Raw genomic sequence first — 46,086 nt, forward strand, 5'->3', positions numbered from 1 at the left:
CTGTGATACTGTCCTGACAGAGAATACAGGGATACTGGACAGCGGCGCCGTTGACTACAGCGACGATACTTATACGGAATGGTCGCAGGGGAACATCAGTCTGTATGCTTATCTGAACTATGCCATATCCCGGAACTGGATCAATACAGTGAATCTTTCCGGCAGCTCTTACTCAAGTTCGGCAGAAATCTATCAGGCAATCCTGGATTATGTCGAAGAATACATCGAAAGCGACAGCGGACTGACAGTACTGCTCTATATGGCGGACGGAACGCAGCTTGGTTTCGTGGGAAATGTGGATCTGTACACCATGTTCGGAAACGCCCTCGACAACGCTGTCGAGAGTGTCGTGAAGCAGGAGGACGTGCAGAAACGCGTCATCCAGGTGTCGGTCTTCCATGAGAAGAATCTGCAGATGATCCGTGTCCGCAACTACTGCGACGAGAAACCGGTATTCTCGGACGGACTGCCGGTCAGTACGAAAAAAGACCGCAGATATCACGGATACGGGCTGAAGAGTATCCGATATACGGCAGAGAAATACGGAGGAGGGATCGTATGCCAGGCGGCGGATAATTATTTCGTGCTCCAGATACTTCTTCCGATTCCGGAAAGCGTTCGGGAATAAAGATGAGACGGATTTTTTCTTGACAATTTCCCGGACGGGGAATACAATATAACAGTGATATATAACACTGTTACAAGGAGGCGCAGACATATAGAAGGGAACCTGACAACTTTAGAACGCATCCATCAGGCAGCAAAAGCTGAGTTTTTGGAAAAAGGCTACAAAGACGCTTCTCTGCGAAACATTGTCAGATCGGCGGGCATGACCACCGGAGCTTTTTACGGGTACTACAAAAGCAAAGAACAGTTGTTTGAAGCACTGGCAGGCAGACACTATGAATATATCCTGAACCGCTTTCAGAAAGCACAGAAAGAGTTCGCCGGCCTGCCGCCGCACAGGCAGCCGGAGGTCATGAGCGAAATATCGGGCCTGTGTATGTATGATATTCTTCATTATGCGTATGACCATCTGGAGGAATGCAAGCTTATCCTCTGCTGTTCGGAAGGTACGAAGTTTTCCGGGCTTATTGATGAAATGGTGGAGATCGAAGCGGAGGGAACGCATGCCTATCAGAATGTGTTGCGGGAGCTTGGCCGTCCTTCCCCGAAGATTGACCCTGTGCTGGAACACATTCTGATCACCGGCATGTTCCATACGTTCTTTGAACTGGTCATTCATGAGATGCCGCTGCGTGACGCAGAGAACTATGTGAAAGAGATGCGTGCTTTTTATACAGCCGGATGGATGAAAATTATGGGGCAGTAAAGCCCCCTGATTTTTGCCCGAAAGTTAGATAAAACTAACTAAAGAGATATAAGGCGAACACGTATGCGGCGCCCTTGTACACTGACACTGTCATAAATCAATAGAAAAGGAGGAAGTATCGTTGAAAAAACAATCCAATCTGTCACGCCTGCTCAAAATAGCAGGCAGTCACAAATATCTGCTCTACGCTTCGTGGGTACTATCAGCAGTCAGCGCATTTATCGCGCTGGTACCATTCTATTATATCTGGAAGGTGATCCGGGACGTGCTGGACGCCGCGCCGGATTTCGGACAGGCGGAGAACCTGCCCCGTAACGGCTGGATGGCGGTGCTGTTTTCAGTCATTGCGGTGCTGATTTATATCTCCGGACTGATGTGTTCCCACAAGGGAGCGTTTCGTGTTGCCACAAATCTGCGTCTGCGGACGATGGAACATATCATAAAACTGCCGCTCGGATTCGCAGAGAGCTTCGGAAGCGGCAGACTGCGCAAAATTGTCAATGAGTCCAGCGCAGCCACCGAAACATATCTGGCTCATCAGCTTCCGGACCGCTGCAATGCGATTGCGACACCCTGCGGCCTTCTGATACTGCTGCTGGTATTCGACTGGAGGCTGGGACTCTTAAGCCTCGTGCCGGTGGTGCTGGGCTTTCTGATCATGATGGCAATGACAGGGCGGCGGATGCAGGAAAAAATGAAAGAGTATCAGGACGCGCTGGACGACATGTCTAATGAGGCGGTGGAATATGTCCGGGGTATTCCCGTAGTCAAAACGTTCGGGCAGACTATATTTTCTTTTAAAAAATTCAAGGACTCGATCGACCGGTATAAAGTATGGGTTATTGCTTACACGAAAGAACTCCGGACGCCTATGATGTTCTATACGGCGGCTGTTAACGGTGTTTTTGCGACACTGATCGCAGGAGGGCTGGCATTTACCCGAAACGGCGTGACGACAGAATTCCTCCTGGATCTGATCTTCTATATCGTCATTACGCCGGTCATCTCGGTTACACTGACCCGTATTATGTTTCAAAGTGAAAATGCGATGATCGTAAACGATGCCCTGCAGAGGATCGACAGTGTTTTAAACCTGAAACCTCTGGAAGAGACAGAGCATCCCGGGCATCCGAAAGACGCTTCGGTGGAACTGCAGAATATCCGATTCAGCTATGACGGTGAAACGGACGTATTGAAAGATATATCTCTCGCCATTCCCCAGGGACAGACTGTGGCTTTTGTCGGGCCGTCCGGCGGAGGAAAGACGACTCTGGCGAACCTGATCCCGCGTTTTTTTGATCCGAAGAGCGGGAGCGTGAGGATCGGCGGAGTCAATGTGAAAGATATTCCCAAAGAGGAACTCATGAATACAGTTTCCTTTGTATTCCAGAACAGCCGCCTTATCAAAGCCACTGTTTTGGAAAATGTCCGTATGGGCAAACCGGACGCATCCAGAGAAGAGGTGCTTGACGCGCTCCACAACGCCCAGTGCGACGATATTCTCGAAAAACTGCCGCATGGCGCAGATACCGTGATTGGAACAAAAGGCGTTTACCTGTCGGGAGGCGAACAGCAGAGGATCGCGATCGCCCGCGCTATGCTGAAAAATGCGCCTGTCATAATATTAGATGAAGCTACGGCATTTGCCGATCCGGACAATGAGACGAGAGTACAGGCTGCCTTTTCCAAACTCGCCGAAGGCAAAACGGTCATTATGATCGCCCACCGGCTTTCTACTGTGGCGGGAGCAGATCAGATCTATGTGATCTGCGACGGGCGTGTCGCTGAGAGGGGCACCAGCCGGGAACTGATGGAGCGAGGCGGGATTTTCAGCCGTATGTGGCAGAACTATCAGACATCTGTTCAATGGAAAGTTGCAAAGGAGGTATAAGAAAATGATACAACGCCTGCAAAAACGCTACGCCCTCTCTGAACAGGGGGCAAAGGATCTTGTGAAAGGATGCCTGGCCTGCGTCCTTCAGAATCTTTCATTCATGTTTCCGGTAAGTCTGCTTTATTTTCTGGTGAGCGATCTGCTAAACGGCGGAATCGCTTCCGGAAAATCAGTTTTTTATATCATCGGCTGCGCAGTGTGCATCGGACTGATCCTGTTTACCACATACCTCCAGTATAATGCGACTTATTTTGCTACATATACGGAAAGCGGTGTGCGGCGGATCACACTGGCGGAACGGCTGAGGAAAATTCCGCTTTCATTTTTCGGGAAAAAAGACCTGGCTGACCTTACGAGTACGATCATGGCCGACTGCACGTTCCTGGAACAGAGTTTTTCTCATTTTATACCCGAACTGGCGGGATCCGTGATCTCTACGATTCTTGTCGCCGTCAGCCTGTTTGTTTTTGACTGGCGTATGGCGCTGGCGGCACTGTGGGTAATGCCGGTGGCCTTTGCTATTGTGGGATTTTCTGCAAGGATCCAGGAGAATCTTAATCAGAAAGCAATGGACGTCAAGATGGAATGCGCGGACGGGATCCAGGAGTGCATCGAAACCGTGAGGGATCTGAAAGCGAACAATGCGGAACAGGAATACATGGAAGGACTGGAAAAGAAAATACGCGCGGTGGAACGCCGGTCAATCCTCAACGAATTCGGACTGGCAGCCTTTGTGGTTTCTGCGTCTCTGGTGTTAAAGCTTGGAATCGCTACGGTTGCGCTGACCGGCTCCATACTGCTGGTCAGGGGAAGCCTGGATGTGATAACGTTCTTTTTGTTCCTGCTGGTCGTATCACGATTGTATGATCCGCTGCAGGGAGCGCTGCAAAACCTGGCGGCGGTGATCAGTACGCGCACCAATATTGCCCGCATGAACGAGATCCTTGATCATCCCATACAGCAGGGAGAAAACAGGCTGACGAATAAAGGATGTGATATTGTATTCGAACATGTGGGGTTTGCATACAATACCGGGGAAACAGTGCTGAAAGATGTATCTTTTACCGCCAGACAGGGAGAAGTCACAGCTCTGGTCGGACCGTCCGGCGGAGGAAAAACGACGGTTTCCAGACTGGCGGCGAGATTCTGGGATGTAAGCAGCGGGAAGATTACCGTAGGCGGGATGGATATTTCCCGCACGGATCCGGAAGCGCTTTTGTCTCTGTTCTCGATCGTATTTCAGGATGTTACTTTATTTGACAATACGATCCTGGAAAATATCCGGATCGGAAACAAGAATGCAACGGATAAGCAGGTGATCGAGGCGGCAAGGCTTGCCAATGTGGATGAATTTGCGGAAAAGCTGCCGGATGGGTGGAATACGGACATCGGGGAAAACGGCTGTGAACTTTCGGGCGGAGAACGTCAGCGCATTTCCATAGCCCGTGCTTTTCTGAAAAATGCTCCGATCATCCTCTTAGACGAGGCGACGGCGTCACTGGATGTTGAAAATGAGACGCTGATCCAGACAGCGCTTTCCCGTCTGATCGCTGATAAGACCGTACTGGTGATCGCCCACCGGATGCGCACTGTGGCCGGCGCCGATAAGATTGTGGTGCTTGCAGACGGCGCGGTGGCAGAAGAAGGCTCTCCGGAGAAACTGCTGGAGAAGAACGGAATCTATGCCCGCATGGTGAAACTGCAGTCGGAAAGCCAGAACTGGAAACTGAAATAAAAGGAAGGCGTTGACCGATTGTGCCGCGTTTTCGACCAATTGTGCCGTAATCCGCATAAAATCCTCCCGGATGATATTCTGGAACCATAAAAAATATCAAACAGAATGGGAGGTAAAAACATGTCTGAGATGACAGCAAAATCCGGCAGGTCAAAACTGTCGGTCATCGCGGTGATGATCTGTATGCTCGTGATCATCAACTGCGTGCTCGCACGCATGCAGGATGATATCTCGATGTATTTAGGCGGCGGAACCGTGGATGGATCAACGCTCGAGTACGACTCGGCGGCATGCTTTGAAGAAGGCACTGGCATTTTCCACGGCGCAGGCAGCAACAGAGGATACGACGGATGCAGCGGCGGAGAGCAGTACGGATGCCGGTACAGAGAGCGGCACAGACGGATACGACGGAACTTCCGGGACTGACAGCGGTTCAGGAGCGGATACATCAGCAGAAAATACGAATAACTTCGTTTTTGACGGCGAGACGGGAGACTTCAGCTTTACCGGTGATGAATCTGCAGAGTATTATACGGTGTGGATCTACTCTGTGGACGAGGAAGGAAATCAGTCCGACAGCTATGTGGCGGCTTCCTCGAGACTTACCGGGACGGGCGAGATCACCGGAAATGTGGACTTGAGCGAGCTGGCATTCGGAACTTACTATACATTGAGCTAACAGACGGAATCAGTCCTGCTGGTCTCTATCCAGGCAGTCGATGCATTGCCCGCTGAATTATCATCATTATATTCATCAATAGAAGAGTAAGATCCGCTGAGAAAAAGCACAGCGGCCAAGGTCAGCGCCGCTACAGCAAGGAACAGACAGATACAAAAGATGCGTATATTGCGGCGGAATGATCCCCTTTTCTTGTCTTCCCGAGACATGTCCGGTATCCGGGGAGTCTCCGGCGGATTTGAGTGATAGATATAATTGCTCACGGTTTGACCTCCTATCTTTTGTATCCAATGTATACCCGGTATGTGAAGCATTTTTAGAAAAAGAGTGAATAATTTATGTTCTGAAAATGAAAGATTTAAATTTATATATGAAATGTGATATAATATTTTCATTTGCCGGCGGTATCGGCGGAAGAAGGTTTTATAAAGCGGATACAGAGAGGAAGGACATATATGGATTTTCATACTATATTCAGATCGCGCTGCCTGGTTGCGGATGGGGCGCTTGGAACATATTACAGAGAAAAATACGGGGACACCCGGAGAGCACCCGAGCTTGATAATCTGGCAGATCCCTGCAAGATAGAGACAATTCATCGAGAATATATCAAAGCAGGAGCTGATATCCTGAGAACGAACAGTTTTGCATCAAATGTCCGGACGCTGTGTCCCGATCGTGCGGGAAAAATGACGAGAGACGAGCGGTTGAAAACAGTTTACGACAATGTCTCAGCCGCATGCCGGATTGCAAAGACAGCGGTAAAACAGGAACAGACGGCTGCAGCTGAGGAAGGGCGTAAGCTGAAAGAAATCTATATTGCCGGGGATATCGGACCTGTACCGGAACAGCATAGCTCTGATGATCAGGATGAAGAGATTATCGAGGAATATAAGGAAATGGTCAGGGCTCATCTGGATGCAGGGATCAATCTGATCTGGTTTGAAACATTTGCAGATTTTGAGCGTATCCTGCCTGTGGCCGAATGGATCAGAAGTATAAGACACGCCTTTATCATGGCAAGCTTTTCTGTCAATGCATTTGGTTATACTAAGACGGGGCTCAGTATGGGAGAGCTGATCAAAACAGCGAAGGAAAGTGATCTGATAGACGGGATCGGCTTCAACTGCGGCGTCGGTCCGTCTCATCTGAGCAGACTGATGAAGCGGCAGAACCTGGGAGAACTGATCGTGGCTGTCTCACCGAATGCAGGGTATGCGGACCGTATCGAGAACAGAATGATCTATCGTGATAACTCGGGATATTTCTGCGAGGCAATGAAGGAAATTGCAGCCCTCGGGGTGAATGTAATCGGCGGATGCTGTGGAACCAATCCGTCATATACGAGGCGGCTGGCACGGACCGCAGAAAACATGCCAATTGCAAAAAGACTTGCAGACCGTCCGGAGCAGCGTGCAGAGTCAGAGATCCGCTATGACAATAATCTGTTTATCAGAAAGCTCTACTCAGGCGAAAAAGTAGTGATTGCCGAGCTGGATCCTCCTTTTGACGGAAATGACAGGAAGATGATGGAGGCAGCGGGAGTCCTTAAACGCGCCGGGGTGGAAATGATCACGTTTTCAGACTCCCCGATGGGAAAGATGCGCGCTTCTGCCGCAATGTCTGCTGTCAAAGTATCAAATCAGATGCAGATTGAGACTATGCCCCATATGGCGTGCCGCGACAGGAATACGATAGGGATCGGCTCGGAAATACTTGGAGCATACATGAACGGCATACGGAATTTCCTGTTTGTGACCGGAGATCCGGTGCCGGTGGGAGACAGAGGAAGCATTACTTCAGTCTATGACCATCACTCGGTTACTCTGATGAACTATGTAAGGCAGATGAACCGGGAACTCTTCTCCGAAGATCCGATCGCTTATGGCGGAGCGTTGAATTATGGCAGAAAAAATATTGATGCAGAGATCAGAAGAATGGAGAAAAAATGCGAGGCAGGCGCCTCCTTCTTTCTGACACAGCCGATCTATTCTGATGAGGATATTGAGCGGATCCGTTACATAAAGAGCAGGATAGACACAAAGATCATCTGCGGAATTATGCCGCTGGTCAGTTACCGCAACGCGTTGTTTATGAAAAATGAGATTACGGGAATCCATGTACCGGATGAGATCATCGCACAGTACACCAAAGATATGAGCAGAGAAGAAGCACAGGCAGCGGGCGTACGGATCGCAGCCGGAATTGCAGGAAAACTTGGTGAAATTGCAGATGGATTTTACTTCATGGTACCGTTTAACCGCGCTGCGATGATCGCAGAGATTATGGAAATAATGAGATGATTTTAGCCAGCAGTATTTGAGAAGTATATGAAATACCGCTTCTGACGGTGTAAAATAGATAGAAAGCAGAGTCAAAGAGAGGAGAATCATAATGAAACGGTCAAAAATCAACGCGGTAATCAAAGACATGGAAAAACTGATCAAAGAGCACGGATTCGAAATCCCGCCGTTCTGTAACTGGACACCGGAGGAGTGGAAATCGAAGAGTCATGAGTACGATGAGATCAGGGACAATATGCTGGGATGGGACATTACTGATTACAGTATATAATTCTACAGAGGACGGAGGGTTTGCAGACACTGATGTGACCGTACACAGTGACGGAAGAACCTATACTGTTCCTGCGGGAACACGTGTGAGACTGATACCGGGAGAAAGTATCACAATCCAGCCTTATCTCTATCATGATTTTCATGTAGAGGAAGGTACGGGAGATGTTCTGCTCGGAGAAGTTTCCATGTGTAATGATGATGAGAATGACAACCGCTTTTATGAGCCAATCGGAAGATTTCCATCTATCGAGGAAGACGAGCCGGCATACAGGCTGCTCTGCAACGAGTACCCGGCTGCTAAAGAGTGATCGAACAGTATGTGGCATTTAATAATCATACCTCCCAGGCATACTCCACCATGTAAACAAAGTATTTGTCTATAGTCTCAACCGGTTATACAATATATACAGACCAAAAGATAATAATTGTATTTCAAACTGGAGGCGTTACACATGGATACAGAAAAAATGAAACAGGACTTAGGCGGTGGAAGTGTATTTGAGATCGGCGAGCCGAACACAGCGTTTGCCCAGTATTTTATCGGACAGAGCTACCTGAAAATGCTCACAACAGAAAGAGTTGGAGTCGGCAACGTGACATTCGAGCCGGGCTGCCGTAACAACTGGCACATCCACCACAAAGGCGGTCAGATCCTGCTTGTAACAGGCGGACGTGGCTGGTATCAGGAGTGGGGAAAACCTGCACAGGAGCTGCATGCAGGCGATGTTGTGAATATTCCGCCGGAGGTAAAACATTGGCATGGAGCAGCAAAGGATAGTTGGTTCCAGCATCTTGCTATTGAGGTGCCGGCTGAGGGCGCATCCAATGAATGGCTTGAGGAAGTTTCGGACGAAGAATACGGAAAATTAAAATAGCATGCTATGAAAGGGAGTAATGATCATGACAGAAGCAGCAGAAAAATATATTAACAGATTATATCCCGGCGGAGAGTATAAACTCGCGTCCACAGACCCGGAGTTTTCCGAGTTCTTTACGAATTTCTCCTGTGACGAAGTTGTCAGTCAGGACGACCTCGACGACCGTACAAGGATGATGGCAATCCTGTCAGCCCTCATTGGATGTCAGGGAATCGATGAATTCAGAGAAATCCTTCCGGGGGCACTGAATCTCGGAGTAACACCGGTGGAAGTGAAGGAAATCGTCTATCAGGCATGTGCTTATCTCGGAATCGGAAGAGTGCGTCCGTTTTTCGATGCTGCTAATGATATCCTGACAGAAAAAGGAATTACACTTCCGCTTGAAGGACAGGCGACCACAACCAGTGAGGATCGTGTAGAAAAGGGCGAGCAGGCACAGGTCGATATCTTTGGCGACGGTATGAAAGGATTTGCAACATCAGGACCGGAGGAGAGCCGACATATCAACCGCTGGCTTTCCGGCAACTGCTTCGGTGATTATTATACCCGCACAGGTCTGGGATATGCTCAGAGGGAGATGATCACGTTCTGTTTCCTGGCAGCACAGGGCGGATGCGAACCGCAGCTCACCTCCCATGCTGCCGGCAATATGAAAGTAGGAAATGACAAATTGTTTCTGATTAAGATCATTTCCCAGTGCCTTCCATACATCGGATATCCGAGAAGCCTTAATGCACTCAGATGTGTGAATGAGGCAGCCTCTCAATTATAGAAAAGCCGGTAGTCAGCTGATGACTATATGTAAACACTTTCTGTATCAGCATACTGCTTGCAGAAAGTGTTTTTTATGTTGTACATGCGTTAAGAAACAGCTCTTATTATGATTTCTGTCTGGATATTGGCCTCCTAATAATGTTATAATAACTTTAACAGTTCACAAGGATAAAGGACTGTTCCGTTTTATCAAAGCAAGGAGTCATCCGGAAAGGAAGTATTATGAGAAAGACAAAGATCATCTGTACACTCGGACCTGCCACAGACAAGGAAGGAATCCTGGAAGCTCTCATCAGAGAGGGGATGGATGTGGCGCGGTTCAATTTTTCACATGGAACCCATGAAGAACAGAAAGTGCGTCTTGAAAAATTAAAGACGCTCCGCAAACAGTTTGACAAGCCTATAGCGGCACTCCTGGATACAAAAGGACCGGAGATCCGTATCGGATGCTTTAAAGATCATAAGATCACACTGGAAGAAGGCCAGGAGTTCATGCTTGTGAATGACGAAATTGACGGAACGAATGAACGCGTATCTATTACCTATAAAGATCTTTATAAAGATGTACAGCCGGGAGATTCTATCCTTATCGACGATGGTCTTGTGGGCATGGAAGTCGTAAATATAGTTGGAAAAGATATCGTCTGCAGAGTAAAGAACGGCGGCGATATTTCAGATCACAAGGGTGTCAATGTTCCGGGTGTGGAGCTGAAAATGCCGTTCATCAGTCCGAAGGACAGAGATGACCTTATGTTCGGCATACAGGAAGATTTTGACTTTGTAGCAGCATCATTTACAAGAACAGCAGACGATGTCAGAGAGATGAGAAAGCTGTTAAATGATAATGGCGGACAGTCCATCAATATCATTGCTAAGATCGAGAATCAGCAGGGTGTTGACAACATTGATGCGATCATCGAGGAGGCGGACGGCATCATGATTGCCAGAGGCGACATGGGGGTGGAAATTCCCCTTGAGCATGTGCCGATCATCCAGCAGCGCATCATTGAGAAAGTGTATGAGGCGGGCAAGGTCGTTATTACTGCTACGCAGATGCTTGACTCTATGATGATCCATCCGAGACCGACACGTGCTGAGACTACGGATGTTGCCAATGCGATCGCACAGGGGACGAGTGCTATCATGCTTTCCGGTGAGACAGCGGCAGGACAATATCCGGTAGAGGCGCTTAAGATGATGGTCAAGATCGCAGTTCATATGGAGCGCAACATTGACTATAATGCAATCTTCCGCAGAAGAGAGCGGAGCGAGGAACCGGATATCACCAATGCGATCTCACATGCCACATGTATGACTGCCATTGACCTGAAAGCGAATGCAATACTGGCAGTGAGCAAGACAGGTAATACGGCAAGAATGATTTCCAAGTACCGCCCGGAATGCCTGATCGCGGGATGCTCCAGTTCAGAGAAAGTATACAGGCAGCTTAATCTGTCATGGGGAATTCTTCCACTGCAGATCAGGGAAGAGTACAGTTCCGAGATCCTCTGTCTGCGTGCAATAGAAGCGGCCCAGACGCACGGGATTGTGGAAGAAGGAGACAAGATTGTGTTCACAGGCGGTATTCCGCTTGGTATCCCGGGACGGACGAACCTGATCCGCGTATGTATCGTTGGAGAATAAACGGCATATTTTTACTGCATCGATCCCGGAGCGGACATTATACAAAAGTCATTCCAATGATTGCTACAGCGCCTGCAGCATACATTAGTGTGATGACAAGACAGATCTTCATCAGAATATTTTTCACTCCTGCTGTCGTGTATGACAGCAGGGTGAAGATTCCGCTGAATACCATAAACGCGGCATAACTGTAAATGATGATTTCAGCCGCAGGCGACTCGAGTGCCCAGCTGCAGGTGCGGAGCGGCAGGATCGTCCATGGGATGAAGATCATAAGTGTACTGACTGCGGTTAATATTTTCTCTTTCATATTGATTATCTCCTTTCATTTCGCCCGAAACACAGGCAGGAAATCAGCAGACAGAACAGCGAGATACAAACGGCGACGGGAATCCACGGGATCAAATCGACCGTATTCTTTCCGATATTTTCTGCTACCTCCCCATACTCTGACATTATAAGATAGAACGGATATCCCATCGGATAGAGGAACCATCCTTTTGTATTGTTGATAAGTACGCTCGGTACGATCAGGACAAGACCGGCGCCAATGGAAAAAACAGGCGTTGATATGCAAACAGCAATCAGCCAGAACACGGTAAGCATAGGCAGGGAAGCCAGATACAGTTTCCCGGCAAAGGGAAGCACATAGGCGGGCGACAGGATAAAGATATAATCATGCAGCGTACCCGCAGCAACTGCAGCGATATAATACCCGGCAGTCATAAGCAGGATGAAGACTGCTGAGATTACCGCCAGTACGATGAACTTCGCAAGGCACATAACGGGTGTGCTGACCGGCAGGGAGAGCATCTTGAGGATGCCGTGGTTCGTCCGTTCTGTCTGTACGAGAAGGACAGTGGTGACGACCATGACCGCCGGATAGATAAACCATGCCATCCCCATGAAGCCCTGGATGAAGAAGCTGTCCTCCGGTGAGATGCCTATATCACTCATATCGAAGTTCAGATCAGCGTTCAGAACATTCGGAAGCCACAGGATGACCGTGGCGGCGATCATGATCAGCAGGATCTTCGAGCGCCTTATTTTCTTAAATTCAACTGCTGCTATCGTAAAAATATTCATGCAGACAACCTCCTGACTTTTAAGTAAATAATTTCTGCGGCACATGCGGCGGCAGCTTCGCACACAGCGGCGATACAGTAATGGATTACCCGGTCTGTCCCCATGCCCGGTAATAACTGAAACGGCAGAGCATACGGAAACAGTGACGCAATAAAAATATCTGCGGGGAGCATGGTCGCCAAAAAGATACATAATATTCCAATCCCGAGCGCGGTCCACAGATTGCGGCATGCAGATGCAATCACAAGAGCGGTCACGGCTGCAGGGAGCGTAAGGAGCATTGTAAAGCCGAGAGTCTGCAGCACTTCGACGAGTTCTTCTCTTCCGGCGTTCAGCCAGTACCCTCCGCAGAAACACAGAGAGGCAGCTTCAAAGACGAACATCAAGACAAGAAACGGCAGGAGTATACCACATTTCCCGCTGAAAAGTCCGGACTCCCGGATCGGGAGCGACTGCATCTTCTGGATTGCATTATCCGCATATTCCATGTGGTATAAGATGCACGCTCCGGCTGTAATGAGCAGAAGGTTTAACATGGAAATAATCTGCAGATTGGAGTCCGCGAGGACTGCGGCAGGTGAGCCTGCCATAGAGGTAAAAGTATCCGGGCGGGCGGCTGTATTTATGACTGGAAGTGCCGCTGCTATGATGCTTCCGGCGATAAACGCGCCCGCCAGACCCGTCCTTCGGATTTTTTTACATTCCAACCGAAAACTCATTTCACACCACCCCGCTTTATATTGTCTTCCTCGATCAGCGCCAGGAACATATCTTCCAGATTGTCGTCGGGATACCCTTCGAAAGCAGCTTTTTCCTTCAGCTCCTCGGGAGTTCCTTCAAAGAGAAGGTGTCCGTGGTTGAGGATGCCGATGTGATCTGCCATGAGTTCGATCTCCGAGAGAAGATGAGACGATACGAATACCGTGCAGTTGAATTTCTCCGGCAGGGTGCGGATCAGGGTACGGATCTCGTGGATTCCCACTGGATCAAGGCCGTTCGTCGGCTCGTCGAGGATCAGGATGGGCGGTCTCCCGAGCAGAGCTCCTGCCAGCCCGAGACGCTGCTTCATGCCCAGGGAATACTTCCGTGCGAGTCGTTTCTTGTGAGGAGTCAGATCTACAAGCTCAAGGGCATCATCCACGCTGGATCTCGGCAGTCGCAGGATGCGCCGGATGATATCCAGGTTCTCTTCTCCGGTCAGATTCCCGTAGAAAGCAGGGGCTTCGATAAAAGAACCGATCTCTCTTAAAATCTTTACGCGGTTGTGGGGGTAGCTCATTTTATCGATGACAAATGCTCCGCTGCTTGGACGGGTGAGCCCGAGGAACATCTTCATAGTCGTTGATTTTCCGGCTCCGTTAGGTCCGACAAAGCCGTAGACAGATCCTTTTGGGACATGCAGGTTCAGATTTGAGACTGCGGTGAAGTCGCCGTAGGATTTGGTCAGATTTCTTGTCTGAATAATATTCATGATATGTCTCTCCTTTTGTTTTATTGGCCGGCGGCGGGGGTTCCCGTCGCTGTATCTTTATCATAAAAGACGAACCTTACATCAATCTTCTCTCTGCCTTACATTTACCTTACATTTGCAGTGTAGAATACAAAACATGAGACTGCTGTGCTACAATATTTCTGGTAAGGATATGTGCCGCAGTCTGATAGTGGCGAAGCCCGACGGGAGAAAAGGATGACGCAGGGATGCTTTGCCGGAAAAGGAGGAAAATGTCTATGATATCAGATTATATAAAGAAGAAACAGATTCTGCTCGTGGACGATGAGCCGGAGCTGCTCGATATGGTCGTATCTATATTAAGAGAGGACGGATATGAGAATATCCGGACAGCGGGCACAGTGGAGGAAGCGCTGAAGGAGGCGGAAAAATCTGAGCCGGAGCTGGCTATCCTCGATGTAATGCTGCCGGACGGCGACGGATTTGGACTAATGGAAAAGCTGAGGGAAAAGGGTGACTATCCTGTGCTCTTTCTGACAGCCCGGGGAGAGGATGAGGATAAATTCAGAGGGTTCGGTCTGGGTGCGGACGACTATATTGTAAAGCCTTTTTTGCCGAAGGAACTGCTTTTCCGTGTTGCTGCTATCCTCAGAAGGAGCTATAAAGAGGAAGATCCGCTTGTAAAACTGAGCGGCTGCAAGATTGATCTGGAGCGTGCGGAAGTAATCAAGGAAGGAGAGAGGATTCCGCTGACTGCAAAGGAATATGAACTTTTGTCGGCTCTATACCGTAATGCCGGGCGCATTGTGACGATTGACGCTCTCTGCGAGGCAGCCTGGGGAGATAATCCGTACGGATACGAGAACTCTCTAATGGCTCACATCCGGCGCATCAGGGAGAAGATAGAGACAAATCCATCGAAGCCGGTCTCTCTGGTTACAGTCAAAGGACTGGGATATAAGCTGATCATCGCGTGATACTGCGCTTCCTGATAAGAGAGAGTACAGTCATAAAAATAAGAACGATCCAAGAAAGGAAATGACGGATTATGAAAAGCATTCCCAAACTGATCCGGAGATTTGTCCTGATCCTGCTCCTTAGTATTTTTCTCTTCCTGGTACTCAACATAGGCTTTCTGGTCTTTTATACAGTCGGACATTCTTCGAACGGAGGGCCGTGGACAACTGCGCAGGAGGCGGCGGAGGCTATGACGGCGACAGAAGAAGGATATACGCTGCCGGAGAAGATGCAGACAGAACTGGAAAGTAAAAATATATGGGCGGTCTATATAGATAACGGCACGCTGAAGGCGTTGTGGCACTCGGATAATCTGCCGGATACGGTGCCGCTCCAATATACTGCCTCGGAGATCACGTCGCTCACCCGGGGATATATCAACGACTGTCCCACATTTACCGGAACGGGAGAAGAGGGACTTATGATTCTCGGATATCCGCAGAAGAGTTTCTGGAAACATATGTATCCGAGCTGGGATTATCAGATGATCGAGAGCGCCCCAAGGACAGTGCTGCTGGTGCTGGGAGGAAATATTTTACTGGTGATGCTCATCTATCTCGGGGCAAATTCCGGGCTGCTACGTTCTGTGCGTCCGATCGTGGACGGGATCCGCAGACTTCCGGAAGGAGAACCGGTCCGCCTGAAAGAAAAAGGCATACTCTCAGAACTTGCCTTTCATCTCAATAAGGCTTCTGAAGTCCTCCAGTCGCAGAAGTATCAGCTAATGAAAAAAGACGCTGCCCGTGCCAACTGGATCGCAGGGGTGTCCCACGATATACGTACGCCTCTGTCTATGGTTATGGGCTATGCAGGACAGATTGAAAATTTGACGTACCTGCGGGAAGAGGACAGAAAGAAAGCATCTGCGATCGTCCGTCAGAGCCGCAGGATGAAGGGCTTGATCAACGACCTGAACTTGGCGTCAAAGATGGAGTACAACATGCAGCCCCTTGTCCGGGAAGATATCAATGCGGTGGCCCTTGCCCGTCAGGTGGCGGTCGACTTTATCAATATGGATGTGGAAGGGAGATATCCCATCGAGTGGGAAACAGAAGATGCACTTACAGTCTGTCGTATATATGCAGATAAGGAGCTTATGAAGAGGGCAATTTCAAATCTGATCCAGAACAGCATGAACCATAATGAAGACGGATGTACAATCTATGTATCAGTGGCTGCAGGAGGATACTGTGTGATCTCGGTGGAGGACGACGGAACAGGCGCCTCCGACGAGCAGATCGAAAAGCTGAATCATGCCCCGCATTATATGGTGTGTGATACGAATACTACAGAACAGCGTCATGGACTGGGGCTGCTGATCGTAAAGCAGATCGCAGAGTCACATGGCGGGTGTGTGGAGATCGGCAGGGGAGGCCATGGAGGTTTTGGAGTGAAGATCGTGCTACCGGTGAAAGATTGATAAAAATTGGAATATGGAAAGGGAGTTATGTGTTATGGAAAATCTGATATTCAGCCTGAACGCCACAGTACCTATCTTTCTTTTGATGATACTGGGATTCCTGCTGAAAAAGCTGGGAGTGATCGACGATGTATTTGCATCGAAAATGAATAAATTCGTATTTCTCATACCTCTGCCGGTCCTGCTGTTTGAGGATCTTTCGACGGTGGATTTCGCGCAGGTGTGGAACATGAAGTTTGTATTATTCTGCTTTGTGGTCACACTGGTATGTATCATACTGGCGGCTCTGGTATCTTTCCTGTGGCATGATAAGAGCATACAGGGAGAGTTTATCCAGGCATCTTATCGGAGCAGCGCGGCGCTCCTCGGGATTGCTTTTATCCAGAATATTTACGGGAATGCGGGGATGGCTCCGCTGATGATCATTGGCAGCGTGCCGCTCTATAATATCATGGCGGTCGTCGTCCTCTCTTTCTTTAAACCAGATAGAAAAAAACTGGATAAAGAAGTGTGGAAGACAACGCTGAAAGGAATCGTTACGAATCCGATCATCCTTGGTATCGCAGCGGGGCTTCTCTGGTCAGCACTCAGGCTCCCCATGCCGTCTATCCTGGAGAAAACGGTATCAGACATCGGAGCAGTCGCAACTCCGCTGGGACTGATGGCGATGGGAGCAAGCTTTGACATAAAGAAGGCATTCGGGAAAGTGAAGCCTGCAGCTGCAGCTTCCGTGATGAAGCTTGTGCTGTTCGCAGCCCTGTTCCTGCCGCTTGCCGTGTGGATGGGGTTCCGCCGGGAAGAACTGGTGGCGATCCTTGTCATGCTCAGCTCGGCCACTACGGTGAGCTGCTATGTGATGGCACGGAATATGGGGCACGAGGGCGTGCTGACCTCCAGCGTAGTCATGCTGACAACATTGTTCAGCGCATTCACAATGACGGGATGGCTGTACATATTAAGGAGTATGGGGATGGTGTAAAATTTTCCTTTTTTTCCTGTATTTCCCTGTCCTTTTTCCCCCTTGGAATGTTGACAATTATCTGTACGGATTAGTATACTCTTGCAGTGAAATTATTCGGGCGCCTGAAGATAATTTCAAAATATAACTAATACAGGAGATCAGTATGAAGAGAAAATTTTTAGCTGTAGTTATAACCGCGGCTATGGTGGCCGGGGCTCCGGGGCTTGTTCTTGCGGCACCTGCGGCGGAGGATACATCAGAGATACAGACAGTGCAGCAGACTGAGGATATACAGGAATTAGATACGGAGGGATTAGTCGAAACTGAAGAGGTGCCCGAGACGCCCGAAGCAGATAGACAGGAAGAAACACCTGCAATGCAGGAAGCTGGAGAGATAAGTGGGACACAGGAAGTTCAGTCCCCGGACGCAGAGAGAAATACGGCAGTGGAAACAGCCGGCGTATCAGCCAGCGCTGATGTGATCGATACAGAGCAGGAGCTCGCAGATGCGATCGCTCAGGGAGGAGAGATCAATCTGACGGGGCAGCGTATAGAGCTTACCAGCCCTCTTTACGTAAATAATGACGTAGTGATCAAAGGCGGAACACTTGTGGGAACAGACAGTGTAACAGGAAATCTTGTTACGCTGATGGGAAATAAAGTTACACTGGAAGGTGTGATGATCCGGACATCAGCAGGAAATAAGTCGGCGCTCCATGTATATGGAACTGATCTGACAGTAAACGACCTGACGATTGACCACAGCAGTGCGGCAGGCGGAGCGCCGGTCATTATCAATAACGGAGCAGAGGCGGTCTTCAACGGCGCTGTCAAACTGACACTGGGAAGCAGTTCGTGGTACGGAATCAATGTAGACAATGCAAAGGCTGATTTTTCAGGCGCGGCATTAAATGTGACACCGGTGACAGATACTCAGTCGGTAATCTGCAGTGAGGGCGATGACGCATCTGTGACCGGAGCCGGATTTACGGTAGTTGTTACAGAAAAAGACGGGGGTGCCAATCACCGTCAGACAGCCTACGTAGCAGATTCCAATCTGGCTCAGTTCGTCAAAGCGAAAACTGAAGCAGGAGCTGACATATCACTTATCGAATTAAACAAGGATGTGACTTTGACAGCTCCGCTGTATTTAAGAGAAGCAACGACTATGAGAAGCAGTGCTTCAGGAAATTACACGATCAATGGATCCGGTGCGATCGGAGCAGACAATGTTGTGACAATAATGGCCGATGGCGTAGTGCTCGAAGGACTGGGGATCAAAACAGCGTCAGCAAATAAATCCGCACTTCACGTATACAGAGTATCTGCCACCCTTAAAGATATCACGCTCGATAATCGGGAGACCGCAGGAGGAGCGGGAATGATCGTCAACGGTGGAACAGTTACTGTAGAGGGGAAATTAAATCTCCTTCTTGGTGAGAATTCCTGGGGAGGAATTAATGTTGATACGAAAAATGGCGCGGCAGGCGTCACATTTGCGGACGGCTCCGCAGTAAATATGTCGGGCAGTGATCAGAATGTCATCTATATAGATAAAGACAATGATACAGATCTGGTGACTATCACAGGAGCGGAAGAAGCGGGACTTGCACAGGATGCTGACGGCAATTATATCATTGAGGGACAGGAAGAAGATACGGATCCTTCACCGGAGCAGCCGGGAGACGGAGAAGATGAGCAGAAGCCTGAAGGAGGTCCGGCTGATGGCAGCCAGAACGATGATGATACACCGGCAAAAGGGGATGAGTTATCAGACGGCGGCTCATCTGTAAGCGGACAAGCAGACGATAAGAAAAATGCGGAGAAAAACATGAAAAAAGCTCCTCAGACCGGAGATAACAGTACCGGTTTGTACATTGCGCTGGCGGCGCTTCTCGGATCGGGAACTGCAGCAGGATCAGTCCTTAAAAAGAGACGTGAACTGATGAAATAGTATATAGAAATATTGACGGCGTATCCGACCGCTTTTGGGCAGTCAGATACGCCTTTTTAAATCCAGTTAAATTTTATTTGAGGCTTGAAATAAATTCCCATGCCTCAGGATCGAATTCTCTGTCTTTATAATAATATTTTTTATCCTCATCTGTGATCTGTCTGATCACTCTGCATGGATTCCCTGCCGCAACGACCCAGTCAGGGATATCTTTCGTTACTACGCTTCCGGCACCGATGACTGTGTTGCTCCCGATATGGACTCCTGGCATAATAACGGTGTTTCCTCCGATCCAGACATTGTCACCGATGGTCACGCTGATGCCGTACTCGTAAAGGGAGTTGCGGGAGACCGGATGAATAGGGTGCCCGGCAGTGTAGACCGCTACGTTTGGCGCCATCTGGCAGTTGTCACCAATCTTTACTTTTGCAACGTCTATGATCGTACAGTTATAGTTTGCAAAGAAGTTTTTCCCGACTTCGATGTGGGAGCCGTAATCACAGTAGAACGGCGGATTGATAAATGCTCCGTCAGACTTTCCGAGCAGTTCTTTGACAATCTTACCGATCTCGTCAAAATCAGAACGGTCGACGGTGTTCAGGCGCTGCAGGATCTTACGGCAGACTTTCTGTTCTTCCATTACGGAATCATCGGAAATATAAGCCATTTCTTTGTCTCTTCTCTCAATATTATCCATTTTTTCTCCTTTTTTGGATATGGGGACGTAGTAAAAACGGGTTTTACTACGTCCCCATATCCGTTTTCGGTTATTTTAATATGCGACAGTTTTTCTCAAGATCATAATCTTTATGAACTCCGTCATCATCGTAGAGCATGTATTCTGCCCCTTCATAACCGATCAGCCGGATTGTATCTGTATCGATTTCATCCACGCATTCCGCCGCATCTGCCACGGGGATGCATTTTCCGGCGCGGATGAACAGCGGTACTTCGTTGAGCGCGATATCCACATAGTGGATGCCTTTTCCAAGGATCTCTTCAGAGATACTTCCATCAGGCAGAAATTTGACGAATTTCATTTCTTCCGGCAGGTATACATATCTGCCTTTCCCATTCTGCTCGTAGACCGGTGCGATCATAATCTCATTGCCGAGCATGAGCTGATCTTCGATGCGGGACGCCATTTTGTCCTCCGGATAGACGAAGGCGAGCGGTTTGAAATACATATCGTCGTTCAGTGCAGCTTTCATGTACTCGCTGTACAGATAGGGCAGAAGGCGGTATCTGACGCCGACTACATGGCGAAAATCTTCCATGTCCTCAAACTGATAACATTCCTGCTCCCTTGTACCGAGAGCTGAGTGATTTCTCATGAGCGGTGTGAATACGCCCAGCGCCAGGAAACGGAGCAGAAGGTCTCTTGTAGTGTCGGACCCGAATCCGCCCAGATCAGCTCCCGTATAGAGAAATCCGCACATATTGAGTGATGGCATCATCTTCAGGTTGAGCAGGATATGTGACCACCAGGAGCGGTTGTCACCTGTCCATACGCCGCCGTAGCGATGCATTCCGACATAGGAGGAACGGGAGAACATCAGGAAACGTCTGTCTGGATTGATGCGCTCAAACGCTTCGCCTGCGGCTCTTGTCATATTAAATCCATACAGATTGTGGACCTTGTCGTGACGGATTTTCCTGCCGTTTACATTATGATAAAATCTCTTATAATCATCCTGGCTGTTTGCGAGACTTGTAAGTTTGCCGCCGAGCTGCCAGACGCCGATATCATCCCCGCCTTCGGACTTCTTTTCACTGCCGTCCCAATTGCAGCTTCCGGTCTCGGCAAACTTGCGTGCCATCTCTTTTGCTTCTTCAAGACCTTCTTTCGAGTAGAAGATCGCAGGCTCGTTCATATCGTTCCAGAATCCTTCGATACCCTGGTCCGTGAGGAAACGATATTTATCTCCGAACCATTTCCGCGCCTCAGGATTCAGTACATCTGGGAAATGTGTGTCACCCGGCCATACTGCCGCTACGAAGTCGCTTCCGTCTTCCCTCTGGCAGAAGTAGCGGTTCTGTACACCTTCTTCGTATACATCATAGCCGTCCTCTATTTTTACGCCTGCGTCGATAATCGGAACAAGACGGATATGCTGATCTTTCATCTCCTGTACGAATCCGGAAAAATCCCGGAAATCATCATTTACAGTAAAATCCTTGTAGGAATCCATATAATCGATATCCATATAGATCATATCCAGCGGAATGTGATTCTCACGGTAGCCCTGGGCAACCTTTTTAAAATCTTCTTTTGTCTTATATCCCCAGCGGCTCTGGCCGAAGCCGAAGGCGAATTTCGGCGGGATATAGCTGTGCCCGATAATCTTACGGAACTGCTTAACGATCCCGTAAGGGGTATCACCATCGATAACGTACAGTGCAAGATTGGCATCCTCGCAGGAAACTCTCAGGGTATCCATACGCGTATAGCCGATATCAAATGTCAGCTTTGAAGGATAATCGAAGAACAGTCCGAAACTTTTCTTACCGGAGATGATAATGAAGTTATATGCACCGTAGAGAGAGAACTTGTCCTCTGTGTGGTTTGGATCGTCCGAGCAATTGCTGATATAGCAGTACCCGCGCTTGTTGATGCCGCGGTTGGATTCACCCAGACCGTATACGATATCCTCCTCGTCCATGATATAAGTAAAAGAAAAACCATCCTGTGTATCAATGACGCCGTATGCAGGGGCACCGTCAGATGCAGAGATGCCGTACACTACTGCCTCTGTCTCAAAAGGTGTTCCATAGGTATATTTTCGGATCATGATATTTCCTCCTTTGATTTTATCCGGTTGGATCATTCTGATTGTATTATAATGCCTTGCCCGAGAGAAAACTTGCAGTATTCTGCAAAGTTATGACACAAAACTGGCTTTTATATACAGGCCGTCAGCGCGCTTGACATCTTCCGGGTGATTCTGCACAATAGAAACATAAGAAAGCCTGCAAATATGTAATTTTAAGATTATTGAGGAAAATGCTTATGAAACAGCTATATACCCGATGGGGAAGAGAACTTGATCCACAGAATGTCCTTCCGGAGTATCCGCGTCCTCTGCTCAGAAGGAGCAGTTATACGAATCTGAATGGATACTGGGACTACGCATTCACAAGAGAATTCAAAATACCGGAGAAATACGACGGACAGATCCTTGTCCCATTCTCGCCGGAGGCTGTGCTCTCCGGTGTATCCAGGCAGCTGATGCCGGATGAGTATCTCTGGTATCGGCGTATCTTTATTATCGAAGGATGGAACGGCAGAAAGAGCGGCAGACGTCTGATCCTGCATTTCGGGGCAGTGGATCAGGCCTGTGCCGTATATGTAAACGGGCAGCGGGCAGCGCGGCATACAGGGGGATATCTCCCTTTTGAAGCAGATATTACACAGCTGGTCAGGGATGGAGAAAATGAGCTGATCGTCGCCGTGAAAGATCTCAGTGATACTTCCTGCCATGCCAGAGGGAAGCAGCGGCTGGAGCGGGGCGGTATGTTTTACACTGCGCAGAGCGGAATCTGGCAGACGGTGTGGATGGAGGAAGTACCGGAAACTTATATACAGACGATCGAGTCTGTAACTGATCCGGATGCAGGAACTGTCCGTATCCGAGTGACGGCGGCGGAGAATAATAAATATGAAGGGACAGAAGTGAAGACTTCCGGACATCAGGAAGGAGACAGAGCTTCAGGTCTGCCGGTACAGGTACAGATTCACAGACCGGGGCTGTATACGGATTCATGTGAATACTCCGGGGCTGAAGAAATACTCTGCAGAGCCATTGGCTCCGCAGGTGAATGGATCGAGATTGCGATTCCGGATATTATGCTCTGGACATGTGAGACACCTTATCTCTATTTTTATACTGTGACACTGGGAGAAGACCAGGCTGAGAGCTACTTTGCCATGCGCAGATTTTCTGTCGAAAAGGATGAAAAAGGGATTCCGCGCATCTGCATGAACGGAGAAGTACAGTTTCAGAACGGAGTCCTGGATCAGGGCTACTGGCCGGACGGGCTGTACACAGCGCCATCGGATGAGGCAATGATCTTTGATATAACAGAGATGAAGAGATGTGGATTCAATATGGTGCGAAAGCATATCAAGATCGAACCTCAGAGGTGGTACTGGCACTGTGACCGGCTTGGAATCGTAGTATGGCAGGATATGGTCAACGGAGGTGAAGCCTACCGATACTGGTTTGTGACATATCTGGCAACAGTGATGTCATGGCGGAATATAAAGATAAAGGACAGTCATCCGTGGCTGCTTGCGAGGAGGGAGAGGACCGGAAGGACAGAATTTGTGCGTGAGATGAAAGAGACGATCCGTCTTCTGAAAGGACACCCCAGTATCTGTACATGGGTGATATTTAATGAGGGATGGGGACAGTTTCAGACAAAAGAGCTCACCCGTATTGCAAGAGAGGCAGATCCGGACCGGCTGATCGACCCGGCAAGCGGATGGTTTGATCAGGGAGGCGGAGACCTGCAGAGTGTACATAACTACTTTTTCAGATTAAAGGTGCGGCCGGAGAAAGAGCGTGCGGCAGTGTTATCGGAGATCGGAGGGCATACATACCGGGAGCCGGATCACAGTGCATGCGAGGAACTGTACGGTTATGGCGCGTGCAGGGATAAGGAAGCCCTCGGAAGGGCGTACCGGGAACTGACGAAGAAAGTCAAAAAACTTATCCCTCAGGGGCTGTGCGCCAGTGTGTATACCCAGTGGACGGATATCGAAGAAGAAATTAACGGAGTATATACATGGGACAGGGAAGTCAGAAAAATACTCTGATGCGCTTTTATAAGAAGCAGTGACCAGAATATTATTGTACTGATGTCCAGACCCAATATATAAATCCGAGAGCCCAGCTGGTGAAGATTCCGTAGAGTATCACGGGACCTGCGATGGTAAAGATCTTACAGCCGATTCCGAAGACCTGCCCTTCCTTCTTGTATTCAATGGCAGGAGCAGCCACGGAGTTGGCAAAACCGGTGATAGGGACAAGGGCGCCGGCTCCTCCCCATTTTGCCAGCCTCGGATAGATGCCGGTGCCGGTGAGCAGTACGCTGAACAGAACGAGCATAAGCGAGGTCCAGCTGCTGCATTCGTCGGTGCTCAGATTCCGGAATTCACAGTAGTGATAAATGATCTGGCCGAGCGTGCAGATGGCGCCGCCAAGGAGAAACGCCTTGAGCATGTTGAGCCAGACATTATGCCTGGGAGTCTTCTCGTTGACATATTTTTCGTATTCTTTTTCATGTTTTAATCGCTGTATCTTATCCATAGAGTTATCTCCTTTACTGCCGGTTTTTACCGGCAATTTTTATTTCTTTAGTATTCTTCTTTTCAGGGAAATTATGCGCGTAATATCTGTTTCAAATGATGTTGAGGGCTTTTGACTCCGGCATTATGCATATTCTGCTTATAAATGCAGATAATATCATCAGACAGTGAAAGAAATGAGGAGATCGATATGAACCAGATTACAAAAGGAAAACAGAGCCTGTTGTTTGAAAATGCCCCGTATATCGTGAGCGCGGCATCCGTGACAGGCAGCAAGGAGGCGGAAGGCCCGCTGGGAAAACTTTTTGACATGACAAGCGAAGACAATCTGTTTGGCGCGCAGACATGGGAAGAGGCAGAGAGTACGATGCAGAAAGAGGCATGTGTGCTTGCGCTCGGAAAAGCACATGTGAAAGCTGACGAGATCCGGTATCTCTTCGGGGGAGATCTGCTGCGTCAGGGAATTGCTACATCCATGGGTGTAGAGGCACTGCAGATTCCGATGTTCGGGCTGTACGGAGCATGTTCCACCTCGGGAGAGGCGCTTGCGCTTGCGGGAATGAGCGCCGCGGCGGGGTATGGAGAGTATATGCTTGCGGTCACCTCGAGTCATTTCGGAAGCGCGGAAAAAGAATTCAGATTTCCTCTGGGATATGCCAGTCAACGGCCATTGTCGGCTCACTGGACCGTAACTGGAAGCGGGGCATTCCTTGTACGCGCGGCAGAACCGGAGCGTGATGTCAGTACTACCCGTATTTCACATGTGCGCATTGCGGGCGTGACAGTAGGAAAGATCGTGGATTACGGGCTGAAAGATTCTCAGAATATGGGAGCCTGCATGGCGCCTGCGGCGATGGATACGATAGTCTGCAATTTTGAGGACATGGGAAGAAGTGAGAAAGATTATGACCGAATCATTACCGGAGATCTTGGTTATGTGGGACAGTCGATCCTGTTTGATCTGGTGAGAGGAAAAGGATATGACATCAGACAGAAGCATATCGACTGTGGGATGACTATATTTGACAGAGAAACGCAGGATACACATGCGGGAGGGAGCGGCTGTGGATGTGCGGCGGTCACCCTGGCATCTTTTATCATCCCGAAGATCGAGAGCGGGGAATGGAAACGGGTGCTTTTCGTCCCGACAGGCGCTCTGATGTCCACGGTAAGCTATAATGAGGGAGCCAGCGTTCCCGGGATCGCTCACGGAATCGTACTGGAACATTGTCCGGAGACAGAATAAAGGATACATTGAAGGGAGACATTTACGATGGAATATATAACAGCATTTGTTATAGGAGGACTTATCTGTGCGGCAGTGCAGATCCTTCTCGACCGCACCAAAATGATGCCGGGAAGAGTTATGGTGCTCCTTGTATGTACCGGAGCGCTGCTCGGATTCTGCGGGATCTATAAGCCCTTTCAGGAATTTGCCGGTTCCGGCGCCAGTGTACCGCTGCTCGGTTTCGGCAATGTTTTATGGCAGGGTGTAAAGGAAGCGGTGGACGAGTACGGATTTATCGGTATCTTTATGGGCGGATTCAAAGCAAGTGCAGTGGGAATATCGGCGGCTTTGATTTTCGGATATATTGCATCCTTTATATTCGAACCGAAAATGAAGAAATGAAAGAAATATTGACAGCATAAATATGCAATGGTATGATAAATTCCGTATTTGCAGGTGCTCACCTGCATGATAATCATAAACAAGGCAGCCGGGGGAATAGGATTTTTCAGAAATACAGAGAAAGATTTTATTCCCCTTTTCAATGAAAAAGCAGTGCATCATATGTCAAGGCAAAAGGAGGTATTACAGATATGTGTGGAATTGTCGGATATGTAGGAGAAGAACAGGCGGCGCCGATCCTTCTGGAAGGATTGTCGAAGCTGGAATACAGAGGATATGATTCTGCCGGGATCGCAGTCCGCAACGAGACGTCAGGGGACATCTCTGTCGTCAAGGCAAAAGGACGGCTCAATATACTGGCAGAAAAGACGGATAACGGAAGAAGTGTGCTCGGCACCTGCGGTATCGGCCATACCCGCTGGGCGACACACGGTGAACCTTCCGAGAATAACGCGCATCCCCACTGCACAGACGATAAGTCTGTTGTTCTGGTACATAACGGTATTATCGAGAATTACCAGGAGCTCAAAGACAAACTGGTCAAATCCGGATATACATTTTATTCACAGACAGATACAGAGATTGCCGTGAAGCTGGTCGACTATTATTATAAGAAGACCGGAACCCCTCTGGAGGCTCTTACAAGGAGTATGCTCCGTATCAGAGGATCCTACGCTTTCGGCGTGATGTTCCATGACCATCCGGGAAGGCTCTTTGCGGCAAGGAAAGACAGCCCTCTTATAATAGGAAAAGGTGAAACAGGATGTCTGATCGCATCTGACGTACCGGCTATTCTTGACAGGACAAGAGATGTATATTATATCGGAAATCTTGAGATTGCGGAACTTACAGGCGAGGAAGTACATTTTTACAACATTGACAGAGAAGAAATCCGTAAAGATATTGTAGAGATCAAATGGGATGCCGAGTCTGCGGAAAAAGGCGGATATGAGCATTTTATGCTGAAAGAGATCCACGAGCAGCCGAAGGCGGTACAGGATACGATCGGCGCATATGTCCATGAAGGTGCGATTGATTTCTCTGAGACCGGACTGTCGGATGAAATCTTTGCGGGACTTAAAAGAGTCTATATCGTAGCATGCGGTTCAGCATACCATGTGGGAATTGCGGGCAGATATGTGATGGAGAGTCTGGCGGGAATTCCGGTTGAAGTGGATCTTGCATCGGAATTCCGGTACCGTGATCCGATCCTTGAGCCGGATTCTCTTGTTGTCGTAATCTCCCAGTCAGGTGAGACAGCGGACAGTCTTGCAGCGCTGCGTCTGGCGAAAGAAAAAGGCCATCCGGTGCTGGGGGTTGTAAATGTAGTGGGATCCAGTATAGCAAGAGAGAGTGATTATATTCTGTATACTTATGCAGGGCCGGAGATTTCTGTCGCTACTACAAAGGCCTACAGTACACAGCTGATCGCCATGTACCTGCTTGCTGTCCAGGCGGCAAAAATCAAAGGAAAGATTGACGACGAACGTTATGCGGGGCTTCTGGCGGAGATGGGAACACTCCCGGAAAAGATACAGAAGACACTCGACGACAAAGAGAGGATCCAGTGGTTTGCAAGCAAATATGCAAATGCAAAAGATATTTTCTTCATTGGCAGAGGTATCGACTATGCGATCAGTATGGAGGGCAGTCTCAAGATGAAAGAGATCAGCTACATTCATTCTGAGGCATATGCCGCTGGCGAGCTTAAACACGGAACGATCAGCCTTGTCGAGGACGGAATCCTTGTTGTGGGAGTCCTGACGCAGAGCGCGCTCTTTGAGAAGACGCTGAGTAATATGGTCGAAGTCAAGAGCCGCGGTGCTTATCTGATGGGACTTACAACATATGGTAATTACAATATAGAAGATACAGCTGATTTTTCAGTGTATGTACCGAAGACAGACGAGTATTTCACTACGAGTCTTGCGATCGTGCCGCTCCAGCTGATGGGATATTATGTAAGCGTGGCGAAAGGTCTTGATGTGGATAAACCGAGAAATCTGGCGAAATCGGTGACAGTGGAATAGAAGGAAACGACAATGCCGGGATATATATTACATCTGACTTCTGCGCGTATGCTGCTGGATCTGTTTTCGGCAGATGACTCTCTGTGCAGCGACTGCGGGATGCAGAATGATTTTTATGTGGGAAATCTTTTACCGGATGCCGGCAGCTCAAAGCCGGCATCCCATTTTTATGACCCGGAGTACCTGGATCGCATGATCGTATGGCCGAGACCGGGAGAATTTCGAAGAAAGTACCGGGAACAGCTGGAAGATCCGCTGTATCTGGGATATTATTATCATCTGTATATTGATAAGGCGTTCCTTCAGGACTATCTGCCGTGTGTTGCCGGGTATTATGACCGGCATGGGAATACTACAGAATTTAAAGGTGATGTGAGCCGGGTGAGACTGAAGAAAACAGGGGAGTCCCTGCCGCTTGAAAAGTATCTCTCGGAGGAATATTATTACGGAGATTATACGAGGATGAATACCTGGCTCTGTGAGAAATTTCATCTGCCGGAGGAGCTGTCGGCGGATCGTGATCCGAAGATAGAGGAAGCAGACTTCTCCGGAATAGATAAGGTCCTCTTGGATCTGAAGGAATATAGAAATGTTCCTGCAAAAGCAGTGGAAGACCTCAGAGTATTTGATCTGAAGGAACTGCTGGAATTCCTGAGGTGGGCAGCCCGGCGGTTTTACAAACATTTAACATAATCCGGCAGCCGCCGGATTTTTTCATCTGTTATAATAGTTTTACATTCAGCTAAGAGAAACGAGGAGAGAATTCTGTAGATTATCTACACCTGCCTTCTGCTTTATACACGTGTTGTGCAGGGCAACAGACGATCTCCGGAAAGTGAAACATAACAATGAAAAACAGTATTACAAAACAGATTGAATCCGGTTATGCTGATCTTCGACGTTCCGAGAAACAGGCGGCGGATTACATCCTGGAACATCTGGAACAGGTGGCGGACGAGCCGATCGACCGGCTGGCAAGGGCGGCAGGCGTCAGTCAGCCTACAATACTCAGGATGCTCAAATCTCTGGGATATAAAGGATATAAGGACTTCCGCTACCAGCTCGTCGCCGAACTTGCCAAATCCGGCGAAAGCGCGGAAAATGACGGACAGCCCCAGCTTATGTACGGGTATACACTGGATAAGAAGGACGGACTGGAGGAAATCCCGGTCAATATTACGATGACGACGGAGCGGATGCTGGAGGAAACGCTTAAAAACTTTTCTGGAAAGATATACAAAAGAGTGATCGAGGCACTGAAAAATGCCCGTCTGATCGATATCTACGGAGTAGAAAACTCTGAGGTCACGGCAGTGGATCTGCTGACCAAGCTTCTGTATCTGGGGCTGCCCTGCCGTCACTTTACAGACTGTTATCTGCAGCAGATAGCAGCAGGCCGTCTGACTGACCAGGATGTGGCGGTGGGGATATCCTATTCCGGTGAATCGAAGGATACAGTGGATGCCATGAAAGCGGCCAAGCGCTCCGGAGCATGTACGGTCGCGATCACGAACTTCAAGGACTCTACGATCGCCAGATATGCGGACATCCTGATCTGTACCAGTCAGGATCAGCATTTCTACGGCAATGCGATCTTCTCCAGGTCAACGCAGATCCAGATCGTTGACATGATATATATGGGACTGATTTCCTCGGACTATGAACACTATGTAGAACAACTGAATAAATGCGAGAAAGTTGTGCGGAATAAAGCGTATGACGGCCGGACAAGACGGTAAACAGTCCGGTCAGCGCCATTCCTGACAGCTGAACTGTTAGTAGATTCTCTACATCTTAAAGTATGTTAAGCCTCTGTAAAGTTTACATTTTCTTTACAGAGGCTTGAATTTTTCTTGATAGATACACTGCGAAAAATACAGTTATAATCTTTCATGCGGGCCGCCGGAAGGGGGCTGCAAGGAGCTTTACTGATCTATAGTGAAGAAGAGGAGTTAAGTATTATGCTTGAGTTGAAAAATGTAAAGAAAAGTTATGATGGCACGCCGGTTCTCACCGACATCAGCCTCAATATCGAGGATGTCACTTTACATTCTCACAGATGTATGAGTACATCAAGGACAGAGGATATGCGATCTACCCGGGCAAAGTGACAGAGGCCGAGACATTCCGAATCGGAAATATCGGAGAGATATATCCGGAGGATATTGAGAAAGTATGTGCGATCATAAAAGAATTTCTGGAGGAGTACAATCATGAAGAAAATTAAGGCAGTAATTTTTGACTGGGCGGGAACTACGGTAGATTTCGGATGCATGGCGCCGGTACAGGCGTTTGTAGAAGTTTTCAGGCAGTATGGCATCGAACCGACTATGGAAGAAGTGCGTGAACCCATGGGGATGCTCAAAATTGACCATATCCGTACCATGCTAAAAATGGAACGTATTAAAGAACTCTGGGTGGAAAAGTACGGAAAAGAGCCGGGAGAAGAAGAGGCGCAGGCATTATATGAGATTTTTGAAGAGAAACTTTTAAGTATACTGCATCTCTATGCGGATCCGAAGCCGGGGGTAGTGGAGACTGTGAACCGTTTGAAAAGAAACGGTATCAGAATCGGTTCCACTACAGGCTATAATGATAAGATGATGGATATTGTTGTTCCTGCGGCGAAGGAAAAAGGGTATGAGCCGGATGTATGGTTCAGTCCTGATTCCACCGGACAGAAAGGCCGTCCGTATCCATATATGATCTTCCGTAATATCGAAGCACTCGGAATTAAAAAGGTGCGCCGCGTGCTGAAAGTGGGCGACACAGTATCTGATATCAAAGAGGGGAAGAACGCAGGTGTCTGGTCTGCCGGTATTGTGGTCGGAAGTTCTGAGATGGGACTGACTCTTGAGGAGTATGAAGCGCTTACGCAGGATGAGAGAGAAAAAAAATGTGCAGAAGTTGCTGACAGATTTATAGAAGCGGGTGCGGATAAGGTGTTTTATACTATAGAAGATTTGGGAGAATTCCTGTTAGGTTAATGAAATGAATTATATATTTTAGACAATAAAATGCGGACAGAAAAGCTCTGGATTGTGCGAAAAGGCGCAAATCAGAGCTTTTTCCGACTTTACATAGATTTAACATAGACTTGATTTTACATTTTACATTCCTCTTTTATGATGAATAGCGTCGACGGGAGAGAACGAACCGCGGCGGCGCAGACAAAGATGCGCAGTACATAATAATCTGAATTGAAAAAGGAGATTATCGAACATGAAAATGAAAAAGTTTATCGCAATTTTAGCAACAGTATCAATGGTAGCTGCCATGGCGGCTGGATGCGGAAGCAGCTCAGATGACACATCTGCTGAAGGAGATGCGGCAACAACAGAAGACGGCGGCGAGTCCGGAAGCTGGGATGCTGCAAATATGATCACAGCTGTAACACGTGAGGAAGGATCAGGTACAAGAGGAGCCTTCACAGAGCTGTTCGGTGTTGTGGACGAGGAAGACAACGATATGATCACTCTGGACGCCCAGACTACAAACAGCACATCCGTTATGATGACAACTGTATCTGAGAATGAATACGCAATCGGTTATATCTCTCTCGGATCTCTTGATGAGTCTCTTGTAAAGGCTGTTAAGATTGACGGAGTTGATGCCACAGCAGAGAACATCGAGAACGGAACTTACAAAGTATCCAGACCGTTCAATGTAGCTGTAAAGCCGGATCTTGACAACCCGGTAGCAACAGACTTCATGGCATTCATCATGAGCACAGAAGGACAGCAGGTTGTAGCTGACGAAGGATACATCCCGGTAGCTGAGGTTGAGGCTTATGCAGGAGAAGCTCCGGAAGGAAGCTGTGTAGTAGGAGGTTCCTCTTCCGTAACACCGCTGATGGAGAAACTGATCGAGGCATATGAAGCAGTTAACCCGAATGCAAAAATCGAGCTTCAGACATCTGATTCCACAACAGGTATGACATCTACGATCGAGGGAAGCTACGACATCGGTATGGCGTCCAGAGAGCTGAAAGACGAGGAAGCAGCTGAGCTTACAGGTACAGTGATCGCTACAGACGGTATCGCAGTTATCGTAAATCAGAACAACCCGACAGACGATCTGTCTTCTGATCAGGTTAAGAACATCTACCTTGGCGACGTTACAACATGGGATGCGATCTAAGGTAAAAGTTCAGTCATAGGGCTGAGCGTGCTGAACTGATAGAAATTACACACAGAGGAATCCTTGAAGTAAAAGATTTCCGCTTTTAAATCATGAGCCGGGCAGATATAAGGCATGTCTTCCCGGCTCATTAGGAGGAAAAAATGAAATCAAAAGCATGGACTGAGAAATTCATGCAGGGAGTATTTTTCGTAGCCGCGTGTGCATCCGTGCTGGCGGTAGCGCTCATTTGCATCTTCCTGTTCGCAAATGGTATCCCTGCAATGAGAGAAATCGGATTTATCAAATTTCTGACAGGAGAGATCTGGCGTCCGAACAGTGAGCAGTTCGGAATCCTTCCGATGATCGTAGGAAGTCTCTATGTGACCGCGGGCGCGATCATATTCGGAGTGCCGATCGGAATCCTGACTTCTGTCTTCATGGCAATGTACTGCCCGAAGCAGATCTACAAACCACTGAAAGCGGCGACAGAGCTGCTTGCCGGAATCCCTTCGGTTATCTACGGTTTCTTCGGACTGGTGGTAGTCGTGCCGCTGATCCGCGAGTTCGGAACCGTATTATATAAAGCAAATCTTGTAAAGAACCCGGGAAACGGAAACAGCATCCTGACAGCTTCCCTGATCCTCGGCATGATGATCCTGCCGACCATCATCGGAACGACAGAGAGCGCGATGCGCGCAGTTCCTTCTCATTATTATGAAGGCTCGCTCGCACTGGGAGCGACAAAAGAGAGAAGCATCTTCCGCGTGATCATCCCGGCAGCTAAATCAGGTGTGATCGCAGGCATCGTCCTCGGGATCGGCCGCGCCATCGGTGAGACAATGGCGGTCATCATGATCGTCGGAAACCAGGCGCGTCTGACAGGAAGCATACTTGAAGGTATACGTACCCTTACCGGAAATATCGTAATTGAGATGGGGTACGCGACCGGACTTCACCGTGAAGCCCTGATCGCAACCGGCGTTGTGCTCTTTGTATTCATCCTGATCATCAACTTAAGCGTAGCATTACTTAAGAGGGGGGCGGATCATGAGTAATCAGACAGGAAAAACAATGGTTAATAAGACAACGATGGGGGATAAGCTGAAGACTTATCTGAAGCATCCGGGTTCATTTATCGTGATGCTGCTCGTGATGCTGGCGTCGATCATTACATTTGCCGTGCTGATCTTCCTGATCGCCTACATACTGATCAACGGCGTGCCGCACATCACACCGTCGCTTTTCTCTCTGGAATACAGTTCCGAGAATGCTTCGGTTGTACCGGCTTTCGTAAATACAATTGTTATGACGCTGTTATCCCTTCTTATTGCAGTGCCTTTCGGAATCTTCTCCGCGATCTTCCTTGTAGAGTACGCGAAGAGAGGCAATAAATTTGTCGAGGTCATCCGGCTTACGACAGAGACGCTTCAGGGAATCCCGTCTATCGTGTACGGCCTCTTTGGTATGCTGTTCTTCGTAAATACGCTGGATTGGGGATTCTCCCTTCTGGCCGGCGCATTTACCATCGCGATCATGATCCTTCCGCTGATCATGAGGACCACAGAGGAAGCGCTGAAAGCAGTTCCCGATTCCTACCGTGAAGGAAGCTTCGGACTGGGCGCCGGCAAACTGCGTACCGTGTTCCGCATCGTACTGCCGTCCGCGATTCCGGGCGTGCTCGCAGGTGTGATCCTCGCCATCGGACGTATCGTCGGCGAGACAGCGGCCCTGATGTACACATCCGGAACCGTAGCACAGATCCCGGACAGTATCATGGGATCCGGACGTACACTGGCGCTCCACATGTATGTCCTCTCCAGCGAGGGTCTCTACATGGATCAGGCGTATGCAACAGCAGTGATCCTGCTTGTACTTGTAGTAGGCATCAATGCACTGTCAAGCTTTATTGCGAGAAAACTTACGAAAGCGTAAAAGAAAGGGAAAGGAAATGTCTAAGTTAAGTATAAAGAATCTGGATTTATATTACGGTGATTTCAAAGCCCTGAAGAATGTAAATCTTGAGATTGAAGCAAATAAGATCACCGCTTTCATCGGACCTTCCGGCTGCGGTAAATCTACTCTCCTGAAATCCATTAACCGTATGAACGACCTTGTGGAGGGATGCCGCATCGATGGCGAGATTCTTCTGGACGGTGAGAATATCTTCAAGGGTATGGACGTAAATATGTTAAGAAAACGTGTCGGAATGGTATTCCAGAAACCGAATCCGTTCCCGATGAGCATTTATGATAATATTGCATTCGGACCGAGGACACATGGTATCCGTTCCAAGGCTAAACTGGATGATATCGTTGAGAAATCACTGCGTAATGCCGCTATCTGGGATGAATGTAAAGATCGTCTTAAGACAAGTGCACTGGGTATGTCAGGCGGACAGCAGCAGAGGCTCTGCATTGCAAGAGCACTTGCAGTAGAACCGGAGGTCCTTCTTATGGATGAGCCTACATCTGCCCTTGACCCGATCTCCACATCCAAGATCGAAGACCTTGCGATGGAACTGAAAAAAGACTATACTATAGTCATGGTTACACATAACATGCAGCAGGCAGTCCGTGTATCTGACAATACGGCGTTCTTCCTGCTCGGAGAAGTTGTAGAGTACAACGATACGGAGAAATTGTTCTCCATACCGTCTGATAAGAGAACAGAAGACTATATCACAGGGAGGTTCGGCTAAATTATGCGTAATAAGTTTGATGAGCAGCTGCACTCGCTTGACGAGCAGCTTACACATATGGGAGAACTCTGCGAGACTGCGATCGCAAAGGCTACACAGGCCCTCAAAGACGGCAGCATCGAGCAGGCAAAGATCATTATCTCAGAGGATGAAGAGATCGACCAGATCGAGAAAGATATTGAGAGACTGTGCTTAAAGCTTCTGCTTCAGCAGCAGCCGGTTGCAAAGGACCTCAGAAGAATTTCAGCGGCGCTTAAGATGATCACAGATATGGAGCGTATCGGAGACCAGACGTCCGATATTGCCGAGATTATCATTTCCTCAAAAGGTGTTGCGGCCACAGATGAGATTCACGTAATCGGTACAATGGCGTCAGAAGTCAGCAAGATGGTTCGCAACAGTGTGACGGCTTATGTAAACAGAGATCTTGAGCTGGCACAGAGCGTTATGAAGGCTGACGATGAGATTGATCAGTATTTCGAGGAAGTCCGCGATGAGATGATCGACTTTATCAAAGAAGAAAAAGGTGAAAACGGCAAGAGAATCTTCGACCTGATCATGGTGACCAAATATCTTGAACGTATTGGCGACCATGCCACAAATATTGCCGAGTGGGTAGAGTTTTCTATCACAGGTGTACACAAAGACAGCGCAATTATTCACGAAGGCTGATGCGCAGTGCATTGCCGGCAGGGCAGAAATGTTCGTTCCGGCAGATAAAGATTAATTTAAAATACGGATCTTTTATTAAATATAGAAATGAAGGAGAACTGAAAAGATGATATATTGCGTGGAAGACGACGATAATATCCGCGAACTTGTAATATATACATTGGAGACAACCGGGCTTAAAGCCAGAGGGTTTGCAGACGGTTCTGCTTTTATGGAGGCTCTGGCGTTTGATACGCCGGAGCTTATTTTGCTTGATATCATGCTCCCCGGCGACGACGGACTGGAATTGCTGAAGAAACTGAAATCCTCTTCCAAGACCAAGGGGATCCCGGTGATCATGGTGACTGCAAAAGGTTCAGAGTACGATAAGGTGGTCGGGCTGGATTCCGGAGCAGATGACTATGTGACAAAACCTTTTGGCATGATGGAACTTGTCTCTCGTATCAAAGCAGTGCTTCGGCGCAGCGGAAAAGTGGAAGACCGGATGGACATGGAGACTTCCGGAGTCCATGTAGATGTGAAGAAACATGAAGTTACGGTGGACGGCAAAGAAATCTCGCTTACACTTAAAGAGTTTGAACTTCTGGAAAAACTGATGCGCAATCAGGGGATTGTGCTGACAAGAGACCAGCTGCTGACAGAGATCTGGGGCTATGATTTTGACGGCGAGACGAGAACAGTTGATGTTCATATCAGAACACTGCGACAGAAACTCGGAGAAAAAGGAGAAATCATACAGACAGTACGGGGGGTCGGATACCGGGTCGGAGGAGCTGCATGAGAAAGAAGATTCAGAGAAGTATGGTGATGGTGCTCGCTGTCACCCTGCTTCTTTCTTATATTATATTAACATTGATCACATATAACACCAACCTGTCAACACTTGAATCGGAGGTCAGGCAGGAGGCAAAGTATATCCAGGCTGCGATCAATATATCCGGAGCACAATATCTCGAGGAGATGGACGGAGTAGACTGGACCACGCGCGTCACACAGATTGATGAGAACGGGGATGTTCTCTATGATACGCGCAGGGACAGCAGTACACTTGAAAATCACAGCGGAAGAAAAGAAGTGCAGGAAGCGCTTGAGAATGGTGAGGGTGAGGATGTCAGATTGTCGGATACGGTAGGGCATGAGATGTATTATTATGCTCTTCTGCTCGATGACGGGACGGTGCTGCGGGCATCTAAGTCTATGGATGGCCTGGTCAGAACCGCTCTGGGCAATCTCCCTGTCATGGCAGGAGTTGCGGCGGTTATGCTGATCCTGGCTTATTATCTCGCAAAATGGCAGACAAAGAGGCTGGTAAGACCAATCTATGAATTAGATCTTGAGCACCCTCTGGATAACGAGACATATGAAGAGCTTACTCCGTTTCTCGAAGCAATGGACCGCCAGAATAAGGAAAAAGAGGCGGTATCAAATATGCGAAAAGAATTTTCTGCGAATGTATCGCACGAATTGAAGACTCCGCTCACTTCCATATCCGGGTATGCAGAGATTATGAAAAACGGTATGGTACGTCCGCAGGATATCCCTCTTTTCTCTGAACGGATCTATAAAGAAGCACGGAGGCTCATCACGCTTGTGGAGGATATTATTAAACTGTCAAAACTGGACGAAGAATCAGTAGAGCTGGAGAAGGAAGATGTAGATCTCTATGATCTGATCCGTGAGATAGTCAGCCGTCTTTCACCTCAGGCATCCCAGAAGAATGTCCGAATGGAAGTGACAGGCGAATCAGTGAAATATTTCGGTATCCGTCAGATACTCGATGAGATGATCTACAATGTCTGTGAAAATGCCGTGAAGTACAACAACGAGAATGGACGGGTATCTGTCTGGGTAGGTGATACACTCAATGGCCCGAAAGTGACTGTAACGGATACGGGAATCGGCATTCCGAAAGAACATCACGAGAGAATCTTTGAACGCTTTTACCGTGTGGATAAGAGTCACTCCAAAGAGCGCGGCGGGACTGGTCTGGGTCTTTCCATCGTTAAACACGGTGCGCTTCTGCATGGTGCAAAAGTTACTGTGCACAGTACACCGGGGCGGGGAACACGGATTGAGATGCAGTTTCCTAAGGGAAAAGGATAAATTCTGGCTTGTCAAGGAGATATGCAACTCTCGCCAGAATATAAAATGTACATGATTGAATAGAGGACGCATAAAAACAAAAGGATACAGCGCCATACCAGCTCGCTTCTCCTCAAAGATTCGAATGGATGTAATGCCGGAATCAAATGTTCGTCCAACGGGACTCCATTTGTCTCCGTCTAACATCCAGAACGAATGCTTTTCGGAACGCTCCATGCTGATGTATGGCTTATGTATCCTTTTGTTTTTATGCGGACCTATCCAATCAGCAGAATTTCGCTTTCTGCTGCAGTTTGATATTGTCCCGACAACTCCGAATTCCAAACAGAAGGATCGAAATCAGGACGTAGTTAACTAGATTTCCTTTTCTGTGTCCATTATTCAATTCGCATATTCTTATTATTACAGCGTTGACCATTTAACAAACCCGAATTGTTTCCTCTTGCCAGGGCAGGGCTGCTGTGCTATCATATCTATAACACGCCAGAGAAAGGAGCTTACTATGATCATAGAAGTTGATTTTGATAGTGATGAGGCAATCTATATACAGCTCTGTAACCAGATTATTATGGGAATCGCGACATCCGTGATCCATGAGGGGGATTCCCTGCCTTCGGTGAGGCAGCTTGCGGATACGATCGGGGTGAATATGCACACGGTAAATAAAGCATACAGCGTGTTGAAAAGAGAGGGGTACATCAGTCTTGACAAGAGGCGCGGAGCAGTGATCGCCCTTGATATAGACAAGATGGAGCAGCTCGAAGAGATGCGGCGTGAATTAAAAATCGTGCTTGCGCGGGGCTGCTGTAAGAATATTTCCCGCCAGGAAGTACACGACCTGGTAGATGAGATATTCGATGATTATGAGTGAGCAGGACCGCTGACGAGAGGGAATGCCACATCATAGAATGTATATCTGATGAAGAAAAGCAGGAGGAATTTATGCACATATCATATACAAAGCAGGCTGAGAATGCCATCAAATATGCGGCGAAGAAAGCCCGGGAGATGCAGCATCCGTATATAGGAACCGAGCATCTCCTTCTTGGACTGCGCCAGGAGTATTCGGGAGTGGCGGGTCAGATCCTTGCGCGAAACGACGTCGAGGAAGAGAAAATCTATCAGCTGATGGATGAACTGATCGTGCCGCAGACAGATGCACCGGTAAAAAGCAGACCGGCCGAGAGCCCGAGATATCAGGACCTCTTGGAAAACAGCGGCAAAGAGGCACACCGACTTCATACAGCGGAAGTGGGAACCGAACATCTGCTGCTGTCGATGATCCGGGATGTGGACTGCGTAGCCACCCGGATCCTGATCACTCTGAATATTAATCTTCAGAAGATCTTTCAGGATATTATGGCTGCTGCAGGGATAGATCCAAAAGAATATCAGGATGAGATCCAGGAGGACGGAAAAAGCGCGCGTTCCATGATGGATCAGTTCTGTACGGATATGACAGAAAAAGCCGCAGAAGGAAAACTCGATCCGGTAGTCGGAAGAGATGAGGAAATGTACCGTCTCATGCAGATATTGAGCAGGAGAACGAAAAACAACCCGTGTCTGGTCGGAGAGCCGGGCGTGGGAAAGACAGCGATCATCGAGGGACTTGCACAGAGGATCGCATCAGGCATTGTCCCGGAGAAAATGAAGGACAAGAGAATCTGTACACTTGATCTTCCCGGACTGATCGCAGGATCTAAATACCGCGGAGAGTTTGAAGAGCGCATGAAAGGGCTCATCGCCGAGGTAGAAGCAAGTGGAAATGTGATCCTGTTTCTCGATGAAATACACACAATGATCGGCGCAGGCGGTGCAGAGGGGGCCATAGACGCATCCAGCATCCTCAAACCGTCGCTTGCGAGAGGAGAATTGCAGCTTATCGGAGCGACGACGATCGCCGAGTATCGTAAATATATTGAAAAAGATGCTGCCCTGGAACGTCGTTTCCAGCCGGTATCGGTAGAGGAGCCGACAAAAGAGCAGTGCCTTGAGATCCTTGGCGGTCTGAAGGATAAATACGAATCTCACCACAAAGTAGTGATTGGGGAGAAAGCCCTGGAAGCCGCGGTGCAGATGTCGGAACGCTATATTACGGACCGCAACCTTCCGGATAAAGCGATTGATGTCCTGGATGAAGCGTGTTCAAAAGTCAGCCTGAAAGAGTATAAGGTGCCAGACAATCTGACGGCGCTGGAAGATTCACTCAAAGAACTTTCACGCCAGAAAGAGGAGTGCATTCGAAGAGGAGATTTTACAGAGGCTTCTCTTGTGCAGAAGGAGCAGGAACAGGCAGAGAAGAAGCTTGAAGAAATAAAGAAACGTTTCCGGAAGAAATCATCTTCTCATCATCCGCGCGTGACAGAGGAAGACATTGCGGAGGTTGTTTCCGCATGGACAAAAGTGCCTGTACAGCGATTGGCGGAGAGTGATGCGGACCGTCTGAAGAAACTGGAAAATGTTCTTCACAAGCGTGTTATCGGTCAGGACGAGGCGGTCAATGCAGTGGCGAGGGCTGTCAAGAGAGGCCGCGTAGGGTTAAAAGACCCGCGCCGTCCGATCGGGTCGTTCCTTTTCCTCGGCCCGACAGGCGTAGGCAAGACAGAGCTGTCAAAAGCACTGGCGGAGGCGCTGTTCGGCAATGAGGAGTCTATGATCCGCGTAGATATGTCTGAGTATATGGAGAAACATTCTGTTGCAAAGATGATCGGGTCACCTCCGGGGTATGTGGGACACGAGGAGGGCGGACAGCTCAGCGACCAGGTGAGGACACACCCTTATTCGGTCGTTCTGTTTGACGAGATCGAGAAAGCTCATCCTGATGTGTTTAATATCCTGCTTCAGGTGCTGGATGACGGGCATATTACAGATTCCCAGGGGAGAAAAGTCGATTTTTCTAATACGGTCATCATCATGACTTCAAATGCAGGAGCGAAAGCAATCGTGGAACCAAAGAAACTGGGATTTGCGACGAAAGAAGATCCTGCCGGGGACTACAAGCGGATGAAACAGAATGTGATGGATGAAGTGAAGATGATCTTCCGTCCGGAGTTCTTAAATCGTATCGATGAGACGATCGTATTCCATGCTCTCGACAAGTCTCATATGAAGAAGATCGTGACTCTGCTGTGCCGTGATTTCACAAAACGGCTGGAAGAACAGCTCGATATCCATCTGACGCTGCGCGAGTCGGCTAAGAACCTGATCGTGGAGAAAGGCACTGATGCGAAGTATGGTGCAAGGCCGTTGAGACGTGCGCTTCAGACCGAACTGGAAGATAAGCTGGCGGATGCAATCCTGAACGGCGAAGTAAAGGCGGGCGACTATGTGGATGTCGGTACGTCGAAGAAAGAAATACGTTTTATTACAAAATAAGTTCCGGTAGAAAAAACAACGGGTTTATATTATAATATCGATAACAGTAATGCCGTAGGCATTGTACAATAAAATACTTATAAGAGATACTTAGGAGGAAACACAGATGGCATCGGTAAAAGAATTGTTGCGGGCAGAAAGCGACGGGACACTCAGTTTCGGTGATTACACACTCCCTGCAAAGACAAAGAAAGACAACTTTGAATTTGAGGGTGATATTTACAAAGTAAAGACATTTGCGGAGATTACAAAGCTCGAGAAGAATGGGATGTTTGTATACGAATCTGTGCCGGGAAGTGCTGTAGAGAATTTTAAGGCGACGGCAGATGAAGTCGCATTTACGGTTTCTGCACAGGGCGACGTACAGTTTACTCTTGAACTGGAACCGGAAAGCGAGTACGAAGTACTTATTGACGGGATCTCTTCAGGAAAGATGAGTACAAACCTGAGCGGCAAGCTCAGCGTCAGTGTGGAACTCTCAGCAGATCAGAATGCAGCGGTAAAAGTAGTAAAGTGCTGATATATATGGCGGGGTGGATGATGTGTCCACCCTGTTTTGAGTTATACGCCTGTGAAGAGCGGACTTTAAAGACAATCAGAAAAGGGTAGGTAATATGGCAAAAGGGAAAAAGAGTATATTCTTCTGTCAGAACTGCGGACACGAGGAGGCCAAGTGGCTTGGTCAGTGCCCTGCATGCGGGGAGTGGAATACATTTGTTGAGGAAAAGACCGACAGCGGGATTACGAGAGGAACAACAGCAGGATCACGTGCAGTAAGGGAATCCGTGCGGGAGGCGAAGGTTGTACCCCTCACTGAGGTGACAGCCGATGACGAGACAAGATGTAAAACCGGAATCCACGAACTGGACCGCGTGCTCGGCGGAGGGATTGTGCCCGGTTCGCTGGTGCTCGTGGGCGGTGATCCGGGAATCGGTAAATCAACCCTTCTCCTTCAGGTCTGCCGCGTGCTCGCAGAGACGAAGAAGGTCCTTTATATTTCCGGGGAGGAGTCACAGGCACAGATTAAGCTCCGCGCAAATCGAATGGGAGACTTTACATCCAATCTGTATCTCCTGTGCGAGACAAACCTGGACATTATACGCGGGGTGATCGAGAAAGAGCGTCCACAGCTTGTCATTATCGATTCGATACAGACGATGTACAGTGATGATGTCGCTTCGGCGCCGGGCAGTGTCTCACAAGTCAGAGAGTCGACTAATATTTTTCTGCAGCTTGCAAAAGGATTGTGCATTCCGATTTTTATTGTGGGACATGTGACGAAAGAAGGAACAGTTGCCGGGCCGAGAGTGCTGGAACATATGGTGGACACAGTATTATATTTTGAAGGTGACAGGCATGCTTCATACCGGATTCTTCGTGCGGTGAAGAACCGTTTCGGCTCTACTAATGAAATCGGTGTCTTTGAAATGAGGCAGGAAGGACTGGCAGAAGTGGAGAATCCGTCAGAATATATGTTGAGCGGACGGCCGGAGAACGCCTCAGGTTCTGTGGTGGCATGTTCCATAGAGGGAACTCGTCCTATCCTGATAGAAATCCAGGCGCTTGTATGTCAGAGCAACTTCGGGATGCCGAGAAGGACAGCTGCAGGAACTGACTACAACCGTGTCAACCTGCTTATGGCTGTCCTGGAAAAGCGGCTAGGGATGGCGCTCGGTAATGCCGACGCGTACGTCAACATTGCCGGGGGAATCCGCATGAACGAGCCGGCTATCGATCTCGGGATCGTGATGGCTATCGTATCAAGCTTCAGGAACCGGCCGATAGATGAGAAAACGATCGTCTTCGGCGAGGTCGGTTTGAGCGGTGAGGTACGCGCAGTCAATATGCCGGAGCAGAGGGTTGCAGAGGCAAAGAAGCTGGGATTTAAGACTTGTATCCTGCCGGAAGTCTCCCTTAAGATGGTAAAAGGCATCAGGGGGATCAGGCTGATCGGTGTGAAAAATATCGGAGACGCAGTAAAGGAGATTTAGAGTATGAAACCTTATATGTTAAAAGCAAGATACTATGAAACTGACCAGATGGGTATCATCCATCATGCCAACTATATCCGGTGGATGGAAGAGGCGCGTATCGACATGCTGAGCCAGATGGGGTATCCTTACCGGCGTTTTGAGGAAATGGGATATATCAGCCCGGTGCTCCATGCGGAGTGTGAGTACAAAAAGAGCGTGAAATTCGACGACGAAGTGAAGATCGTTGTCAGCCTGCAGGAGTTCGGAAAGGTTAAGTTCACATTGAGATATGATATCTATAACATGTCAGAGGACGGTGTTTTAAGTGCAGTAGGAACGACAAGGCACTGTTTCCTGAATAAAGATGGAAGACCTGTGATGATGAACAAAGAAATGAAAGAGTTTTCCGATGTGATGCAAAAATATTTTGAAGAAATTGACGAGTATAAATCGTGATCGGCGAAATATCAATTTAGACTGAAAATGATAAAAAAATAGTTGAAAATGCAAACTCTAAGCGCGGAGTATATGGTATTTTTTATAAAAAGATGTACGGAATTAGAAAAAAATTGTATAAAATACCTAAATGAATGGAGCTTTAGCCAAAAGGTGCTGACAGTAAGTGTATTATGTCAGGTAAAAGACTATGCCTGAGATTTTCATAATACTCAAAAAAGAGAAGGGAGAAAACGCAGTAGCTGTAAACGATACTAAGAGCGTGGAAGAAAATATTGAGGTTAATTCGGAAAACTTTCCGGATGAAGCGTTCAGAGAGTATGTGTCAGGGAGATTTGATAAAGACGGTGATGGAGTTCTGTCACCGGAAGAAATTGAAAAAGTTATATCGGTCAAAATCGAAAATAGGCATGACATTCAGGATTTGACCGGAATTCAGTATTTCACTTCCATGACGATATTGAACTGTAAAAATTCTGGTGTGACGGCGATAGATGTAACAGGGAATCCGGAGTTGGGTAATTTAAATTGCGCAAAGACTCAGGTGGCAAAACTTGATGTCAGCAAGAACTCTAAACTGCAGCAACTATATTGTTTTGATACTCAGATTGAGGCGCTGGATTTAAGTGAAAATCAGAAACTGATGATTCTGGAATGCTATGATACGAACCTCTCAGAACTGGATCTGTCAAAGAATCCGGCTTTGACACGAATTTTCTGTCAGAATACGGGAATCAAAACACTGGATCTGACAAATCAGACCACGGTGTCAAATCTGAACTGCAGTAATACCAATATCAGCAGCCTTGATGTGAGCGGGCAGGCAAATCTGCAGAATCTGTATTGCGGAGGTACAGAGATCAGTGAACTGGATTTATCTTCTAATCCAAAGCTCACTGTCCTTGAGGTGGAGAATGCAAACCTGAGCACGCTGGATGTGAGCGGAACAAAGGTTTTAACGTTAAAATGTAAGGGAAATCCGCTCTATACAGTATCTCTGGGTGAGAGGGGCGATTTGCTGCTTTCTTCAACTTTCCCTGAAAGTACAGAAGTTGACCTTGAAGTGCCATCATCTTCTTTTGATCTAGAAGAAAAACTTCCGGGAGTTGATGCAGAGAAAGTTGAGATTGTCAGCGGAGGACAATTAGACGGCACTGTTCTGAGCGGCTACGAAGAAGGAACTCCGGTTATTTACAAATATCATGCGTATGATGCGGAAGAGGCTGAATCATCAGTCCAGTTTACAGTAACTCTGAATCTTACAATTGTGGAAGAGGGACTTGCAATCAATGCAGAGAATTTCCCAGATGAAACGTTCCGTGCATATGTGGAGGATCAGTTTGACAAAGACGGGGATCAGTCTCTCTCTCAGGCGGAGCTTGATGCAGTAAAGAGTGTTAAGGTGGTTGATAAAACTGACGTAAAAAGCTTAAAAGGAATTGAATATTTTACGAACCTGACCAGTCTTCACTGTTATAATACCGGGATTACGGAACTGGATGTAAGCGCAAATGTAAAACTTGAGACTTTGTCGTGCTATTCTACAGACATTGCGGAGCTGGATGTTACAAACCTGACGGCATTAAAATTTTTATTCTGTGATGACACGAAGATCAGCAGTCTGAATGTTACGAATTGCCCGGTTTTAGAGCGGCTTGAATGCAACAATACACTGATCAGCAGCATTGACGTCAGAAATAATCCGAAACTTTTAAGGCTGGAGTGTGATGGCACGGCGGTAAGCAGTCTGGATCTTAGTCAAAATCTGAAGTTGATGACGCTTTGTGCACAGAATACAAAGCTGTCGACACTAAATCTGGAAGTAAATAATGACCTTCAAACGATAAAACTTGAGGGAAGCCCGATTTATGCCATGAGTATTGGCTATAAAACAGCAAAAACCCGGCTCTATTTATCAGAAACTGTCCTTGATTTTGAAGTGGCGGGAGAAAGCGTGGATCTGACGACGCTGCTTCCGGGAATCGATCCTGCAAAGGTGACGATTGTAAGCGGCGGGATTCTGGAAGGCAATATGCTGAGCGGATATGCAAATGGAACACCTGTTGTATATACGTACGACTTTGGTCAGGTGAAAAATCAGGCTGAACTGAGAGTAACGCTCAATATCACATTCGAGGAGAAAGCAGAGGCGGTTGTCTTCGCTTCGGTTAACGGAATATCTGCAGAGGGCGAGAGCCTTCAGGCGGCGATAGAGTCGTCGGGGATTACCGCAGAAGACGTGAAAAAACTTACCATTGAATCCGGTAATGTTACAAAGGATGATCTTACATATATTAAAGAAGAGTGTGATGATC

41 protein-coding genes and 2 pseudogenes (1 of these 43 cut by a window edge) are annotated in these 46,086 nt (G+C 48.1%); 35 read left to right on the plus strand and 8 right to left on the minus strand.

The features are described 5' to 3' along the window. The 5 genes from FNY66_RS15675 to FNY66_RS01560 form a co-directional block, all read left to right on the plus strand. On the plus strand, positions 1 to 628 hold the 3' portion of the coding sequence (locus FNY66_RS15675) for an ATP-binding protein (RefSeq protein ID WP_229409411.1). The gene continues 194 nt to the left of window position 1, outside the view; only the last 628 of its 822 coding nucleotides appear in the window; its start codon lies beyond the left edge, outside the window; the stop codon is at positions 626 to 628. A gap of 90 nt (positions 629 to 718) precedes the next feature. After that, positions 719 to 1,333: a TetR/AcrR family transcriptional regulator gene (locus tag FNY66_RS01545; protein WP_150310120.1), complete on the plus strand. Its 615-nt coding sequence runs from the start codon at positions 719 to 721 to the stop codon at positions 1,331 to 1,333. Positions 1,334 to 1,454: 121 nt separating this feature from the next. Next, on the plus strand, positions 1,455 to 3,224 hold the full coding sequence (locus FNY66_RS01550) for an ABC transporter ATP-binding protein (RefSeq protein WP_087150237.1): 1,770 nt from the start codon (positions 1,455 to 1,457) through the stop codon (positions 3,222 to 3,224). A gap of 4 nt (positions 3,225 to 3,228) precedes the next feature. Beyond that, on the plus strand, positions 3,229 to 4,962 hold the full coding sequence (locus FNY66_RS01555; RefSeq protein ID WP_087150238.1) for an ABC transporter ATP-binding protein: 1,734 nt from the start codon (positions 3,229 to 3,231) through the stop codon (positions 4,960 to 4,962). Between the two features lie 295 nt (positions 4,963 to 5,257). After that, entirely contained in the window at positions 5,258 to 5,641 is a 384-nt protein-coding gene (locus tag FNY66_RS01560) for a hypothetical protein (RefSeq protein ID WP_087150239.1), read from the plus strand. Here FNY66_RS01560 and FNY66_RS01565 read toward each other — a convergent pair. After that, entirely contained in the window at positions 5,638 to 5,904 is a 267-nt protein-coding gene (locus FNY66_RS01565) for a hypothetical protein (protein ID WP_150310087.1), read from the minus strand. The two genes, FNY66_RS01560 and FNY66_RS01565, sit on opposite strands and share 4 nt — an antisense overlap. 192 nt (positions 5,905 to 6,096) lie before the next feature. On the opposite strand from FNY66_RS01565, the gene FNY66_RS01570 reads away from it, so the two are divergent. The 5 genes and pseudogenes from FNY66_RS01570 (at position 6,097) to pyk (ending at position 11,513) form a co-directional block, all read left to right on the plus strand. Next, a complete protein-coding gene (locus FNY66_RS01570; protein WP_087150241.1) occupies positions 6,097 to 7,944 on the plus strand; it encodes a bifunctional homocysteine S-methyltransferase/methylenetetrahydrofolate reductase in 1,848 nt (615 codons plus the stop codon). Between the two features lie 91 nt (positions 7,945 to 8,035). Further along, a pseudogene (locus FNY66_RS01575) lies at positions 8,036 to 8,525 on the plus strand (D-lyxose/D-mannose family sugar isomerase). A gap of 144 nt (positions 8,526 to 8,669) precedes the next feature. Then, entirely contained in the window at positions 8,670 to 9,092 is a 423-nt protein-coding gene (locus FNY66_RS01580) for a cupin domain-containing protein (protein WP_150310088.1), read from the plus strand. A gap of 19 nt (positions 9,093 to 9,111) precedes the next feature. Further along, the gene (locus FNY66_RS01585) at positions 9,112 to 9,867 is read left to right on the plus strand and encodes a carboxymuconolactone decarboxylase family protein (protein WP_150310089.1); all 756 of its coding nucleotides are present in this window, start codon (positions 9,112 to 9,114) and stop codon (positions 9,865 to 9,867) included. A 224-nt stretch (positions 9,868 to 10,091) separates the two neighbouring features. Beyond that, complete coding sequence (gene pyk / locus FNY66_RS01590; RefSeq protein ID WP_150310090.1) at positions 10,092 to 11,513, plus strand: pyruvate kinase; 1,422 nt, start codon at positions 10,092 to 10,094, stop codon at positions 11,511 to 11,513. Between the two features lie 37 nt (positions 11,514 to 11,550). Here the strand turns inward: pyk and FNY66_RS01595 are convergent, their stop codons facing one another. From FNY66_RS01595 to FNY66_RS01610, 4 genes are read right to left on the minus strand one after another with little or no spacing between them, the layout of a single operon-like run. Continuing rightward, entirely contained in the window at positions 11,551 to 11,823 is a 273-nt protein-coding gene (locus FNY66_RS01595; protein WP_087150245.1) for a hypothetical protein, read from the minus strand. A 5-nt stretch (positions 11,824 to 11,828) separates the two neighbouring features. After that, entirely contained in the window at positions 11,829 to 12,599 is a 771-nt protein-coding gene (locus tag FNY66_RS01600) for an ABC transporter permease (protein ID WP_087150246.1), read from the minus strand. Next, a complete protein-coding gene (locus tag FNY66_RS01605; protein WP_087150247.1) occupies positions 12,596 to 13,318 on the minus strand; it encodes an ABC transporter permease in 723 nt (240 codons plus the stop codon). The genes FNY66_RS01600 and FNY66_RS01605 overlap by 4 nt, the downstream gene beginning before the upstream one ends. Next, on the minus strand, positions 13,315 to 14,070 hold the full coding sequence (locus FNY66_RS01610) for an ABC transporter ATP-binding protein (protein WP_087150248.1): 756 nt from the start codon (positions 14,068 to 14,070) through the stop codon (positions 13,315 to 13,317). Before FNY66_RS01610 ends, FNY66_RS01605 begins: the two co-directional genes overlap by 4 nt. A 257-nt stretch (positions 14,071 to 14,327) precedes the next feature. Between FNY66_RS01610 and FNY66_RS01615 the strand changes: the two genes are divergently transcribed. The 4 genes from FNY66_RS01615 to FNY66_RS01630 all read left to right on the plus strand — a co-directional run bounded on the left by FNY66_RS01615 (position 14,328) and on the right by FNY66_RS01630 (position 19,401). Continuing rightward, complete coding sequence (locus tag FNY66_RS01615; RefSeq protein ID WP_150310091.1) at positions 14,328 to 15,026, plus strand: response regulator transcription factor; 699 nt, start codon at positions 14,328 to 14,330, stop codon at positions 15,024 to 15,026. 71 nt (positions 15,027 to 15,097) lie between these two features. After that, the gene (locus FNY66_RS01620) at positions 15,098 to 16,486 is read left to right on the plus strand and encodes a sensor histidine kinase (protein ID WP_150310092.1); all 1,389 of its coding nucleotides are present in this window, start codon (positions 15,098 to 15,100) and stop codon (positions 16,484 to 16,486) included. Between the two features lie 34 nt (positions 16,487 to 16,520). Continuing rightward, positions 16,521 to 17,465: an AEC family transporter gene (locus FNY66_RS01625; protein WP_150310093.1), complete on the plus strand. Its 945-nt coding sequence runs from the start codon at positions 16,521 to 16,523 to the stop codon at positions 17,463 to 17,465. 145 nt (positions 17,466 to 17,610) lie between these two features. Further along, on the plus strand, positions 17,611 to 19,401 hold the full coding sequence (locus FNY66_RS01630; RefSeq protein WP_150310094.1) for an LPXTG cell wall anchor domain-containing protein: 1,791 nt from the start codon (positions 17,611 to 17,613) through the stop codon (positions 19,399 to 19,401). Between the two features lie 73 nt (positions 19,402 to 19,474). On the opposite strand, the gene FNY66_RS01635 is transcribed toward FNY66_RS01630, so the two are convergent. Next, positions 19,475 to 20,098, minus strand: a complete 624-nt coding sequence (locus FNY66_RS01635; RefSeq protein WP_087150253.1) for a sugar O-acetyltransferase — start codon at positions 20,096 to 20,098, stop codon at positions 19,475 to 19,477. A 70-nt stretch (positions 20,099 to 20,168) separates the two neighbouring features. After that, complete coding sequence (locus FNY66_RS01640; RefSeq protein ID WP_150310095.1) at positions 20,169 to 22,193, minus strand: glycoside hydrolase family 31 protein; 2,025 nt, start codon at positions 22,191 to 22,193, stop codon at positions 20,169 to 20,171. A 218-nt stretch (positions 22,194 to 22,411) separates the two neighbouring features. On the opposite strand from FNY66_RS01640, the gene FNY66_RS01645 reads away from it, so the two are divergent. Then, complete coding sequence (locus FNY66_RS01645) at positions 22,412 to 24,220, plus strand: glycoside hydrolase family 2 protein (protein ID WP_150310096.1); 1,809 nt, start codon at positions 22,412 to 22,414, stop codon at positions 24,218 to 24,220. 31 nt (positions 24,221 to 24,251) lie between these two features. Here FNY66_RS01645 and FNY66_RS01650 read toward each other — a convergent pair whose 3' ends face one another. Next, positions 24,252 to 24,713 carry a SpoVA/SpoVAEb family sporulation membrane protein gene (locus FNY66_RS01650; protein ID WP_087150256.1) on the minus strand — a complete coding sequence of 154 codons (462 nt, stop codon included), beginning with the start codon at positions 24,711 to 24,713 and terminating at the stop codon, positions 24,252 to 24,254. 189 nt (positions 24,714 to 24,902) lie between these two features. Here FNY66_RS01650 and FNY66_RS01655 point away from each other — a divergent pair, with 189 nt between their 5' ends. The 20 genes and pseudogenes from FNY66_RS01655 to FNY66_RS01750 form a co-directional block, all read left to right on the plus strand. After that, positions 24,903 to 25,958: a stage V sporulation protein AD gene (locus tag FNY66_RS01655; RefSeq protein WP_150310097.1), complete on the plus strand. Its 1,056-nt coding sequence runs from the start codon at positions 24,903 to 24,905 to the stop codon at positions 25,956 to 25,958. A gap of 27 nt (positions 25,959 to 25,985) precedes the next feature. Beyond that, on the plus strand, positions 25,986 to 26,342 hold the full coding sequence (locus FNY66_RS01660) for a SpoVA/SpoVAEb family sporulation membrane protein (RefSeq protein ID WP_087150258.1): 357 nt from the start codon (positions 25,986 to 25,988) through the stop codon (positions 26,340 to 26,342). A gap of 191 nt (positions 26,343 to 26,533) precedes the next feature. Continuing rightward, positions 26,534 to 28,372 (plus strand): glutamine--fructose-6-phosphate transaminase (isomerizing), encoded by a 1,839-nt coding sequence (glmS, locus tag FNY66_RS01665; RefSeq protein WP_087150259.1) that lies wholly within the window; start codon positions 26,534 to 26,536, stop codon positions 28,370 to 28,372. 12 nt (positions 28,373 to 28,384) lie between these two features. Further along, positions 28,385 to 29,065 (plus strand): hypothetical protein, encoded by a 681-nt coding sequence (locus tag FNY66_RS01670; RefSeq protein WP_150310098.1) that lies wholly within the window; start codon positions 28,385 to 28,387, stop codon positions 29,063 to 29,065. 155 nt (positions 29,066 to 29,220) lie between these two features. Continuing rightward, entirely contained in the window at positions 29,221 to 30,111 is an 891-nt protein-coding gene (locus tag FNY66_RS01675) for a MurR/RpiR family transcriptional regulator (protein WP_087150261.1), read from the plus strand. 305 nt (positions 30,112 to 30,416) lie between these two features. Then, positions 30,417 to 30,599, plus strand: a pseudogene (locus FNY66_RS01680) (2-aminoethylphosphonate--pyruvate transaminase); the annotation flags it as partial. Next, positions 30,586 to 31,359, plus strand: a complete 774-nt coding sequence (gene phnX / locus FNY66_RS01685) for a phosphonoacetaldehyde hydrolase (RefSeq protein WP_087150262.1) — start codon at positions 30,586 to 30,588, stop codon at positions 31,357 to 31,359. The pseudogene FNY66_RS01680 and the gene phnX, both read left to right, overlap by 14 nt. A gap of 235 nt (positions 31,360 to 31,594) precedes the next feature. Further along, positions 31,595 to 32,512 carry a substrate-binding domain-containing protein gene (locus FNY66_RS01690; RefSeq protein WP_150310099.1) on the plus strand — a complete coding sequence of 306 codons (918 nt, stop codon included), beginning with the start codon at positions 31,595 to 31,597 and terminating at the stop codon, positions 32,510 to 32,512. 143 nt (positions 32,513 to 32,655) lie between these two features. Further along, a complete protein-coding gene (pstC, locus tag FNY66_RS01695; RefSeq protein ID WP_150310100.1) occupies positions 32,656 to 33,549 on the plus strand; it encodes a phosphate ABC transporter permease subunit PstC in 894 nt (297 codons plus the stop codon). A 16-nt stretch (positions 33,550 to 33,565) separates the two neighbouring features. Then, a complete protein-coding gene (gene pstA / locus FNY66_RS01700; RefSeq protein ID WP_150310121.1) occupies positions 33,566 to 34,426 on the plus strand; it encodes a phosphate ABC transporter permease PstA in 861 nt (286 codons plus the stop codon). 16 nt (positions 34,427 to 34,442) lie between these two features. Continuing rightward, positions 34,443 to 35,192 (plus strand): phosphate ABC transporter ATP-binding protein PstB, encoded by a 750-nt coding sequence (pstB, locus tag FNY66_RS01705; RefSeq protein WP_229409412.1) that lies wholly within the window; start codon positions 34,443 to 34,445, stop codon positions 35,190 to 35,192. Positions 35,193 to 35,195: 3 nt separating this feature from the next. After that, a complete protein-coding gene (phoU, locus tag FNY66_RS01710; RefSeq protein ID WP_087150266.1) occupies positions 35,196 to 35,864 on the plus strand; it encodes a phosphate signaling complex protein PhoU in 669 nt (222 codons plus the stop codon). A 106-nt stretch (positions 35,865 to 35,970) separates the two neighbouring features. Then, positions 35,971 to 36,645 (plus strand): winged helix-turn-helix domain-containing protein, encoded by a 675-nt coding sequence (locus FNY66_RS01715; protein WP_087150267.1) that lies wholly within the window; start codon positions 35,971 to 35,973, stop codon positions 36,643 to 36,645. Continuing rightward, the gene (locus FNY66_RS01720; protein WP_150310102.1) at positions 36,642 to 37,967 is read left to right on the plus strand and encodes a sensor histidine kinase; all 1,326 of its coding nucleotides are present in this window, start codon (positions 36,642 to 36,644) and stop codon (positions 37,965 to 37,967) included. The genes FNY66_RS01715 and FNY66_RS01720 overlap by 4 nt, the downstream gene beginning before the upstream one ends. 502 nt (positions 37,968 to 38,469) lie before the next feature. After that, entirely contained in the window at positions 38,470 to 38,838 is a 369-nt protein-coding gene (locus FNY66_RS01725) for a GntR family transcriptional regulator (protein WP_087152241.1), read from the plus strand. Positions 38,839 to 38,909: 71 nt separating this feature from the next. Continuing rightward, positions 38,910 to 41,342 (plus strand): ATP-dependent Clp protease ATP-binding subunit, encoded by a 2,433-nt coding sequence (locus tag FNY66_RS01730; protein ID WP_150310103.1) that lies wholly within the window; start codon positions 38,910 to 38,912, stop codon positions 41,340 to 41,342. A 106-nt stretch (positions 41,343 to 41,448) separates the two neighbouring features. Next, positions 41,449 to 41,862, plus strand: a complete 414-nt coding sequence (locus tag FNY66_RS01735) for an endosialidase (protein ID WP_150310104.1) — start codon at positions 41,449 to 41,451, stop codon at positions 41,860 to 41,862. Between the two features lie 94 nt (positions 41,863 to 41,956). Then, the gene (gene radA / locus FNY66_RS01740) at positions 41,957 to 43,333 is read left to right on the plus strand and encodes a DNA repair protein RadA (RefSeq protein ID WP_150310105.1); all 1,377 of its coding nucleotides are present in this window, start codon (positions 41,957 to 41,959) and stop codon (positions 43,331 to 43,333) included. Between the two features lie 3 nt (positions 43,334 to 43,336). Then, positions 43,337 to 43,771 (plus strand): acyl-CoA thioesterase, encoded by a 435-nt coding sequence (locus FNY66_RS01745; protein WP_150310106.1) that lies wholly within the window; start codon positions 43,337 to 43,339, stop codon positions 43,769 to 43,771. 190 nt (positions 43,772 to 43,961) lie between these two features. Beyond that, on the plus strand, positions 43,962 to 46,086 hold a 2,125-nt coding region (locus FNY66_RS01750), incomplete at its 3' end, for a hypothetical protein (protein WP_150310107.1).

Origin of the sequence: Mediterraneibacter catenae (genome assembly GCF_008691045.1) — a bacterium.
GTDB lineage: Bacteria > Bacillota > Clostridia > Lachnospirales > Lachnospiraceae > Mediterraneibacter > Mediterraneibacter ornithocaccae.

Coding starts and splice junctions, on each gene's coding strand:
- FNY66_RS01555 (WP_087150238.1), top strand. CDS start 3,229: ATGATACAACGCCTGCAAAAACGCTACGCCCTCTCTGAACAGGGGGCA.
- FNY66_RS01570 (WP_087150241.1), top strand. CDS start 6,097: ATGGATTTTCATACTATATTCAGATCGCGCTGCCTGGTTGCGGATGGG.
- FNY66_RS01580 (WP_150310088.1), top strand. CDS start 8,670: ATGGATACAGAAAAAATGAAACAGGACTTAGGCGGTGGAAGTGTATTT.
- FNY66_RS01585 (WP_150310089.1), top strand. CDS start 9,112: ATGATCATGACAGAAGCAGCAGAAAAATATATTAACAGATTATATCCC.
- pyk (WP_150310090.1), top strand. CDS start 10,092: ATGAGAAAGACAAAGATCATCTGTACACTCGGACCTGCCACAGACAAG.
- FNY66_RS01595 (WP_087150245.1), bottom strand. CDS start 11,823: ATGAAAGAGAAAATATTAACCGCAGTCAGTACACTTATGATCTTCATC.
- FNY66_RS01600 (WP_087150246.1), bottom strand. CDS start 12,599: ATGAATATTTTTACGATAGCAGCAGTTGAATTTAAGAAAATAAGGCGC.
- FNY66_RS01605 (WP_087150247.1), bottom strand. CDS start 13,318: ATGAGTTTTCGGTTGGAATGTAAAAAAATCCGAAGGACGGGTCTGGCG.
- FNY66_RS01610 (WP_087150248.1), bottom strand. CDS start 14,070: ATGAATATTATTCAGACAAGAAATCTGACCAAATCCTACGGCGACTTC.
- FNY66_RS01615 (WP_150310091.1), top strand. CDS start 14,328: ATGATATCAGATTATATAAAGAAGAAACAGATTCTGCTCGTGGACGAT.
- FNY66_RS01620 (WP_150310092.1), top strand. CDS start 15,098: ATGAAAAGCATTCCCAAACTGATCCGGAGATTTGTCCTGATCCTGCTC.
- FNY66_RS01625 (WP_150310093.1), top strand. CDS start 16,521: ATGGAAAATCTGATATTCAGCCTGAACGCCACAGTACCTATCTTTCTT.
- FNY66_RS01630 (WP_150310094.1), top strand. CDS start 17,611: ATGAAGAGAAAATTTTTAGCTGTAGTTATAACCGCGGCTATGGTGGCC.
- FNY66_RS01635 (WP_087150253.1), bottom strand. CDS start 20,098: ATGGATAATATTGAGAGAAGAGACAAAGAAATGGCTTATATTTCCGAT.
- FNY66_RS01640 (WP_150310095.1), bottom strand. CDS start 22,193: ATGATCCGAAAATATACCTATGGAACACCTTTTGAGACAGAGGCAGTA.
- FNY66_RS01645 (WP_150310096.1), top strand. CDS start 22,412: ATGAAACAGCTATATACCCGATGGGGAAGAGAACTTGATCCACAGAAT.
- FNY66_RS01650 (WP_087150256.1), bottom strand. CDS start 24,713: ATGGATAAGATACAGCGATTAAAACATGAAAAAGAATACGAAAAATAT.
- FNY66_RS01655 (WP_150310097.1), top strand. CDS start 24,903: ATGAACCAGATTACAAAAGGAAAACAGAGCCTGTTGTTTGAAAATGCC.
- FNY66_RS01660 (WP_087150258.1), top strand. CDS start 25,986: ATGGAATATATAACAGCATTTGTTATAGGAGGACTTATCTGTGCGGCA.
- glmS (WP_087150259.1), top strand. CDS start 26,534: ATGTGTGGAATTGTCGGATATGTAGGAGAAGAACAGGCGGCGCCGATC.
- FNY66_RS01670 (WP_150310098.1), top strand. CDS start 28,385: ATGCCGGGATATATATTACATCTGACTTCTGCGCGTATGCTGCTGGAT.
- FNY66_RS01675 (WP_087150261.1), top strand. CDS start 29,221: ATGAAAAACAGTATTACAAAACAGATTGAATCCGGTTATGCTGATCTT.
- phnX (WP_087150262.1), top strand. CDS start 30,586: ATGAAGAAAATTAAGGCAGTAATTTTTGACTGGGCGGGAACTACGGTA.
- FNY66_RS01690 (WP_150310099.1), top strand. CDS start 31,595: ATGAAAATGAAAAAGTTTATCGCAATTTTAGCAACAGTATCAATGGTA.
- pstC (WP_150310100.1), top strand. CDS start 32,656: ATGAAATCAAAAGCATGGACTGAGAAATTCATGCAGGGAGTATTTTTC.
- pstA (WP_150310121.1), top strand. CDS start 33,566: ATGGTTAATAAGACAACGATGGGGGATAAGCTGAAGACTTATCTGAAG.
- pstB (WP_229409412.1), top strand. CDS start 34,443: ATGTCTAAGTTAAGTATAAAGAATCTGGATTTATATTACGGTGATTTC.
- phoU (WP_087150266.1), top strand. CDS start 35,196: ATGCGTAATAAGTTTGATGAGCAGCTGCACTCGCTTGACGAGCAGCTT.
- FNY66_RS01715 (WP_087150267.1), top strand. CDS start 35,971: ATGATATATTGCGTGGAAGACGACGATAATATCCGCGAACTTGTAATA.
- FNY66_RS01720 (WP_150310102.1), top strand. CDS start 36,642: ATGAGAAAGAAGATTCAGAGAAGTATGGTGATGGTGCTCGCTGTCACC.
- FNY66_RS01725 (WP_087152241.1), top strand. CDS start 38,470: ATGATCATAGAAGTTGATTTTGATAGTGATGAGGCAATCTATATACAG.
- FNY66_RS01730 (WP_150310103.1), top strand. CDS start 38,910: ATGCACATATCATATACAAAGCAGGCTGAGAATGCCATCAAATATGCG.
- FNY66_RS01735 (WP_150310104.1), top strand. CDS start 41,449: ATGGCATCGGTAAAAGAATTGTTGCGGGCAGAAAGCGACGGGACACTC.
- radA (WP_150310105.1), top strand. CDS start 41,957: ATGGCAAAAGGGAAAAAGAGTATATTCTTCTGTCAGAACTGCGGACAC.
- FNY66_RS01745 (WP_150310106.1), top strand. CDS start 43,337: ATGAAACCTTATATGTTAAAAGCAAGATACTATGAAACTGACCAGATG.